This window comes from Pseudomonas sp., from assembly GCF_041601375.1.
GTDB lineage: Bacteria > Pseudomonadota > Gammaproteobacteria > Pseudomonadales > Pseudomonadaceae > Aquipseudomonas.
Map to the genome: position 1 here is coordinate 1 of NZ_JBFIIG010000004.1, position 55,683 is coordinate 55,683.

At 65.5% G+C, this 55,683-nt stretch carries 54 protein-coding genes and 2 pseudogenes (1 of these 56 only partly in view); 31 read left to right on the top strand and 25 right to left on the bottom strand.

Features of this window, described 5'->3' with window-relative positions; translation table 11 throughout:
• A partial coding sequence (locus ABZE94_RS01175; RefSeq protein ID WP_372873708.1) for an FMN-binding protein occupies positions 1-548 on the bottom strand: 548 nt, incomplete at its 3' end.
• A gap of 200 nt (positions 549-748) precedes the next feature.
• Here ABZE94_RS01175 and ABZE94_RS01180 point away from each other — a divergent pair.
• Entirely contained in the window at positions 749-961 is a 213-nt protein-coding gene (locus tag ABZE94_RS01180; RefSeq protein WP_372873709.1) for a DUF3079 domain-containing protein, read from the top strand.
• Between the two features lie 713 nt (positions 962-1,674).
• Entirely contained in the window at positions 1,675-2,931 is a 1,257-nt protein-coding gene (locus ABZE94_RS01185; RefSeq protein ID WP_372873710.1) for a TIGR03862 family flavoprotein, read from the top strand.
• A gap of 262 nt (positions 2,932-3,193) precedes the next feature.
• Here ABZE94_RS01185 and ABZE94_RS01190 read toward each other — a convergent pair whose 3' ends face one another.
• Positions 3,194-4,531, bottom strand: coding sequence for a DEAD/DEAH box helicase (locus ABZE94_RS01190; RefSeq protein ID WP_372873711.1), 1,338 nt, complete (start codon positions 4,529-4,531; stop codon positions 3,194-3,196).
• Positions 4,532-4,845: 314 nt separating this feature from the next.
• On the opposite strand from ABZE94_RS01190, the gene ABZE94_RS01195 reads away from it, so the two are divergent.
• From ABZE94_RS01195 to ABZE94_RS01205, 3 genes are read left to right on the top strand one after another with little or no spacing between them, the layout of a single operon-like run.
• Positions 4,846-5,448 carry a LemA family protein gene (locus tag ABZE94_RS01195; RefSeq protein ID WP_372873712.1) on the top strand — a complete coding sequence of 201 codons (603 nt, stop codon included), beginning with the start codon at positions 4,846-4,848 and terminating at the stop codon, positions 5,446-5,448.
• A complete protein-coding gene (locus ABZE94_RS01200; RefSeq protein ID WP_372873713.1) occupies positions 5,448-6,176 on the top strand; it encodes a YgcG family protein in 729 nt (242 codons plus the stop codon). Before ABZE94_RS01195 ends, ABZE94_RS01200 begins: the two co-directional genes overlap by 1 nt.
• 26 nt (positions 6,177-6,202) lie before the next feature.
• Positions 6,203-6,820 (top strand): TPM domain-containing protein, encoded by a 618-nt coding sequence (locus ABZE94_RS01205; RefSeq protein ID WP_372873714.1) that lies wholly within the window; start codon positions 6,203-6,205, stop codon positions 6,818-6,820.
• A gap of 92 nt (positions 6,821-6,912) precedes the next feature.
• On the opposite strand, the gene ABZE94_RS01210 is transcribed toward ABZE94_RS01205, so the two are convergent.
• The 3 genes from ABZE94_RS01210 to ABZE94_RS01220 all read right to left on the bottom strand — a co-directional run bounded on the left by ABZE94_RS01210 (position 6,913) and on the right by ABZE94_RS01220 (position 9,619).
• A complete protein-coding gene (locus ABZE94_RS01210; RefSeq protein ID WP_372873715.1) occupies positions 6,913-8,241 on the bottom strand; it encodes a mechanosensitive ion channel family protein in 1,329 nt (442 codons plus the stop codon).
• A gap of 99 nt (positions 8,242-8,340) precedes the next feature.
• Positions 8,341-8,958 carry a PolC-type DNA polymerase III gene (locus ABZE94_RS01215; RefSeq protein ID WP_372873716.1) on the bottom strand — a complete coding sequence of 206 codons (618 nt, stop codon included), beginning with the start codon at positions 8,956-8,958 and terminating at the stop codon, positions 8,341-8,343.
• 181 nt (positions 8,959-9,139) lie between these two features.
• Positions 9,140-9,619 carry an NYN domain-containing protein gene (locus ABZE94_RS01220; RefSeq protein WP_172150181.1) on the bottom strand — a complete coding sequence of 160 codons (480 nt, stop codon included), beginning with the start codon at positions 9,617-9,619 and terminating at the stop codon, positions 9,140-9,142.
• 152 nt (positions 9,620-9,771) lie between these two features.
• Between ABZE94_RS01220 and ABZE94_RS01225 the strand changes: the two genes are divergently transcribed.
• Both ABZE94_RS01225 and ABZE94_RS01230 read left to right on the top strand, forming a co-directional pair.
• Complete coding sequence (locus ABZE94_RS01225; RefSeq protein WP_372873717.1) at positions 9,772-10,434, top strand: YciC family protein; 663 nt, start codon at positions 9,772-9,774, stop codon at positions 10,432-10,434.
• Between the two features lie 43 nt (positions 10,435-10,477).
• Positions 10,478-10,912 (top strand): VOC family protein, encoded by a 435-nt coding sequence (locus ABZE94_RS01230; RefSeq protein WP_372873718.1) that lies wholly within the window; start codon positions 10,478-10,480, stop codon positions 10,910-10,912.
• Positions 10,913-11,291: 379 nt separating this feature from the next.
• Here the strand turns inward: ABZE94_RS01230 and ABZE94_RS01235 are convergent, their stop codons facing one another.
• A complete protein-coding gene (locus ABZE94_RS01235; protein WP_372873719.1) occupies positions 11,292-12,137 on the bottom strand; it encodes an SDR family oxidoreductase in 846 nt (281 codons plus the stop codon).
• A gap of 28 nt (positions 12,138-12,165) precedes the next feature.
• A complete protein-coding gene (locus ABZE94_RS01240) occupies positions 12,166-12,405 on the bottom strand; it encodes a CDGSH iron-sulfur domain-containing protein (RefSeq protein WP_372873720.1) in 240 nt (79 codons plus the stop codon).
• A 161-nt stretch (positions 12,406-12,566) separates the two neighbouring features.
• Here ABZE94_RS01240 and ABZE94_RS01245 point away from each other — a divergent pair.
• A pseudogene (locus tag ABZE94_RS01245) lies at positions 12,567-12,878 on the top strand (bifunctional lytic transglycosylase/amino acid ABC transporter substrate-binding protein); the annotation flags it as partial.
• A gap of 391 nt (positions 12,879-13,269) precedes the next feature.
• Here the strand turns inward: ABZE94_RS01245 and hrpB are convergent.
• Positions 13,270-15,819 carry an ATP-dependent helicase HrpB gene (gene hrpB / locus ABZE94_RS01250; protein ID WP_372873721.1) on the bottom strand — a complete coding sequence of 850 codons (2,550 nt, stop codon included), beginning with the start codon at positions 15,817-15,819 and terminating at the stop codon, positions 13,270-13,272.
• Positions 15,820-16,137: 318 nt separating this feature from the next.
• Between hrpB and ABZE94_RS01255 the strand changes: the two genes are divergently transcribed.
• The 5 genes from ABZE94_RS01255 (at position 16,138) to ABZE94_RS01275 (ending at position 19,649) form a co-directional block, all read left to right on the top strand.
• On the top strand, positions 16,138-16,557 hold the full coding sequence (locus tag ABZE94_RS01255) for a polyribonucleotide nucleotidyltransferase (protein ID WP_372873722.1): 420 nt from the start codon (positions 16,138-16,140) through the stop codon (positions 16,555-16,557).
• A 91-nt stretch (positions 16,558-16,648) separates the two neighbouring features.
• A complete protein-coding gene (locus ABZE94_RS01260; RefSeq protein WP_372873763.1) occupies positions 16,649-17,503 on the top strand; it encodes a cation diffusion facilitator family transporter in 855 nt (284 codons plus the stop codon).
• A 188-nt stretch (positions 17,504-17,691) separates the two neighbouring features.
• Positions 17,692-18,447 (top strand): VIT1/CCC1 transporter family protein, encoded by a 756-nt coding sequence (locus ABZE94_RS01265; protein WP_372873723.1) that lies wholly within the window; start codon positions 17,692-17,694, stop codon positions 18,445-18,447.
• 345 nt (positions 18,448-18,792) lie between these two features.
• Positions 18,793-19,272 carry an Lrp/AsnC family transcriptional regulator gene (locus tag ABZE94_RS01270; protein WP_090498953.1) on the top strand — a complete coding sequence of 160 codons (480 nt, stop codon included), beginning with the start codon at positions 18,793-18,795 and terminating at the stop codon, positions 19,270-19,272.
• Positions 19,273-19,445: 173 nt separating this feature from the next.
• Positions 19,446-19,649, top strand: coding sequence for a DUF2788 domain-containing protein (locus tag ABZE94_RS01275; RefSeq protein ID WP_372873724.1), 204 nt, complete (start codon positions 19,446-19,448; stop codon positions 19,647-19,649).
• A 197-nt stretch (positions 19,650-19,846) separates the two neighbouring features.
• Here the strand turns inward: ABZE94_RS01275 and ABZE94_RS01280 are convergent, their stop codons facing one another.
• Entirely contained in the window at positions 19,847-20,413 is a 567-nt protein-coding gene (locus ABZE94_RS01280; RefSeq protein WP_372873764.1) for a pseudouridine synthase, read from the bottom strand.
• A 204-nt stretch (positions 20,414-20,617) separates the two neighbouring features.
• Here ABZE94_RS01280 and ABZE94_RS01285 point away from each other — a divergent pair, with 204 nt between their 5' ends.
• Together ABZE94_RS01285 and ABZE94_RS01290 are read left to right on the top strand one after the other, a co-directional pair.
• The gene (locus ABZE94_RS01285) at positions 20,618-21,652 is read left to right on the top strand and encodes an NAD(P)-dependent alcohol dehydrogenase (protein WP_372873725.1); all 1,035 of its coding nucleotides are present in this window, start codon (positions 20,618-20,620) and stop codon (positions 21,650-21,652) included.
• Positions 21,653-21,790: 138 nt separating this feature from the next.
• The gene (locus tag ABZE94_RS01290) at positions 21,791-22,630 is read left to right on the top strand and encodes a hypothetical protein (protein WP_372873726.1); all 840 of its coding nucleotides are present in this window, start codon (positions 21,791-21,793) and stop codon (positions 22,628-22,630) included.
• 9 nt (positions 22,631-22,639) lie between these two features.
• Here the strand turns inward: ABZE94_RS01290 and amn are convergent, their stop codons facing one another.
• The 5 genes and pseudogenes from amn to ABZE94_RS01315 all read right to left on the bottom strand — a co-directional run bounded on the left by amn (position 22,640) and on the right by ABZE94_RS01315 (position 29,491).
• Complete coding sequence (gene amn / locus ABZE94_RS01295) at positions 22,640-24,115, bottom strand: AMP nucleosidase (protein ID WP_372873727.1); 1,476 nt, start codon at positions 24,113-24,115, stop codon at positions 22,640-22,642.
• Positions 24,116-24,223: 108 nt separating this feature from the next.
• Positions 24,224-24,514: pseudogene (locus tag ABZE94_RS01300) on the bottom strand (DUF3703 domain-containing protein).
• 84 nt (positions 24,515-24,598) lie between these two features.
• Positions 24,599-26,248 carry an acyl-CoA dehydrogenase family protein gene (locus tag ABZE94_RS01305; protein WP_372873728.1) on the bottom strand — a complete coding sequence of 550 codons (1,650 nt, stop codon included), beginning with the start codon at positions 26,246-26,248 and terminating at the stop codon, positions 24,599-24,601.
• Positions 26,245-26,898: a TetR/AcrR family transcriptional regulator gene (locus tag ABZE94_RS01310; protein ID WP_372873729.1), complete on the bottom strand. Its 654-nt coding sequence runs from the start codon at positions 26,896-26,898 to the stop codon at positions 26,245-26,247. Before ABZE94_RS01310 ends, ABZE94_RS01305 begins: the two co-directional genes overlap by 4 nt.
• A gap of 205 nt (positions 26,899-27,103) precedes the next feature.
• Positions 27,104-29,491, bottom strand: a complete 2,388-nt coding sequence (locus ABZE94_RS01315; RefSeq protein WP_372873730.1) for a 7TM diverse intracellular signaling domain-containing protein — start codon at positions 29,489-29,491, stop codon at positions 27,104-27,106.
• Positions 29,492-29,823: 332 nt separating this feature from the next.
• Here ABZE94_RS01315 and ABZE94_RS01320 point away from each other — a divergent pair, with 332 nt between their 5' ends.
• The 5 genes from ABZE94_RS01320 (at position 29,824) to ABZE94_RS01340 (ending at position 33,903) form a co-directional block, all read left to right on the top strand.
• On the top strand, positions 29,824-30,618 hold the full coding sequence (locus tag ABZE94_RS01320; RefSeq protein ID WP_372873731.1) for a hydroxymethylpyrimidine/phosphomethylpyrimidine kinase: 795 nt from the start codon (positions 29,824-29,826) through the stop codon (positions 30,616-30,618).
• A gap of 27 nt (positions 30,619-30,645) precedes the next feature.
• Entirely contained in the window at positions 30,646-31,275 is a 630-nt protein-coding gene (gene thiE / locus ABZE94_RS01325; protein ID WP_372873732.1) for a thiamine phosphate synthase, read from the top strand.
• Positions 31,276-31,329: 54 nt separating this feature from the next.
• Positions 31,330-32,619, top strand: a complete 1,290-nt coding sequence (gene hemL / locus ABZE94_RS01330) for a glutamate-1-semialdehyde 2,1-aminomutase (RefSeq protein ID WP_372873733.1) — start codon at positions 31,330-31,332, stop codon at positions 32,617-32,619.
• Entirely contained in the window at positions 32,619-33,263 is a 645-nt protein-coding gene (locus ABZE94_RS01335) for a hypothetical protein (protein WP_372873734.1), read from the top strand. The genes hemL and ABZE94_RS01335 overlap by 1 nt, the downstream gene beginning before the upstream one ends.
• Before the next feature lie 91 nt (positions 33,264-33,354).
• Positions 33,355-33,903 (top strand): tetratricopeptide repeat protein, encoded by a 549-nt coding sequence (locus tag ABZE94_RS01340; protein ID WP_372873735.1) that lies wholly within the window; start codon positions 33,355-33,357, stop codon positions 33,901-33,903.
• Positions 33,904-33,967: 64 nt separating this feature from the next.
• On the opposite strand, the gene ABZE94_RS01345 is transcribed toward ABZE94_RS01340, so the two are convergent.
• Both ABZE94_RS01345 and ABZE94_RS01350 read right to left on the bottom strand, forming a co-directional pair.
• Positions 33,968-34,291 (bottom strand): DUF1820 family protein, encoded by a 324-nt coding sequence (locus tag ABZE94_RS01345; protein ID WP_079204654.1) that lies wholly within the window; start codon positions 34,289-34,291, stop codon positions 33,968-33,970.
• Between the two features lie 124 nt (positions 34,292-34,415).
• Positions 34,416-34,985: a thioredoxin family protein gene (locus ABZE94_RS01350; RefSeq protein WP_372873736.1), complete on the bottom strand. Its 570-nt coding sequence runs from the start codon at positions 34,983-34,985 to the stop codon at positions 34,416-34,418.
• Between the two features lie 227 nt (positions 34,986-35,212).
• Here ABZE94_RS01350 and miaB point away from each other — a divergent pair, with 227 nt between their 5' ends.
• The 5 genes from miaB to lnt all read left to right on the top strand — a co-directional run bounded on the left by miaB (position 35,213) and on the right by lnt (position 40,718).
• A complete protein-coding gene (gene miaB / locus ABZE94_RS01355) occupies positions 35,213-36,544 on the top strand; it encodes a tRNA (N6-isopentenyl adenosine(37)-C2)-methylthiotransferase MiaB (protein ID WP_372873737.1) in 1,332 nt (443 codons plus the stop codon).
• Between the two features lie 179 nt (positions 36,545-36,723).
• The gene (locus tag ABZE94_RS01360) at positions 36,724-37,728 is read left to right on the top strand and encodes a PhoH family protein (protein ID WP_372873738.1); all 1,005 of its coding nucleotides are present in this window, start codon (positions 36,724-36,726) and stop codon (positions 37,726-37,728) included.
• Entirely contained in the window at positions 37,721-38,179 is a 459-nt protein-coding gene (ybeY, locus tag ABZE94_RS01365; RefSeq protein WP_372873739.1) for an rRNA maturation RNase YbeY, read from the top strand. Before ABZE94_RS01360 ends, ybeY begins: the two co-directional genes overlap by 8 nt.
• 39 nt (positions 38,180-38,218) lie before the next feature.
• Complete coding sequence (locus ABZE94_RS01370; protein ID WP_372873740.1) at positions 38,219-39,058, top strand: HlyC/CorC family transporter; 840 nt, start codon at positions 38,219-38,221, stop codon at positions 39,056-39,058.
• 139 nt (positions 39,059-39,197) lie between these two features.
• The gene (gene lnt, locus ABZE94_RS01375; RefSeq protein ID WP_372873741.1) at positions 39,198-40,718 is read left to right on the top strand and encodes an apolipoprotein N-acyltransferase; all 1,521 of its coding nucleotides are present in this window, start codon (positions 39,198-39,200) and stop codon (positions 40,716-40,718) included.
• A 131-nt stretch (positions 40,719-40,849) separates the two neighbouring features.
• On the opposite strand, the gene ABZE94_RS01380 is transcribed toward lnt, so the two are convergent.
• Both ABZE94_RS01380 and ABZE94_RS01385 read right to left on the bottom strand, forming a co-directional pair.
• Entirely contained in the window at positions 40,850-41,617 is a 768-nt protein-coding gene (locus ABZE94_RS01380) for a YdcF family protein (protein ID WP_372873742.1), read from the bottom strand.
• Between the two features lie 26 nt (positions 41,618-41,643).
• A complete protein-coding gene (locus tag ABZE94_RS01385; protein ID WP_372873743.1) occupies positions 41,644-42,090 on the bottom strand; it encodes a hypothetical protein in 447 nt (148 codons plus the stop codon).
• Positions 42,091-42,434: 344 nt separating this feature from the next.
• Here ABZE94_RS01385 and leuS point away from each other — a divergent pair, with 344 nt between their 5' ends.
• The 5 genes from leuS to ABZE94_RS01410 all read left to right on the top strand — a co-directional run bounded on the left by leuS (position 42,435) and on the right by ABZE94_RS01410 (position 48,477).
• The gene (gene leuS, locus ABZE94_RS01390) at positions 42,435-45,041 is read left to right on the top strand and encodes a leucine--tRNA ligase (RefSeq protein WP_372873744.1); all 2,607 of its coding nucleotides are present in this window, start codon (positions 42,435-42,437) and stop codon (positions 45,039-45,041) included.
• A gap of 74 nt (positions 45,042-45,115) precedes the next feature.
• A complete protein-coding gene (lptE, locus tag ABZE94_RS01395) occupies positions 45,116-45,727 on the top strand; it encodes an LPS assembly lipoprotein LptE (RefSeq protein ID WP_372873745.1) in 612 nt (203 codons plus the stop codon).
• A 42-nt stretch (positions 45,728-45,769) separates the two neighbouring features.
• Positions 45,770-46,816, top strand: a complete 1,047-nt coding sequence (holA, locus tag ABZE94_RS01400; RefSeq protein ID WP_372873746.1) for a DNA polymerase III subunit delta — start codon at positions 45,770-45,772, stop codon at positions 46,814-46,816.
• A 137-nt stretch (positions 46,817-46,953) separates the two neighbouring features.
• Positions 46,954-47,112, top strand: a complete 159-nt coding sequence (gene arfA, locus ABZE94_RS01405; protein WP_372873747.1) for an alternative ribosome rescue factor ArfA — start codon at positions 46,954-46,956, stop codon at positions 47,110-47,112.
• A 72-nt stretch (positions 47,113-47,184) separates the two neighbouring features.
• Complete coding sequence (locus ABZE94_RS01410; RefSeq protein ID WP_372873748.1) at positions 47,185-48,477, top strand: lytic murein transglycosylase; 1,293 nt, start codon at positions 47,185-47,187, stop codon at positions 48,475-48,477.
• A gap of 196 nt (positions 48,478-48,673) precedes the next feature.
• Here ABZE94_RS01410 and ABZE94_RS01415 read toward each other — a convergent pair whose 3' ends face one another.
• Positions 48,674-49,477, bottom strand: coding sequence for a formate/nitrite transporter family protein (locus ABZE94_RS01415; protein WP_372873749.1), 804 nt, complete (start codon positions 49,475-49,477; stop codon positions 48,674-48,676).
• Positions 49,478-49,717: 240 nt separating this feature from the next.
• Here ABZE94_RS01415 and lipA point away from each other — a divergent pair, with 240 nt between their 5' ends.
• Positions 49,718-50,770 (top strand): lipoyl synthase, encoded by a 1,053-nt coding sequence (lipA, locus tag ABZE94_RS01420; protein WP_372873750.1) that lies wholly within the window; start codon positions 49,718-49,720, stop codon positions 50,768-50,770.
• A 270-nt stretch (positions 50,771-51,040) separates the two neighbouring features.
• Here lipA and lipB read toward each other — a convergent pair whose 3' ends face one another.
• The 6 genes from lipB to rodA form a co-directional block, all read right to left on the bottom strand.
• Complete coding sequence (gene lipB, locus ABZE94_RS01425) at positions 51,041-51,694, bottom strand: lipoyl(octanoyl) transferase LipB (RefSeq protein WP_372873751.1); 654 nt, start codon at positions 51,692-51,694, stop codon at positions 51,041-51,043.
• Positions 51,694-51,969, bottom strand: a complete 276-nt coding sequence (locus ABZE94_RS01430; RefSeq protein ID WP_372873752.1) for a DUF493 domain-containing protein — start codon at positions 51,967-51,969, stop codon at positions 51,694-51,696. Before ABZE94_RS01430 ends, lipB begins: the two co-directional genes overlap by 1 nt.
• 73 nt (positions 51,970-52,042) lie before the next feature.
• On the bottom strand, positions 52,043-53,203 hold the full coding sequence (locus ABZE94_RS01435; RefSeq protein WP_372873753.1) for a D-alanyl-D-alanine carboxypeptidase family protein: 1,161 nt from the start codon (positions 53,201-53,203) through the stop codon (positions 52,043-52,045).
• Between the two features lie 124 nt (positions 53,204-53,327).
• Complete coding sequence (locus ABZE94_RS01440) at positions 53,328-54,329, bottom strand: septal ring lytic transglycosylase RlpA family protein (protein ID WP_372873754.1); 1,002 nt, start codon at positions 54,327-54,329, stop codon at positions 53,328-53,330.
• Positions 54,329-55,339 (bottom strand): lytic murein transglycosylase B, encoded by a 1,011-nt coding sequence (gene mltB / locus ABZE94_RS01445; protein ID WP_372873755.1) that lies wholly within the window; start codon positions 55,337-55,339, stop codon positions 54,329-54,331. The genes ABZE94_RS01440 and mltB overlap by 1 nt, the downstream gene beginning before the upstream one ends.
• Before the next feature lie 18 nt (positions 55,340-55,357).
• Positions 55,358-55,683, bottom strand: partial view of a rod shape-determining protein RodA gene (rodA, locus tag ABZE94_RS01450; protein WP_372873765.1) — the end only. Its footprint extends 778 nt past the window's final position; the window shows 326 of its 1,104 coding nt (coding positions 779-1,104); its start codon lies beyond the right edge, outside the window — the gene reads right to left on this strand; the stop codon is at positions 55,358-55,360.

Sequence of the window (55,683 nt, forward strand, 5' to 3'; positions counted from 1 at the left end):
AAGCCGTCGAGCAATTGCCGGGCGACGCTCAGCGCCGCCTGCAGCACGGTTTCGTTGAGGATGACCACCGACACCGTGGCCTTGCTGACGCCGTCGAACTGGGTGGTCGACTCGCCGTCCGCGCTGTCCGCGCGGCGACCGCCGACGATGATCGGTCGGCTGATGGAGTGCTGCCGGTACTGATCGACGAAGTCCAGCAGCGGCTGCACCCCCAGGCCATGGAGAAACACCGGCTCGTGGTGTTCGAGCACCCGCACGCCGGCCAGCACGCCCTGCGGGTCCATGCCGATGAGCAGACGGATGGGCTTGCCGGAGAAACCCTGCAGGTTCGAGTAGTCGCTGGACTCGAAGGCGTAGCCGAGCAGTTCGTCGAGCTGGTAGACGCTGTAGACCGGCGGCGTCGCCTGCTTGGGCTCGATCCGCGTGGCCTTCGGGAACAGTTGCTGGATCTCCTCCTGCAGCGCCTCGGCGGCCAGCGGCTGGCTGAACAACGCACACACCAGCACCAGCACCCGCAGGTAGGCAAAGCGGCTGAAGCAGGATGGCATGGCGCGCCTCGTCGGTAGTGTCCCTGCAGCCATGCTATCGAGCGTGCCGCCGGGCGCCATGCGACTTGCCGGCAGGTCAGGCGCTACTTCAGTCGTAGAAATGGCCATGTCGCGGCGCTTGGGCTTCTTGCGCGTGATCAAGCGTTTATTGGCCCGAGCGGAGTAGCCTTGGGACGACTGCCGCACCAGCAGGAGCGAACATGGCCAAGAAATTCCCCTTACAGCCACCCCACCCCGAGCGCATCTGCTGGGGCTGCGACCGCTATTGCCCGGCGGGCTCGCTGGATTGCGGCAACGGTTCCGAGCGCACCATGCACCCGGCCGAAATGCTCGGCGAGGACTGGTACCTGTTCGGCGACTGGGGTATCGAGGCGCCAGGCGAGCCGAAGAAGCCGGAGGACGAGCCGCTCTGAGTCGTCAGCGCAGCGACAGCCCGCCAGCTTTTCTACCGCGCCGGTGAACCCCGGTGCACTGCCTGCGGGTAGGGCGGCCTCGGCGCGCAGCGACAGCCCGCCAGCTTTTGTGTCGCGCCGCCGAGCCAGTGGTGCACTGCCTGCGGCGAGTGACACCCTACAGACCGTGGATTGCTCCATATCTCGGATTGCCCCAGATCGTAGGGCGGCCCTGGACGCCAGCCGCTCGGAACACAACGACAGCCCGCCAGCTTTTGTACCGCGCCGGTGAACCACGGTGCACTGCCTGCGGCGAGTGACACCCTACGGAACGTGGATTGTTCCAAATTACAAGGTCTGTCCGTAGGGCGGCTTCGGCGCGCAGCGACAACCCGCCAGCCCGTACCGCACAGGTGAAACCAATGGTGCACTGCCTGCGGCGAGTGACACCCTACGGAACGTGGATTGTTCCAAATTCCATGGTCTGTCCGTAGGGCGGCCTCGGCGCGCAGCGACAGCCCGCCAGCTTTTGCACCGCGCCGGTGAACCACGGTGCACTGCCTGCGGCTGTGGAGGAGTCCATATACACCCTACAGACCGCGGATTGCTGAAGTGCCCCCCGGCCATCGGCAGCGCATCTCGCCGCTCGACGGTTTGCGTCGGCCTGCAGCAAGCCGCAAACGCCGGCCCTCGGGTAGAATGCGCCCTCTCCCGCCACTATCAGCGCCTCGCCCATGACCGATTCGGCCCAGCACATCGTCCCTCGCGTCGCCATCATCGGTGGCGGCCCGGCCGGGCTGATGGCGGCCGAAGTGCTGGCGCTGGCCGGGGTCCGGGTCGAGCTGTATGACGCCATGCCCTCGGTCGGGCGCAAGTTCCTGCTGGCCGGGGTGGGCGGGATGAACATCACCCACTCGGAAGCCAAGCCGGCGTTCCTCGCGCGCTATGGCGAGCGCCGCGAGGAGATCGCCCGGCTGCTCGCCGAGTTCGATGCCGATGCCTTGCGCGCCTGGATTCACGGCCTGGGCATCGACACCTTCGTCGGCACCTCGGGGCGAGTCTTCCCAACCGACATGAAGGCCGCGCCGCTGCTGCGCGCCTGGCTCAAGCGCCTGCGCGAACTGGGCGTCACGCTCCACACCCGCCAGCGCTGGCTGGGCTGGACGGCCGACGGCGCCCTGCGCCTCGCCACGCCCGCCGGCGAAACCGCAGTGCAGGCCGACGCGACCCTGCTGGCGCTGGGCGGCGGCAGCTGGCCACGGCTCGGTTCCGACGGCGCCTGGGTGGCGCTGCTGCAGGCACGCGGGGTCGAGATCGCGCCGCTGCAGGCGAGCAACTGCGGCTTCGAGGTAACGGGCTGGAGTGCGTTGCTGCGCGACAAGTTCGCCGGCGCGCCGCTGAAGAACGTCAGCCTGCGCCTGGACGACGAAACGCCGCGCCAGGGCGAATTCGTCCTGACCGCCGGCGGCGTCGAGGGCAGCCTGGTCTACGCGCTGTCGGCGCCCATCCGCGAGCGGATCAACCGCCAGGGCACGGCCACGACCTATCTCGACCTGCTGCCGCAGAGCCCGCTGGGCAAGCTGCAAAGCGCACTGGCCAAGCCGCGCGGCTCGCACTCACTGGCCAAGCACCTGCACCGCCAGGTCGGCATCGACGGGGTCAAGGCCGCGCTGCTGCGCGAACTGGCGCCGGCCGACTGCTTCGCCGACCCCGTCCGCCTGGCCGCCGCACTCAAGGCGTTGCCGCTGACCCTGGTCAAACCGCGGCCGCTGGACGAGGCGATCAGCACGGCCGGCGGCGTGCCCTTCGAGGCGCTGGATGCGCAGCTGATGCTCAAGCAACTGCCCGGGGTGTTCTGCGCCGGCGAGATGCTCGACTGGGAGGCCCCGACCGGCGGCTACCTGCTCACCGCCTGCTTCGCCAGCGGCCGGACGGCCGGGCTGGGGATGCTGGAGTGGTTACGCAGCGTAGGGTGCGCCGCGCGCACCTAATACACTGATCATCCAGAGTCCGATCATGCACCCCGTCACCTTGGTACGCACGGCGCACCCTACTACGGTTGAGCGCAGCTACGGTTGAGCGCAGCGATACCCATCGCTGCCTGGCCCAAAACTCATCATCGCTCGCGGCCACCCACGAAGCTGAATGCCTGCGGGGCGATGGCGGGTTACGCGGTGCGAAAACCTGGTTCGGCTCGAATGCAACTTGCCGCTAACCCGCCCTACGGGAGGGGCGGCGCGCTCCTCGTCGGGTCTACGGCTTTCTGCCGCCCTTGGCCGGTTTGCCGCCGAAGCTCGGCACCTTGCGCACGGCCTTGACCGCGGGGGCGGCGGGTTCGTCGCTTTCCATCCAGCGCCCCAGGCTGCCGCCTTTGCCGCCGCCGACCACTTTCGGCTTCTTGGCTTTCTTCGGCTTCTTCACCACCTGGCCGCCGGGCAGGGTCTGCGGCACGCGGTGGTCGGGAATGAAACCCGGCTCGTCGATGCGTTGCAGCACCTGCTGGGTCAGGGTCTCGATGGCCGCCAGCAGCTCCACCTCGTCGGCGCAGACCAGCGACACCGCCTGGCCCGTGGCGCCGGCACGACCGGTGCGACCGATGCGGTGCACGTAGTCTTCGGCGACGGTCGGCAGGTCGAAGTTGACCACCAGCGGCATGTCGTCGATGTCCAGGCCGCGGGCCGCCACGTCGGTGGCCACCAGCACCTTGACCTCGCCATCCTTGAAGCGTTGCAGGGCGCGCTGGCGGGTGGCCTGCGGCTTGTCGCCGTGAATCGCATCGGCGCTGATGCCGTGGCGCTGCAGCTCCCCTTCCAGCTCATCGACGCCCTTGCGGGTCTTGACGAACACCAGGGCCTGACTCCAGCGCTTGCTCTGGTACAGGTGCAGGAACAGCTCGCTCTTGCGCTTCTTGTCCACCGGCGTCAGCCACTGCTTGACCGACTTGGCCGCCGCGTTGCGCGGGCTGACCGAGATGCTCAGCGGCTCGTGCAGCATCTCGCTGGCCATTTCACGAATGGCTTCGGAGAAGGTCGCGGAGAACAGCAGGGTCTGGCGCTTCTTCGGCAGCGCGGCGAACACGTCCTGCAGCTCGCGGGCGAAGCCCAGGTCGAGCATGCGGTCGGCCTCGTCCAGCACCAGCACCTGCAGCTGGTTGAACTTGACCGCGTTCTGCCGGTACAGGTCGAGCAGGCGCCCGGGGGTGGCGACCAACACGTCGAGGCCCTTGCGCAGCTTCATCATCTGCGGGTTGATGCTGACCCCGCCATATACCGCGTAGCTGCGCAGCGGCAGGTGCTGGCCGTAGGTCAGAAAGCTCTGCTGTACCTGTTCGGCCAGCTCGCGGGTCGGCACCAGCACCAGGGCGCGCACCGAGTTGCTGGCAACCTGCGGGCCTTCCATCATCAGCCGCTGCAACAGCGGCAGAGCGAAGCCGGCGGTCTTGCCGGTGCCGGTCTGCGCCGCGGCCATCAGGTCCTGGCCCTTGAGGATCGGCGGGATGGCCTGGGCCTGCACCGGGGTGGGGTTGGCATAGCCGAGACCGTCGAGGGTGCGCAGCAGGGGCTCGATCAGGCCGAGGGAAACGAAGCTCATGAGGGTAACCAGTACAGGGAGTCTAATAGGCGAACCAGATTGCGTGAAAGCTACTGCGCTCGGTTATTCAGCGTTGAAAACAGGCTCGAGACGCTCATTTACAACCAGTAAACTGCGCTTCCTCGCCTGTTTTTGCCTTGCCTAACCTTCGCTCGCTACGTTTTCACGTAACCTGGAATGCGCGCAGTTTACCCTGCCCGGGGCCGACCTTCGCGTTTCTGTTGCGCGGGGCGCGCGATTGGCTTATCGCCCAAGGGACAGGTAGGGTGAGCGTCTATTATTCATGACTGAACGGAAATCGACGGACCATGCAGATGACATCGAGATACGGCTTCGGCGGGCGCATGGCGACCTTGCTGGTCATGGCAGCGCTGCTCAGCGGCTGCGGCATCAACAACATTCCCACCTACGACGAACAGGTCAAGGCCGCCTGGTCCCAGGTGGAGAACCAGTACCAGCGGCGTGCCGACCTGGTCCCCAACCTGGTGGAAACCGTCAAGGGCTTCGCCAAGCAGGAGCAGGACACTCTGGTCGCGGTGACCGAGGCGCGGGCCAAGGCCACCTCCATCCAGGTAGACGCCAGCACCCTGGACAACCCGGAAAAAATGCGCCAGTTCCAGCAGGCGCAGGAGCAACTGACCGGCGCCCTGAGCCGGTTGATGGCGGTTTCCGAGCGTTATCCTGACCTGAAGTCCAACCAGAACTTCCTGGCGTTGCAGTCCCAGCTGGAAGGCACGGAAAACCGCATCGCCGTGGCCCGCCGCGACTTCATCACCTCGGTCGAGCGCTACAACACCGAGATCCGCACCTTTCCCGGGCGCATCTGGCATAGCCTGATGTACAGCGACATGCCGCTGCGCGAGAACTTCGAGGCGACCACACCGGACGCCGAGAAAGCGCCGGAAGTGAAATTCTGATGGCAGTCACGCTACGTCTGCCACTGGTCCTGCTGCTGTGCGCCTGGGCCTGGATGGCCCAGGCGCAACCCGAGTTCCCACCGCTCAGCGGGCGGGTGGTCGATCAGGCCGAGCTGCTCGATGCGCCAACCGAGGCCCGTCTGAGCCAACTGCTGGCGGCGCACGAGCAGGCCAGCGGCGAGCAACTGGTGGTGGTCACCCTGCCAAACCTGCAAGGCGTTGCCATCGAGGACTTCGGCTACCAACTGGGTCGACACTGGGGCATCGGCCAGAAGGGCGAGGACAACGGCGCCCTGCTGCTGGTCGCCCGCGACGAGCGCAAGCTGCGCATCGAGGTCGGTTACGGCCTCGAGGGACGCCTGACCGATGCGCAATCCTCGGTGATCATCAATCAGATCATCACCCCGGCCTTCAAAGCCGGTGATTACGCCAAGGGCATCAGCGACGGCGTGGCGGCGATCATCCAGGTGCTCGGCGGCGAGCCACTGGCCGCCAGCCCGCAACCGGAGGATAAAAAGGCCAAGGCGATCCCCTTCTTCGTCTTGCTGCTGCTCGTCATCGGCATGCTCGGCGGCGGACGCGGTGGCCGGCGTGGCCTGCTGCTCGGCGGGCTGTTGGCCGCAGGCATGGCCAGTGGCGGCTCGCGCGGCGGTTTCGGTGGCGGCGGTGGCGGATTTGGCGGTGGCGGCGGTGGTTTCGGTGGCGGCGGCGCTTCCGGCGGCTGGTAATTCAACTCAACGAGTAGACAGACCCCATGGCTTTACTGAATGAAAGCGAACAGCGCCAGGTCGCCGAGGCGATCAACGCGGTCGAGCGCGAGACCGATGCCGAACTGATCACCGTACTGGCGGCCCAGGCGGACGACTACACCTATATTCCGCTGCTCTGGGCCAGCCTCGTGGCACTGCTGCTGCCCGGCGCGCTGAATTACTTTTTCGCCTGGCTGAGTGCCCAGGAGCTGCTGCTGGTGCAGTGGCTGACCTTCGCCGGGGTGAGCCTGCTGCTGCGCATCCCCGCGCTGACCACCCGCCTGATCCCCCGCGCCGTGCGCCACTGGCGCGCCTCCAACCTGGCGCGGCGGCAGTTTCTCGAGCACAACCTGCACCACACCACTGGGGCGACCGGCATGCTGATCTTCGTCTCGGAGGCCGAGCACTATGTGGAAATCCTGGTCGACCGCGGCATTTCCAGCCGACTGCCCGACGCGACCTGGCAGGCCATAGTCGCGGACTTCACCCAGCGGGTGAAACAGGGCCAGACCCTGGAAGGCTTTCTCGGCTGCATCCAGGCCTGCGGCGAGCAGCTCAAGCAGCACGTGCCGGCCAGCCACGAACGCAACGAACTGCCCAACCACCTGGTGATCCTGCCCTGACAATTTCAGGCAATCGTAGCGCTGCTGCCGGGCCGAAGGCTGAAAGGGCCAGCAGCGCTATCTACACCACCCCGCTTATTAGCAGCGGCTGTTCAATCGCCCTGCTTACGGTTGATTGAAAAGTCTTTGTTCACCACCCGGATTTCTCGCTGCGGGAAGGGTATTTCATAACCATGTTCTTGTAGCGCTTCCAGAATCATCAACAGCAGGTCACCGCCCACACGGTTCTTACCGTCGTCGATGCCTTCCATCCAGAATTCGACGAACATGTTGATGCCGGAATCGCCAAAGCTGTCTATTTCACAATCGGGACGTTCCTCGAACGGCACCGCGTCGCCGCTGAACACCTGTGGGTGGCTGGCAACTACCGCCTTGATAATCTCGACCAGTTTCCTGATGTCGGAATGATAAGCGACCGAGAAATCGACCCGATAACGTTGACTCTTGTCCTTGTGCGTCCAGTTGGTAAATATTTCGGCGATGAACTTTTCGTTCGGCACCACAATATCTTTGCCATCGAACGTTTCCAGCGTGGTGGAGCGCATATTCAACTCGCGCACAATACCGGTGCGCCCGTCATCGAGCTCGACATAGTCGCCAATCGACACGGAGCGGTCCAACAGGATGATAATCCCGGATATGAAGTTGGACGCAATTGCCTGCAGTCCCAAGCCAATACCGACACCAATCGCCCCGCCAAACACCGCGAGCGTGGTCAGGTTGATGCCCATCACCTGAAGGATCAACAGGGATATCAGGAAGAATATCGCCACCTCGAAAAGTTTCGCGGCCACTTCACGGGTCCGTATATCGAGGCTTTCCTGATGAGCGATGAATGTTCGCCCGGTTTTGCTGCTGATGCGCCCGAGCCAGAACAGCAGCGAACCGAAAATGGCCACGCGGGCGATACCGTAGACTGAAATCTCAATATTGCCGATGTTGACCGATATGGACTCGAGTATTGCGACCAAGTCACCCAGGATACCGAGCAGGTGCAGAAACAACAGCGGCATGCCCAGCCATTTGAATACCTCGGCCGCCAGCCGGTTCTGCACAAAGTTACGGATGACCGAATAAAACAGCAGCAATATGGCAACGGTCAGCGCTGACTGCACCAGCCAACCCTGATGCAATACACTCTCACTCACTTCAACGGATATTCGCAACATCAAGATCGCGAGTACCGGAAAAATCAAACTGCCTACCTTGCCAATGAATTTACGCACGGGATGAGTGGCCGCCTCTTCCCGACTTACATCGAGGAAGGGGGCATATTTCCTGATGCGATTAGCCAGGACCCAGGCAACCAGGTAGATCGTGAGAATAATGCCAACTTGCGTATAGATTTCCGGCTGGGAAAATGCCGCGCGGGCTGTATCGACAATGCTGTTAACCAGTTGAATGAGCTCGTCTATTATCATGTTGGCAACCTTGTATTCGACCTAATAGACGAGCCAGTCCCTCGACGTGTTGCTGTCGGGTTCCGGCTCAAGCGACAAGCGAACTACCAAACAGCCTAGTTACCCCTCACGCAAGCGTTGCAGTGTCTGCATCATCTTGGCCGCGGGGACCTTCTGTAGGCTGCACAGCAACGCATGGGAAACCCCGGCGATGCCATGGCGCTCGCGCAACAGCGCGGCCATGAAGCAGGTCAGGTTGGCCGCCATCTCCGCATCGGCCAGCGCACGGTGCGCCTGGCCGGTGTCCGGCAGTTGCGCCCAGCGGTTGAGGGTGCCGAGCTTGTGGTTCGGCGCCTGCGGCAACAGGCGTCGCGCCAGCAGCAAGGAACAGGCGAACGGCTGCAGGCGTTTACGCCGGATCAGCGCCAGTTCGGCGTCCCAGAACTTCTGGTCGAAGGAGGCGTTGTGCGCCAGCAAGGGGATGTCGCCGACGAAATCCGCCACCTCGTTCATCACCTGCGCCGCCGGCGGGGCGTTGCGCAGCATGGCGTTGCTGATGCCGGTGAGCTGTTCGATGAAGGGTGGCACCCAGGCGCCGCTGTTCATCAGGCTCTGGTAGCGCGCCACTATCTGCCCGCCTTCGACGATGACCACGCCGATCTCGGTGGCGCGCGCCTGCTGCGCCGGCGACATGCCAGTGGTTTCAAAATCGAGGACGGCTATCGGGGCTTCGAGCATTTATCGGTTTCTCAACGACTGATTACTTAACGACCAGGAGGCTGGCCTGTGTAGGACGCGTGGGGCCGCCTAGACCGTGCGCACCACTGACAATCGGGTGTCAGGTGCGCACGGCGCACCCTACGAGCCGGTATCAGCGAAACAATAATTCAGAGACAGCACACCAGCTTCTCAGCAACGACTAGCTGCGCAACAACAGCGCGCCTTCGATCGGCACATAGCGGCTGGCCGCCCGCACCAGCGACTGCGCCGTCAGCCCCGGCACGCCGTAGGCCACGGCCTCGACCCCGTAGCTGCTGCGGATCTTCTCCAGCAGCAGATCGAAATCGCCATCGCCGGACGCCAGCACCACCTCGTCGACCCGCGGCGCGGTGTCCATGATGTCGATGGTGATGCCCACGTCCCAGTCGCCCTTGGCCGAGCCGTCGCTGCGCTGGATATAGGGCTTGAGCTTCACGGTAAAACCGAGGTTGCGCAGGATCTGCTGGAACTGCTGCTGCTTGGCGTCGCCACGGTCGATGGCGTAGGCATAGGCCTCGACGATCTGCCCGTGCTGGCTGATGTCGGCCCACAACGCGGCGTAGTCGAAGTGGCAGCCATAGGCCTGGCGCACGGTGTAATAGAGGTTCTGTACATCGGCGAATACGGCGATTTTCTTCACCGGTAATCCTCTTGGGGTAACAAACGCCGGCCAGTATGCCAGATCCACCCGGTCCACTTGCCCGCCTGCGCAACCCGGGCGCGCTGAACTTGGAGCGCATGGCCGTGATCGGCTAGAGTGGCGCCCTGCTCACCCGACCACGACCCCTGCCCATGAATGCATTTCACGTCCTGCGCGATGCCTGGTTTTTCTTCAGCCACAACCTGCAAGCGATCGCCCGCCTGTGCTTGCCTCTGGTGGTACTCGAAGCGGTGGTGCAGCAGGTCGTCAGCGCTCGGTTCGGGGTCGAAGCGGCGGTGGGATACAGCATTCTGGTCGGCCTGCTGTTCTATCCGCTGTACACCGCGGCGCTGATCCTGTTCCTCGATGCGCGCAGCCGGGGCGAGGCGCCGGCCAACCGCGACCTGCTCGCCGCCAGCCTGCGCCTGTGGCCGGGCTTTGCCCTGCTGGCGGGCCTGAGCACTCTGGCGATCATGCTCGGCGCCTCGCTGTTCGTGCTGCCGGGCCTGTGGATCATGATCAAGCTGGCATTCGCCGAGTACCTGCTGGTGCTGCGTGGGCTGAGCCCGATAAAGGCGCTGCATGAGAGTTTCGAGCTGACCAGCGGCTACTTCTGGCAGATTCTGACCTGTGTACTGTCCGTCATGCTGCCCCTGTGGCTGTTGTCCTGGGCCAGCCAACCGGCCGAGGGCGCGCAACCGGACGTGCTGCTCAGCCTGCTGCTCGACAGCGCCAACGGCTTTCTCCAGCTGTTCGCCAGCGTGGTGCTGTTTCGCCTGTTCATGCTGCGCGCTACGCTGCCGGCAGAGGAATAAATTCGGACTAGGCTGTTAGGGGTTAATCTCAACGGAGCTTCCCATGGCCGATACCAACCCCAGCAGCCTGTCGCATGTATCGCTCGGCACCAACCAGTTCGCCCAGGCCGTGGCCTTCTACGACCGGGTACTGCCAACCCTTGGCTGCAAACGCATTCTCGCCCACCCCGGGGCGGTGGCCTATGGCCGCGAATACCCGGAGTTCTGGGTGCAGACGCCAATCGATGGTCAACCGGCGACTGTCGGCAACGGCACTCACTTCGGTTTTGTCGCGGCGGACAAGGACGCCGTGCATGCCTTCTACCAGGCCGCACTGGACGCCGGAGCAGTCGGCGAAGGTGCACCCGGGCCGCGCGCCGAATACGGCGAACCCTATTACGGCTGCTTCGTCCGCGACCTCGACGGGCACAAGATCGAAGCGACGTACTGGGACCTGGAACAGGTCTATGAGCTGTATATCGAGCCGGCCGAAGACTGAGCCCCTCGCCTACTGCGGCAATCTGCAGACGGCCCCGAATCTGGAGCAACCCGCGATCCGTAGGGTGTCACTCGCCGCAGGCAGTGCACCATTGGCCACTCGGCGCGGTACACATCCGGCGGGCTGTCGCTGCGCTCCGAGGCCGCCTTACGGACAGGGCCACAGAATCTGGAACCATCCACGATCTGTAGGGTGTCACTCGCCGCAGGCAGTGCACCACTGGCCACTCGGCGCGGTACACAGCTGGCGGGCTGTCGCTGCGCTCCGAGCGGACGGCGCCCCGACCGCCCTACCCGCAGGCAGTGCACCACTGGCGCGGCGGCGCGACACAAAAGCTGGCGGGTTGTCGCTCCGATCGGAGCGCCGCCCGGACCGCCGTTCAAGCGCGGCGCGGGCGCTGCGGCTTCATGCCGGACAGGCGCGGCAGCAGCAGCCGCTCGAACAGGCGCGGGAAGAAGCGCGCCAGGATGCGCGCGCGCCAGTCGACGTTGGACAGGATCAACAGCCGCTTGCGCTTGAGCGCCGCCCGGTAGATGGCTTCGGCGACGTCCTGCGGCGAGGCGACCTTGCCCATCGCCAGTGGCGGCTGCGAGGCCACCGAGCCGTCACCGACCAGGGCGTTCTTGCGCAGGTCGGTGGCGGTAAAGCCGGGGCAGACCAACATGACATTGACCCCGCTGTCCTTGAGTTCGTAGCGCAGGGTCTCGAACAGGCCGTGCAGGGCATGCTTGCTGGCGTTGTAGGCGCTGCGATAAAGCAGCGGGGCGAAGCCGGCCAGCGAACTGAGTACGATGATCTGCCCAGAGCGGGCAGTCAGGCTGGGCAGCGCCGCCTTGGTGCAATGCAAAGCGCCGAAGTAGTTGATCGCCATGACCCGCTGGAACACCGCCAGCTCGGTCTCGGCGAAGCTGCTGCGGTGGGTGACCCCGGCATTGTTGACCAATACGTCGATCCCGCCGAAACGCTCGACGGCCAGGGCGACGGCACGCTGCACCGCCTCGGCATCGGCGACGTCGCAGACCAGCCCCAGCGCCTCGGCGTTGTGATGATCGGCCAGGTGTTGCACCAGGCTGTCCAGCGCCTGCTGCTGCAGATCCAGAATCACCAGGCGCGCGCCGGCCTGGGCCAGGCGCACGGCCAGGGCGCGGCCGATACCGGCGCAGCCGCCGGTGATCAACACCACCTTGCGATCGAATACTTTACTGGCGAAGACCTTGCGGTACATGGTTTGCCCCCCGGCTGTGCTGTTGGTACTACAGCTTGTTATGGCTGCCGTCGCAACAGGGCGGCGACTGGGTATGCTTGCAACCGCAAAAGTACAGGGTATCGCTCTGTTCGGCATGGAATTTCAGCGGCGTGATACCCGTCCCCTTATGGCTGCCATCGCAAAACGGCTGGCTGGCGCTACGCCCGCAACGGCACCAGAAATAGTCTTTTCCGCTCTGCACCTCGACGGCAAAGGGACCTCGTTGGGCAATCAGCGGCTCGGTCATGCTGGCTCCTCGGTTCACCATACGCATCCTCACCAGCACAGTCGGCGGCACCAGGCCTCAGCCATCTGTTGCACGCCAGCCTCCCGGTTTTTTTCAGCATAGCCCACGCACGCCCAGGGCGGGCCCTGCGCCCTGCGTACCCCACAGGCTGCCAGCCTCGCTATTTGCCGCAGCCCAACGCACTGCTCAACGACCCGCTCCTGGCGATCCGCCAACACCGCACCAACACCCACAGCGCCGCCCTGGAAATGCTCCAGCGCCGCCGCGCCGACTTCCTGCTGGACTACCAGCTCCCAGTGGAGCAGTCCCGACTGCGCCTGGGCATGCGCGAGCTGCCCTATGTACAGTTGCAACGCGTGCCCTTGAAGCTGATCGTCTCGCGCCACGTCCCCGACGCCGAAGCGCTGCGCGATGCACTGGATCTGGCCTACGAGCGTTTGCAGGCCGCCGGCGAGGATCTGAGCCTGGATTGAGACCCTCGCCATCGATCTGCTGTTTTTGTAGGCGCGACCGGGCGGCCCCCGCTTCAGCCGCGAAGCTTTTGCTGTGCATCGACGAATTCGCGGCTAAAGCCGCTCCTACAGGTGCCTATGGGCCGGCAGGATTTCATCGTTCCCACGCTCCGCGCATCGAAGCCAGGCGCCCCCGACCGGATGCCACCTCCGGCCAAAGCCCTACGCAATTCCCCTGTAGGAGCGGATCTATCCGCGAAGCTCTTTGATCGTTCCCACGCCTCCGCGCATCGAAGCCAGGCGCTCCCGGCCAAAGCCGTACGCAGCTCCCCCGCAGGAGTGGCCGGGCGGCGTTCCGTTTCAGCCGCGAAGCGCTTGCTGTGCCCGCGCCGCCGCCGAGGCGACGCCGGAGTTATTTGCGCGGCTTGGCCCGCGCGGTGGGTTCGGCGATCAGCGGGTCGTCCGGCCAGTAGTGCTTGGGGTAGCGGCCCTTGAGGTCCTTCTTCACCTCGGCGTAGGTGCTGCGCCAGAAGTTGCCCAGGTCCTGGGTCACCTGCACCGGCCGCCGCGCCGGCGACAGCAGGTGCAGCTTGACCACTTGCCGGCCGCCAGCGATGCGCGGCGTCTCGGCCAGGCCGAACAGTTCCTGCAGACGCACCGCCAGCACCGGCGGCTGCTCGTTGTAATCCAGGCCGATGCGCGAACCGGACGGCACTTGCAGGCTGCGCGGCGCCAGTTCCTCGAGGCGCTGCGGCAGCGGCCAGGGCAACAGATTCTTCAGCAAACCGGACAAATCCAGATTGGCGAAATGGCTGAGGCGCTTGACCTTGCCCAGGTAGGGTTGCAGCCAATCCTCCAGGCTGGCGAGCAGCGCCGCATCGCTGACATCCGGCCACTCGCTGACGCCCTTGGCGGCCAGATCCAGCGCACGCAGCAGGGCCACGCGCGCCTGCCACTGGCGCAGTTCCGGGGTCCAGGACAGCAGCGCCAGGCCCTTGCGCCGCACCAGGCCGAGCAAGGCGCGGCTGCGCGCGGCTTCATCCAGGCCGGTCAACGGCTCGCGCTCGAGCACCAACTCGCCGACCTTGCGCTGGCGTTCGGCGCGCAGCACGCCTTCGCGCTCGTCCCAGTCCAGCTCCTCGTGCACGCTGACCTGCTCGGCCAGCACCGTCTCGAACAACTGCGGATCGAGATCGGCGGCCAGGTAGATGCGTTCCTCGCGCTGGCCCTGACGGCTGCCGAGATCGGCCAGCACCAGCCATTCTTGCTTCATCAGCGCATCGGCCTCGGCGAACAGCGCCGCGCGGCCGTTGGCCAGGCGGTATTCGGCGCCACCCGCGCGGCGCTGCTGGGCCACCCGGTCGGGGTAGGCGAACGCCAGCAGGGCGCCGAGCCAGCGCGGATGTTCGGGGTCGGCAACCGGAGTGCTTACTGGGGTGCGCTTGAGATAGCCGAGGAACTGCCGGGCCAACTGGCGCGCCCGCTGCACCCCGCCTTGGCCGGCACTCCGCTGGCTGCCACGCGCGGCCTTGCTCGCGCCGCCGAGCAGGGCCAGGCGGCTGTGCAAGTCCGCTCCCGCGCCTCTCAGAATGTCACGTTCGCCGAGCAAGGCGGCCAGGTCGCAGGCCAGCGCACCCAGGCCCAGCGCCTGGCCGCGCAGCAGCAGGTGGGCGATGCGCGGGTGCGCCGGCAGCTCGGCCATGGCCTGGCCATGGGCCGTCAGCAGCCCGCGCTCATCCAGCGCACCGAGGCGGGTCAGCAGCTCCGTGGCCTGGGCATAGGCCGCGGCCGGTGGCGGGTCGAGCCAGGTCAGTTCCGCGGGGGTCACGCCCCAGCGCGCCAGTTGCAGGGCCAGGCCGGCCAGGTCGGCCTGGAGGATTTCCGCCGCGCCGTAGGCTGCGAGTTGCTCGTGCTGGTGCTGCGACCACAGCCGGTAACAACTGCCCGGCTGCAGGCGTCCGGCCCGCCCGGCGCGCTGGGTGGCCGAGGCACGGGAAATGCGCTGGGTGTCCAGCCGCGTCATGCCGCTGCCCGGATCGAAGCGCGGCACCCGCGCCAGGCCGGCGTCCACCACCACGCGCACGCCGTCGATGGTCAGGCTGGTCTCGGCGATATTGGTCGCCAGCACCACCTTGCGCGTGCCGGCGGGCGCCGGTTCGATGGCCTTGCGCTGGGCGCTGAGGTCCAGTTCGCCATGCAGTGGACACAGGAGGATCTCGCTGCGCCCGGCCAGGGCCTCGGCCAACTGCTCGTTGACCCGGCGGATCTCCGCCTGACCGGGGAGGAACACCAGCAGGCTGCCCGGCTCGTCGGCCAGCGCCTGCAACACCGTCTGCACCACCCTGGGCTCGAGCCACTCGCCGGGTTGATAGGGCGCGCCCCAGCTCAGGTCCACCGGGAACATGCGCCCCTCGCTGCGCAGCACCGGCGCATCGTCGAGCAGCGCGGCCAGCTTCTCGCCTTCCAGGGTCGCCGACATCAGCAGCACCCTGAGCGCCGGCTCGCCCGAGTCCTCGCCGCGAAACATGCTGCGGCCATTGAGGCACAGGGCCAAGGCCAGGTCGGCATCCAGGCTGCGCTCGTGGAATTCGTCGAAGATCACCAGGCCGATCCCTTCCAGCGCCGGGTCGTCCTGCAGGCGGCGGGCGAGAATGCCCTCGGTGACCACCTCGATGCGGGTGCGCGGGCCGACTTTGCTGTCCAGGCGGATGCGGTAGCCGACGGTCTCACCGACCGCCTCGCCCAGCTCGCTGGCCAGGCGTTCGGCGGCGGCGCGCGCGGCCAGACGGCGCGGCTCGAGCATGATGATGCGTTGCCCGGCCAGCCAGGGCTCGTCCAGCAGCGCCAGCGGCACGCGGGTGGTCTTGCCGGCGCCGGGCGGGGCCTCCAGCACCGCCTCGTGGCGACTCGCCAGGGCTTGGCGCAGCGCAGGTAACAGGACGTCGATAGGCAGGGAATTCATGAAGGCTCCAGTCTGGCCGACGATTATAGCGGCGAACCGTCCGCCCGCTGCGCGGGTCTTGACTTGGTCAGCGCAATCAGCGGTTGTGAACATATCGAGCGCCGTCGCGAGAGCGTCTCCAGGCGTTCGCGGCAAGGCGCGCAGGGTGAAAAGCAGGAGAGTTTAGTGAGCTGAATGACTCTGTTTTTTCATCCAGCGCAACGTCGGCAGCGGGCGCCTTGAGGCGTTCGCAGTAGGCGGAATTTTTTTCACAGCCTCTCAGCAGTTTTGCCCCAGCCGGCTTGCTATAGTTGCGCCACTTTTGTCCGGAGGTATGCCATGCGCACCCAATACCGCGTTATCGGCGGCGCTCTTGCCGTCACCCTGCTCACCCAATTGAGCGCCTGCGGCACCCTGTTCTTCCCCGATCGACGCGGCCAGATCGAGGGCCGGATCGACCCGGTGGTGGCGGCGCTGAATGCCGTCGGCATCCTGTTCTACGTGATCCCCGGTCTGATCGCCTTCGGCATCGACTTCGCCACCGGCGCCATCTACCTGCCGAACGGGCACAGCGCCCAGGTCGATCCGCAAGAACTGCGCAAGGTCGTGGATGCCGAAGGCAAGATCGACAACGCCCGGCTCAAAGCCCTGATCGAGCAGCACACCGGCCACAGCCTGCCGCTCGACGACCCGCGCCTGATCCACAGCAGCGCCAGCGCCGAGCAACTGGCCGCCCATGGTCTGCGTCCGGCCGCCTGAGCCTGACCGGCCACACACCTGGCCTGGCCTCGGCCCGGCCTGCTAGCGAGAGCAAGACCCTGTGACCATACTGCCGCAGCATGCCCGCCTGATGCGTCAGGCCACCTTTGCGGCGCTGGCCGTGGCCTTGACCCTGGCCCTGGCCAAAGCCATCGCCTGGTGGTTGAGCGGCTCGGTCAGCCTGCTGGCCGGTCTCACCGACTCGCTGCTGGATGGCGCCGCCTCGCTGCTCAATCTGATCGCCGTGCACTACGCCTTGCGCCCGGCGGACGAAGACCATCGCTACGGCCACGGCAAGGCCGAGGCCCTGGCCGGACTCGGCCAGGCGCTGTTTATCGGCGTCAGTGCGCTGGTGGTCGGCGTGCATGGCGTGGAGCGCCTGCTCAACCCGCAGCCGCTCGGTGCGGCGACCCTGGGCATCGCGGTGATGCTGCTGTCGCTGGCGCTGACCGCCGCCCTGCTGCTGTTCCAGCGTCACGTGGTGCGCCAGACCGGCTCCACCGCGATCCGTGCGGACTCGCTGCACTACCGCTCCGACCTGTTGCTCAACGCCAGCATCCTGCTCGCCCTGCTGCTGGCCAGCTTCGGCTGGCCACAACTGGATGCGCTGTTCGGCATCGGCATCGCCTTCTTCATCCTCTGGAGCGCTCTGAGCATCGCCCGCGAGGCCTCGGCCGTGCTGATGGACAAGGAGCTGGCGCCGGAGCTCAGCGAGCGCATGCACCTGCTGGCCTGCGGCATACCCGGCGTGCTCGGCGTGCATGACCTGCGCACGCGCATGTCCGGCACCCACTGGTTCGTCCAGCTGCACGTGGAGTTGCCCGGCGAACTGAGCCTGCTGCAGGCCCATGCACTGTGCGAGCAGGTGGAGCATGCGATTCGCGCCGAATTCTCTCGCGCCGAAGTGCTGGTGCATGCCGACCCACTCGACCCGCCCAGCTCCTGATGATCGTCACGGTTGCGGCAAAAACCCACTAGTTGCGCGCCCCGCCTGGGGCACACCGCTGACCCTGCACGGGTTCCGAGCTTTAGTCGCGGCCACAGCCGAGCGAGCGACCAGGTGCAACCAGATGCACCGAAAACGCATTTCCCGCATATGCTGAAAGGGCGTATCAGCTCTGTGGAGCCGACCCCATGAAGAAGCCCAGCCTCGAGACGCTTTACCGCGAGCACCAGCCCGCCGCCATCGAAAAGCGCCTGAACAGCAAGAACAAGCCACAAATCATTTCCGATGCCGTACTCGGCGCAATAGACGGTTGCGTCACCACCTTTGCCATCGTCGCCGGCGCTGTCGGGGCCGGATTTTCCACCTCGGTCGCGTTGATCATGGGCTTCGCCAACCTGTTGGCCGATGGTTTCAGCATGGCTGTCAGCAACTACGAAGCGATCAAGGCCCAACACGAGTTCCGCGAACAGGCCCGGCGCATGGAGGAGGAACACATCGACAGGGTGCCCGAGGGCGAACTTGAAGAAGTCCGTCAGGTATTCTGCCGCAAGGGCTTCAGCGGCGACACGCTCGAGGAGATCGTCACCACCATCAGCCGGGATCGCCAGCTCTGGGTTGAAACCATGCTCATCGAAGAACACGGTCTGCAGAACGTCGAACTGGATCCTGTGCGCTCGGCCACCGTGACCTTCACGACCTTCCTGATCGCCGGCGCCATCCCGCTGCTGCCGTTGTTTTTCACCGGCCTGGGCATCCAGCGCCAATTCTTCCTGAGCACGGTCCTGGCCGCGGCAGTGTTCTTTTCCATCGGCATGTTGAAGAGCCTGGAGTTTGCCAAACCCACTCTGCGCGCCGGCTTTGGCACCCTGCTCACCGGCGGTACCGCAGCCGCCCTGGCCTACCTGACCGGTTACCTGCTGCGTTACGGCTTCGGCATCGAATGATGCAATGCCTGAACATCGCCCAGAAAAAAGGGAGACCTGGCGGTCTCCCTTTTTTCTTGCCTGGGGCAAGTGTCCGCTACTGGCAATTCTGTTGCCGCTTTCGTCGCCCGCCTGGTTGGGCAGTGCGGACCCGGGTGCCGTGACGGCCTGGTAAGGCCGGCGGCGCCGGTTCGCCTGATTGGGCGAGCCGGGTGGACGTGTCGTCCGGGCCGTGAAACTGAGGTAAAGATTACAGATACAGGCGCAGTTAAAGATTGCGAACATTGCCAATCTACACACAACTTGCGCAATTTTTAACTAACAGCGCATGATTATCAGCATTCAAATAATGAAAGCGCGCCAAACATGACCAGACTCGACCGCTACGACCTGAATATCCTTGCCGAACTGCAGCGCGATGCCACCCTGTCCAATCAGGACCTGGCCGAACGCATCGGCCTGTCGCCCTCGCCCTGCTCGCGGCGGGTCAAGCAACTGGAGGACGACGGCTACATCCTCGGCCAGGTCGCCCTGCTGGATCGCAAGAAGCTCGGCCTGACCCTCACCGCCTATGTCCTGATCGGCATGGACAAACACACCCCCGAGCGCTTCGAGCATTTCCAGCAGATAATCCGCCAATGCCCGGAGGTACTGGAATGCAGCCTGGTCACCGGCATGGATGCCGACTACCAGCTCAAGGTGGTCGTGCCGGACATGGATCATTACCAACAGCTTCTGCTCGGCACCCTGACCCGCATCGAGGGCGTTTCCAGCGTGCGTTCGAGCTTCGTCCTGCAGCAGATCCTCTCCAACACCCAGTTGCCGCTGCAGCACCTGCGCAATTGACCGGCACTTACCGACGGTCGCTGACAAACCAGGCCGCACGGGTATAATCGCCGGCGTTTAGCTGTGCCTTGTGCGGCCCGCCATAAAGAGCCTTGCGCTCAGACAATAACAATCGCCCCGCCCACCTCCTGCCCGTTCTGGCAGCACAGCCTCGTTTTGCCAAAGAGGTCACGATGGATCCGCAAGTATTCGAAGAGTTGATGATGACCGTGCTGGTCGGCGGCCTGGTGCTGTTCATGGGGTTCATCGTCTGGGACCTGGCGAAGAAGTCCAAGGCCGGACGCTTCGGCAGCATGATCCTGTTCCTCGCCCTGGGCCTGGGCGTGCTCGGTTTTGTCATCAAGACCGTGGTGATCGCCGGGATGGAAGGCGTCTGAGCCGTCGCTGAAACGGCCACGCGCCGAGGCCGCCCTACTGCCGTGAGCAATCCACGCTCCTTAGGCGGTCACTCGCCGCAAGCAGTGCAGCATGGATGATCGGCGCGACATAAAAGCTGGCGGGTTGTCGCTGCGCGCCGAAGCCGCCCTACCGCCCCGAGTCACCCTACGACCGGATCGTCTCGAAAAAACACGCACTACAAGCGCGCCTCGACCTCTTTCCACTCGCCGGGTTGCAGGCCGTCCAGGCTCCAGGGGCCGATGCCCACGCGCACCAGACGCAGGGTCGGCAGGCCCACCGCCGCAGTCATGCGCCTGACCTGACGGTTGCGCCCCTCGCGAATCACCAGCTCCAGCCAGGCGGTCGGCACGCTCTTGCGAAAACGCACCGGCGGGTTGCGCGGCCATAACTTCGGCTCATCCAGCACGCGCACCTCGGCCGGCAGGGTCGGCCCGTCGTTCAGCTCGACGCCCGCGCGCAGGCGCTGCAGCTGCTCGGCCGTCGGCTCGCCTTCCACCTGCACCCAATAGGTTTTCGCCAGTTTGTGTTTGGGGTCGGCGATGCGCGCCTGCAGGCCACCGTCATTGGTCAGCAGCAGCAAGCCCTCGCTGTCGCGATCCAGGCGTCCGGCCGGATAGACCCCGGGCACCGCGACGAAGTCCTTGAGGGTGGCGCGGCCCTGCTCGTCGTTGAACTGGGTCAGGACATCGAAGGGCTTGTTCAGCAGCAGCAAGCGCGGCTCGGCCGGCGGCGCCTTGGCCACCCGGCGGATGGCAGGCTTGCCAGCGGAGCGCGAGGGCGTGGCGGAACGGGGCGGGCGCGGCATGCAGGCTCCGGGAACAGAAAAAGGGGTGGCCAGTGTAACCGAGGCCACCCTTCGACCATCAACCGGACTTATGGGCGAGGCCTTCGCGGCCACGGGCGGCTATGCTGGCAAGGTTGTGTTTTGCATACCGAGGGAACCCGCATGAACGCCTCCGATTCCATACTCGACACCTTCACCGGCTGGGCCGCCACGGCACCCGGCGCGCCCCTCGAACCGCACAGCTATGACCCCGGCCCGCTGGGCGGCGAGGAGGTCGAGGTGGCGGTCGAGTACTGCGGCATCTGCCACTCCGACCAGTCGATGATCGACAACGAATGGGGCAACGCCCGCTATCCGTTCATCCCCGGCCACGAGGTGGTCGGCCGCATCGTCCGCCTCGGCGAGCAGGTGCGCGGCCTCGAACTCGGCCAGCGGGTCGGTATCGGCTGGTACAAGGGCAGCTGCATGCACTGCCACTCCTGCATGGAAGGCGCGCACCAGCTCTGCGGCTCGGTAAAACCGACCATCATCGGCAGCAACGGCGGTTTCGCCGACCGCCTGCGCAGCCACTGGGCCTGGGCCGTGCCGCTGCCGGATGGGCTGGACCCGAGCCTGGTCGGCCCGCTGTTCTGCGCCGGCTCGACGGTGTTCAGCCCGCTGCTGGAGTTCAACGTCAAACCCACCGACCGGGTCGGCGTGGTCGGCATCGGCGGCCTGGGTCATTTGGCCCTGGGCTTTCTCAACGCCTGGGGCTGCGAAGTCACCGCCTTCACCTCGTCGCTGAACAAGCAGGAAGAAGCCAAGCGCCTGGGCGCGCACAAGGTGGTGGCCTCGACCGACAGCGCGGCGCTCAAGGCGATCGCCGGCAGCCTGGATTTCCTCCTGGTCACCGCCAGCGCCGACCTGGACTGGAACGCGCTGATCGGCACCCTCGGCGGCAAGGGCCGCCTGCACTTCGTCGGCATAGTGCCGAGCGCCATCCCGGTGCATGTGTTCAACCTGATCCCGCGCCAGCGCAGCCTGTCCGGCTCACCGGTGGGCTCGCCCGCGAGCATGGCGACCATGCTGGAATTCTGCGCCCGCCACCAGATCCTGCCGCAGGTCGAGCTCTTCCCCATGAGCCGGGTCAACGACGCCATCGACCACCTGCGCGCCGGCAAGGCGCGCTACCGGGTGGTGCTGGACGCCAGCTGCTGAGCCGCACGCGACGCCTGCAGCGCATCCGCCAAACAGCTTCTAGACTGAGGTCTGGCGGAGTGCCTGCAAGCTTAGCGCTGCATTCCCTCCGGGACCGAGCCGCCACGGCCGGGACTTGTCTTTCGAGGCAGCGGCCACATGCGAGAGTTTATGTACGACCTGAGCAGCGTCCTGATCGCCGGCATCCTCTTCGCCTCCATGGCACTGCTCATCGAACTGGGCTATCGCGTCGGCCGGAGGTACCAACGCACCAGCGACGAACCGTCGAAGACCCAAATCATCACCATCCAGGGCTCGCTGATCGGCATCCTCGCCTTGCTGCTCGGCTTCACCTTCTCCCTCTCGCTGCAACGTTTCGACAGCCGCAGCGAGGCCGTGGTGAACGAAGCCAACGCCATCGGCACCGCCTACCTGCGTGCCCAGTTGCTGCCGGCATCGGTGCGCGAACCGACGCTCAAGGCGCTGGCCAGCTACCTGAACCTGCGGGTGCGGGCCGGCACGCTCAGCCTGGACCACGCCTATCAGCGCCAGGCCATGCTCGATCAGGCAAGCCAACAGCAGGCCCTGCTCTGGCGCTATGCCCTGCAGGCCGCCGGGGAGGCGCCTAACCCGGTCACCAGCGGCCTGTTCCTGGAGGCCCTGAACGAGATGATCGACGCCTACGGCACGCGGGATGCCACGCTCAATCGCCACGTCCCGGAAATCGTCCTGAGCCTGCTCTACACCACCTTCCTGATGGCCGGCGTCATCCTCGGCTACTCGGCCGGCGTCGCCGGCCACCGCGCGTCCTTCGCCACCTACATCATGGTCGGGCTGATCGTGCTGCTGGTGTTCCTGATCATCGACCTCGATCGCCCGCGGCGCGGCCTGATCCAGGTCAGCCACAAGAGCCTGGTCGACCTGGAGAACGCCATGGCCCAGCCCAGACCCGTGGCCCCCTTCCACGAGTTCATGCCGGGTAGCTCGGCCCCGCGCTGAGCCGTCCGCTCAACGGAACGGCGGCTCGTCGAAGCTGCGCAGCTTGCGCGAGTGCAGCGAGTTGAGCTGGCCGCGCAGCAGGTCGAGGGCGGCGATGCCGATGTGCAGGTGCTGGGTCACCGCCCGCTCGTAGAAGGCGCCGGCGGCGCCGGGCAGCTTGATCTCGCTGTGCAGCGGCTTGTCCGACACGCACAACAGGGTGCCGTAGGGCACCCGCAGGCGATAACCCTGGGCGGCGATGGTGCCGCTTTCCATGTCCACCGCCACGGCCCGCGCCAGGTTGATCAGCGGCCGCTCCTGGGCCCAGCGCAACTCCCAGTTGCGATCGTCATAGGTCAGCACGGTGCCGGTGCGCAAACGCCGTTTGAGGGCGTCGCCACGCTCGCCGGTGACGTGCGCGGCGGCCTCCTGCAAGGCCATCTGCACTTCGGCCAGGGCCGGCAGGGGAATGTTGGGCGGCAGCACCCGGTCGAGAATCCCGTCGCGGCGCATATAGGCGTGGGCCAGCACGTAATCGCCGATGGTCTGCGATTGGCGCAGGCCGCCGCAGTGGCCGATCATCAACCAGCAGTGCGGGCGCAGCACGGCCAGATGGTCGGTGATGTTCTTCGCGTTGGACGGGCCGACACCAATGTTCACCAGGGTGATGCCGTCGCCAGGACTGGCGCCCTGCAGGTGGTAGGCCGGCATCTGGTAGCGGTGCCAGACCACGGTCTCGATGATCGCCTGCATCTCGCCCTCGGCCATGCCGCGCTCGATCACCACGTTGCCCGGCAGCACCATGCGCACGAAACGCGAATCCGCCTGCAGCACATCCAGGCCATGGCGAATGAACTGGTCGACGTAGCGGTGATAGTTGGTCAGCAGGATCCAGGGCTGCACATGACGCCAATCGCTGCCGGTGTAATGCACCAGGCGGCGCAGGGAAAAATCCACCCGGGCGGCGTCGAACAGGGCCAGCGGCAATTGCTCCGCGCCCTCCCAGTCGTACAGGCCATCGGCTGTGCCGTCGTTGGCGGCGGACAGATCGGTGCTGGGGAACACCCGCGCCAGTTCGGCGGCGGTAATCCCCGAGCCGGCCAGCTCATCGCCATGCTCGACCACATAGGGATAGGGAATATTCTGCTGGCTGACGCCCACCTCGACACACACGGTAAAGTCATGCATCAGCGGCTGCAGTTGCTCCAGCAGGTAATTGCGGAAAGCCTCGGGGTGGGTGACGGTGATGCTGTAGGTGCCGGGCACCTGGACCTTGGCATAGGCACGCACAGTCGCGGGCGCCTCGCCCTGGCACAAATAAGTCAGACGCAGTTCCGGGTAGTGGAACTGACGCAGTTGTTCGGCGTCCGGCTTGATGCCTTCCTTGACATAGCGCTTGAGCGCCCGACTCAGGGCAGCGGTGGCCTGCAGATGGAGGGCGGCCAGGCGATCCACGGCCTCTTCGGCAGTAGTGGCGACGACGAAGTCTTCTGAACTGAGGGTCACGGCAGCTATTCCTGGCTGAATACACGCGCCTATCTTGCCCTGATCGCCGCGCCTTGGCATAGCGCGGCGTGGCTACTGCGGCCACCGCCTGAGAGCCTCCGGCAACGGCTACGCCGTCAAGGGCCCGGCCCGCCGGGTGCCGGGGTTACCGAGCGGATACCAGCCCAGCAACGACCCCAGACTCCCCGGCACCCGCAGCAACTGCGCGGCCAACTCCGCCCAGTCACCCTGGCGCCAGGATCAGGCCAGCAGCCACAGGTGGCTACGCAGGTGATCGACGAAGCGCGGCTGGCCGAGGATATGGGCGCGTTCTAGATGCCATAGCTCGGCCAGCGGATCGATGCCGCACTGCAGGCAGGCCTGGCGGTATTCGTGCTGGAAGGTTTGGTTGCGGGTCATTGCGCTCGCTCCATTGCAAGGGGCCGCCAGTCTGCAACCGAGGGGCGGCCTGCAGGTCAAACGCAGCCTGCCAAGCACGACAACTCAAACCAGCTGCGGCGTGCTGCGCGCCACCAGCGCCTCGACGTCGATGCCGCGCGGCAGGGTGCCATAGACCCGTCCGCCGTCGCCCAGGCGGCTGGCGATAAAGGCGTCGCTTACCTCGGCGTTGCCGGCTTCCAGCAGCAGCTTAGCCTGCAGGGCCAGGGCCACGTCTTCGGTCAGTTGGCGGGCGCGGTACTGGATGTCGGCGCTGTCGCTGAAATCCGCCTGGAGTTTGTCGATGTGCTTTTTCAGCCGGGCATCGCCATGGCCGTCGCCCAGCTCGGCGAACAGTGCATCGAGCACGCCCCGCTCCTTCGACAGCGCGCGCAGCACGTCCAGGCACTGCACGTTGCCGGAGCCTTCCCAGGTCGAGTTGACCGGTGCCTCGCGGTACAGGCGCGGCAGGATGCTGTCTTCGACGTAGCCGGCGCCGCCCATGCACTCGGCGGCCTCGTTGATCATGGCCGGCGCGCGCTTGCAGATCCAGTACTTGCCGACCGCAACGACCAGGCGGGCGAGCTTGTCTTCCTGCGGGTCTGCGGCGTGGTCCAGGGCCTTGCCCATGCGCAGGGTCAGGGCCAGGGCGGCTTCGCTTTCCAGGGCCAGGTCGGCCAGGACGTTCTGCATCAGCGGTTGTTCGTTGAGCACGCGGCCGCCGACCTGGCGGTAGGCGCAGTGATGGGCGGCCTGGGTCAGGGCCTGACGCATCAGGGCACTGGAGCCGACCATGCAGTCGAAGCGGGTCAGCGCGACCATTTCGATGATGGTCGGCACGCCGCGCCCCTCCTCGCCGACCATCCAGGCCAGGGCGCCGCGGTACTCGACTTCGCTGGAGGCATTCGACCAGTTGCCCAGCTTGCTCTTCAGGCGCTGGATATACAGCTCGTTGCGCGTGCCGTCCGGGCGATGGCGCGGCAGCAGGAAGCAGGTCAGGCCCTTGTCGGTGTAGGCCAGGGTGAGGAAGGCGTCGCACATGGGCGCCGAGCAGAACCACTTGTGGCCGACCAACTCGTAGGCCTGGCCGGGTCCGCCTGCGCCGACCGGATAGGCGCGGGTGGTGTTGGCGCGCACGTCGGTGCCGCCCTGCTTCTCGGTCATGGCCATGCCGATGGTGGCGCCGGTTTTCTGCTCGATCGGCAGGTTGCGCGGGTCGTACTGGGTGGAGAGGATCTTCGGCAGCCAGATTTCCGCGATATCCGGCTGCAGCCTCAACGCCGGCACGCTGGCGTAGGTCATGGTCAGCGGACAACCGCTGCCGGCTTCGGCCTGGCTGTGCAGGTAGCTCATGGTGGCGCGGGCGACCTGGGCGCCGGGGCGCGGGTCGGTCCAGGGCTGCGAGGGGATGCCGTGCTCGATGGCCGCGGCCATCAGCTGATGATAGGCCGGGTGGTACTCGACCAGATCGATGCGCCGGCCATAGCGGTCGTGGCTCTTGAACTGCGGCTTGTTCTCGTTGGCGAGGAAGCCCGCGGCCATCAGCTCGCCACCGGCCAGGGCGCCATAGGCGGCGATGCGCGCCTCGGCCCAGCCGCCGCCGAAGCGTTTGTTCCACTCCTGCAAGGGCAGGTCGGCGCGGTACAGGTTGACGCCGTCCAGCGGCGGCACCTGGTTGAACACTTCATGGGTTTCGGCATGCTGACTGGCATTCATGACTGTGGCTCCTTTTCGGGCAACGGGGCGCCAACGGCGCGTAGACAGAAGGTGACCAGGCCCTGGCTGACGTCACTCAGGCTGGGGGCGGGATAACCCGCTTCGCGGGCGGCGCGAGCCGGAGGTGACAAGGGACCGACCAGGGCTTCGGCGATGGCGCCGACCAGGCAGGCGGCGGTCAGGCCGAGATGGCTGACGCGGAACACCCCGGCGGCGTTGCCTTCCTCGAGCAGCTCGCCGAACGACTCGGCATAGGCCTCACGGAAGAGCAGACGCTGCTCGTCGACCTGCGGCTCGACCGGCTCGGCGATCAAGGCGAAGGCCAGGCGCCGGCTGTGCCAGGCCCGCGCGGCGAACTGCTGCAAGCCGGCGGCCAGGCGCTCGGCGGGTGGTCCCGGGGCGCGCAGGGTCTGCAGCAGCGCCTCGAGTTCGCCCTGGCTGGCAATCGCGAAGACTTCGGCGGCCAATTCGCCCTTGTTGTGAAAATGGCGGTACAGGCTGCCGGTGGCGATGCCCACGTCCTCGGCCAGCGCCTGCATGGTCAAGGCGGCGAAACCACCATCGGCGACACGGGCCAGGGCACTGGCGAGGATCCGCTCGCGCAGCGCTTGATCGCGGTCGATACGCAGGGCGCTGGTGCGATACGCCATGATCTGAATCCTGATTCATTAATTGCGTTCAGTGAATCATGCTTCAGAGCTTGCGCAAAGGGGCATTTCGGCCAAGGGAGAGGGCGAGCCGGGCGCAGCGGGCATCCGTACTCCGGATCAACCGCGGAACGCGGTGCAATCCGGGAAAGCTATCCCGGATTGCGCTGGCGCTCATCTGGCTACGAGGGCCAATCGGCCTTTCCACTCAGCCGACGCGGCACAGCACCCAGTCGTGCAGCAGGCCGCGCAAGGCCTCGAACTTCACCGGTTTGGCCAGGTAGTCGCTCATGCCGGCGGCCAGACAGCGCTCGCGATCGCCGCTGTGGCTGTGAGCGGTGATCGCCAGCACCGGCAATTCGGCGCAGCCCGACAGGGTGCGCAGCGCCCGGCAGGTGGCGAAGCCGTCCATCACCGGCATCTGGCAATCCAGCAGGACCGCATCGACCGGCTCGCGCCGCAGCACCTCGAGCGCCTCGGCGCCGTTGTCGGCGGTACGCACGCGGTAGCCCAGCTTGAGCAGCATGCCGCGGGTCACCAACTGATTGATCGCGTTGTCCTCGACCACCAGCACCGTGCACTGCCCGGGACTGCGCGCGACCCGGGCCTGCGCCCGCGCTTGCGGCACAAGCGCGGGCTGCGCGGCTACCGGACGCGGCAAGGCCAGCGGCACATGCAGCTGAAAACGGCTGCCCTGGCCGGGCTGCGACTCATGGCTGAGGCTGCCGCCCTGCAGGTCGACCAATTGCCGACAGATTGCCAGGCCGATACCCAGGCCACCGTATTCGCGGGTCATGGAGCCGTCCAACTGATGGAAGCGCTGATACAGCGACGTCTCCTGCGGCTCCTTGAAGCCCACGCCGGTGTCGATCACCTCGATGCTCAGCGGCAGGCTATCGGCTACCGTGCCGGCGCGTCTGACCCGCAGGCGGATCTCGCCGCGGGCGGTGAACTTGACGGCGTTGTCGAGCAGATAGCCGAGGCTCTGTGCCAGCTTGCCGGCATCGCCATCGAGGGTATCGGGCAGGCTTTCGTCCAGCTCCAGGACGAAGCGCAGGCCCTTGTCCTCGGCCCGCGCGGCGTACTGCGCGCGCAAGCCGTCGAGCAACCCGCGCAGGCTGAACGGCTCGCGCCGCGGGTAGAGCTTGCCGGCCTGCAACTCGCTGAGGGCGAGGATGTCGTTGACCATGCGCATCATGTCCCGCGCCGAACCGGCGGCGGTCTTCTGGTACTGCGCCAACTCGGCATCCAGGTTGAGGGTATCCATCAGTTCCAGAGAGCCGATCACCCCGTTCATCGGCGTGCGCAACTCGTGGGTAACGCTGGCGAGGAATTCGTCTTTGAGCCGGTTGCTGTTGGCCAGTTCCTGGTTCAGCGTCTCCAGCTTGCGCCCACTGTCCTGGAGAATCCGCGTGCGCTCCTCCTTCATCGCGTTGATCCGGTCGGCCAGGGCCAGCGACAGCAGGCCGACCTCCAGCGCCGAGCCGATCTGGCTGGCGTACATGGTCAGGAACATATTGGGCAGATAGCCGAGCACCATCAGGCTGTTGATCGCGCCGCCGAGCAGGAAGGCGCTCCAGGCGATGATGAAGTAGCGCGCCACGCGCATGCCGCGCAGCCAGGCCAGAACCCCGGCGACGAACACCACCACGGTGAACAGCAGCGCCAGGTAGGTGGCCAGGCGCAACGACAGCGCATAGCTGACGGTCAGCGCCAGGACCATCACCCCGGCACCGCTGGCCATCATCACCAGCAGCGTGCGGTCGACCCAGGGGCTGTGCTCGGCGGTGTGCAGGAAGCTGCGCGCGAACTGGCAGCCGAACAGCGCGGCCGAACCGATCAGAAAGGGCGTCGCGGCATTCGCCCACCAGGGGTTGTCGGGCCAGAAATACTCGATGCCGGCGCCGTTGACCGAGACCTGATAGAGGCCGAACGAGGCGATATAGAGGATGTAATAGAGGTAGCTGGCATCCCTGACGCTGAGGAAGATGAACAGGTTGTAGATCAGCATCACCAGCAGCACGCCGTAGATGATGCCGAGCACGTAGATACGCGCGGGCTGCTCTTCCAGGTAGGCATTGGGCGCCCACAGGCTCAGCGGCGCCTGGATCGAGCCCTGACTTTGCAGGCGCAGATAGACGCGCTGCGACTGGTGCGGCTGCAGGTCGAGTTCGAACAGGTAGTTATGGTGCTTGATCTGCCGGCTGATGAAGGGCAGCGAGTCGCCGGTGCGCTGGGCCAGCCGGAATCTGCCCTGGGCGTCCGGCAGGTACAGATCCAGCCGATCCAGCGGCGGATAGGCCAGTTCCAGCAACCAGGGCTGCGGCCCGTCCAGCCGCTGTGGTCGATACTCCAGATCCAGGCGCAGCCAGAATACCGAACGGGAATAACCGGCATTCAGGACCGGCTTGTCATGCTGACGGAAGCTCGCCTGCAGGGCCGACGAGGTGACTTCGTCGATAGTCGCATCGCCGCGGACATCCTCGAACACCTGCATGGCCTGGCCAAGCGGCAGCATGCGGGTATGTTCATCGAAGACCACGGCAGAGGCGCAGAGCGGCCAGACTGCGAACAGAAGAATCAGGAGGTAGCGCATGCGGACCCACGAAGGCAAAGTCGGGAAAAGTCGGGATGCGCCGGAGAGCCCTCCTCTCCTGACTGACGCCGCCTCGCCTACCCGGTCATATGAATGGCCGTCACTCTAGCACAGGCCTTGCGGGGGAAAACGACGGCTGGCGCAAACAGCGTGGACACGCATGCAGGGCTCTGGAACAGGCACCAGAGGCCAACCTCGGCGCAGCCCGCTTAGACCGTGGGAAAGCTGCCGCTACGATCAGGATTCCCAGCGGCGAGCGGCGCGGTTTGACTCGATAACCGCGCCCACCTGCGCGGTTCAATCGGGGCCGTTTAATGCTAAGCTCGCGCACCATGAAAAACCCTACTTCCCGCCCCGTAGTGCTCTGCTTATCCGGTCACGACCCCAGTGGTGGCGCCGGCCTGCAAGCCGATATCGAAGCCCTGCTCGCGCAAGGCTGCCACGCCGCCCCGACGGTCACCGCGCTGACCGTGCAGGACACGGTGAATGTCGCCGACTTCCGCGTACTCGATCGCGACTGGGTACTGGCCCAGGCCAATGCGGTGATCGCCGATCTGCCGATCGCGGCCGTCAAACTGGGCATGCTCGGCTCGGTGGAGATGGTCGAGACCGTGCTGCAGATCATGCAAAAGCTGCCGGGCATCCCGCTGGTCTGCGACCCGGTCCTGCGCGCCGGCGGCGGTGGCGCCCTGGGCAAGGATGAAGTCGGCTACGCCATGCGCGAACGCCTGTTTGCCGTCGCCACCATCGCCACACCGAACCTGCCGGAAGCGCGCATCCTCGCCGAGCTGCCGGACGGCACGGCCGATCAGTGCGCGGAGAAGCTGCTGCCCCATGTCCGCCACCTGCTGATCACCGGCGGCCACGGCGACGAACAGCAGGTGCACAATCGCCTGTATTGCCGCGACGGCAGCCGTCACACCTTCACTTGCCAGCGCCTGCCGGGCAGCTACCACGGCTCCGGCTGCACCCTGGCCAGCGCCCTGGCCGGCCGCCTGGCCCTCGGCCAGGAACTGGTCAGCGCCGTGCAGTTCGCCCTCGACTACACCTGGCGCACCCTGCGCGACGCCGAGCAACCCGGCCACGGCCAGCACATCCCGCGCCGCCTGCCGCTGGATGCTGATTAATAGAAAGCAGCCGATGGAGCGCTTCCGATGAAACTGCGTGGCCTGTATGCCATCACCAACAGCCAACTGCTGGCTGACGGCAAGCTGCTGCCCTACGTCGAGGCCGCCCTCAAGGGCGGCGCGACGCTACTGCAATACCGCGACAAGTCGACCGACGACGCCCGCCGCCTGCGTCAGGCCGAAGCCCTGCGCGAGCTGTGCAATCGCTACGGCGCCGGCCTAATCATCAACGACGACGCCGAACTGGCCGCACGCCTCGGCGTCGGCCTGCACCTGGGCCAGAGCGACGGTTCGCTGTCCGCCGCCCGCGCCCTGCTCGGGCGCCAGGCGATCATCGGCGGCACCTGCCATGCCCAGCTCGAGCTGGCCGAGGCCGCTGCCAAGGAAGGCGCCAGCTATGTCGCCTTCGGGCGCTTCTTCGACTCCAACACCAAGCCCGGCGCCCCCAGCGCCACGCTCGAACTGCTGGATGAGGCGAAAAGTCGCATCGGCCTGCCGATCGTCGCCATCGGCGGCGTGACCCTGGACAATGCCGCCCTGCTGATTGCCCGTGGCGCCAGCATGGTGGCGGTGATTCACGCCCTGTTCGCCGCCGGCTCGGCCGCCGAAGTCGAGCGCCGCGCCCGCGCCTTCAGCGCCCTGTTCGCCACCCCTTAACCGATTTGCGGGGCGGCCCGATTCGCCCCGACTCGCTATTTGAGAGGCCCTGCCATGTCCCGCTCCGAAATTCTCTTCGCCCACGCCCAGAAGCACATCCCCGGCGGCGTCAACTCGCCGGTGCGCGCCTTCAAGAGCGTCGGCGGCACGCCACTGTTCTTCAAGCACGCGGCCGGCGCCTATGTCACCGACGAGGATGACCGGCGCTACGTGGACTACGTCGGCTCCTGGGGCCCGATGATTCTCGGCCACAGCCACCCGGACGTGCTCGATGCGGTGCGCCGCCAGCTGGAACACGGCCTGTCCTACGGCGCACCGACCGCCATGGAAACCGAGATGGCCGACCTGGTCTGCGCCCTGGTGCCGTCGCTGGAGATGGTGCGCATGGTCAGTTCCGGCACCGAAGCGACCATGAGCGCGATCCGCCTGGCCCGCGGCTTCACCGGCCGCGACAGCATCATCAAGTTCGAAGGCTGCTACCACGGCCATTCCGACAGTTTGCTGGTCAAGGCCGGCTCCGGCGCCCTGACCCAGGGCGTGCCTAGCTCGGCCGGGGTGCCGGCGTCTTTCGCCAAACACACCCTGACCCTGCCGTTCAACGACCTCGAAGCGGTCGAGCAGATGCTCGCCGAGGTCGGCCAGGAAGTGGCCTGCATCATCGTCGAGCCGGTGGCCGGCAACATGAACTGCGTACCGCCGGCGCCGGGCTTCCTCCAGGGCCTGCGCGAACAGTGCGACAAGCATGGCGTGGTGCTGATCTTCGACGAAGTGATGACCGGCTTTCGCGTCGCCCTCGGCGGTGCCCAGGCGCATTACGGCGTGACCCCGGACCTGACCACCTTCGGCAAGATCATCGGCGGCGGCATGCCGGTCGGCTGCTTCGGCGGCAAGCGCGAGATCATGTCCTGCATCGCCCCGCTCGGCCCGGTCTACCAGGCCGGCACCCTGTCCGGCAACCCGCTGGCCATGGCCGCCGGCCTGACCACCCTGAAGCTGATCAGCCGCCCGGGCTTCCATGCCGAGCTGAGCGACTACACCGCGTGCATGCTGCAGGGCCTGCAGGATCGCGCCGATGCCGCCGGCATCCCCTTCGTCACCACCCAGGCCGGCGGCATGTTCGGCCTGTACTTCAGCGGCGCCGACGACATCGTCACCTTCGACGACGTGATGGGCAGCGACGCCGAGCGCTTCAAGCGCTTCTTCCACCTGATGCTGGATGGCGGCGTCTACCTGGCCCCCAGCGCCTTCGAAGCCGGTTTCACCTCCATCGCCCACGGCCAGACGGAACTGCAGATCACCCTGGACGCGGCCGAGCGCGCCTTCGCCGAGCTGAAGAAAAGCTGATGCAGTACAGCACTGTCCTGTCCGGCGGCATGCTGGCGCTGGCCTGCCTGGCCTGCGCCGTCACCATCGGCAAGGCGCGCCAGCGCTACGCCGAGGCCGATCAGCCGGCGCTGTTCTGCGCCCTGCTCGGCTTTCTCCTGGCGGCTGCGGCGGCGGTCGCCGCCGTCGGCGACCCGAACTGGCAGGCCGCCCACCTGTGGCTGAGCCAGGCCAGCAGTTTTCTCGGCCTGCCGCTGCTTGGCGCGGCCGCCCTGACCCTGGGCCGCGGCTGGGCCTGGAGCCGACCGAACTGGGGCCGCGTGGTGCTGGGGCTGTGCGCCTTCTTCGAGCTGTTCCGGCAGATGAATCTGCTGGAGGACTACCGCCTGCTGCTCAACCTGGCGAGCCTGCTGCTGATTGTCTATGCCGGCGCCATCCAGTGGCCGCGACGCGCCCCGGCAGGCGCCGCGATGGCGGCTGCCGGCCTGTTCCTGCTGGCCACACTGGCGCTCGGCGGCGAGGGGTTTGCCGGCCCGTTGCGCCGCATCGACCTGCTGCATGCCCTGCTGACACCGGCCTACCCGCTGCTGGCCTGGCTGCTGCTGAGCCTGCCGGGCAACAGCGAAGATTGCGCCGACGGAGAAAACCCCGTAAAGACTTTGTAAGAACGCCACTGGTTATTTCATAATGCCAACGCCGACCCGCCTTGTCGGCCGGGTTCGACCCCGCACCGCTTCCCGAGGAACACGGATTTCCATGAATTGCACCGGCCGCACCCTATCGCTGGGCTGCCTGCTGCTTCTTCTGCCGCTGCTCGCGTTTGCAGGCGGCAACACCCTGCTGATCCCCGCAACCGGCAGTTGCTCGCTGAATACCGCTGCCGAAGACCTGCCCGACGCACTGGCCGCCTGCCAGCAAGCGGCGCAGAACGGCGACCCGCAAGCCGAATACGAACTGGGCGAATTCTTTTACGACGGCCAGCGCGCGCCGCGCGATCTGACGCAAGCGCTGCACTGGTTCGAACAGGCCTCGCTGCAAGGTCATGCCCAGGCGCAATACCGCCTGGGCATGATGTTCTTCCGCGGCGAAGGCGTACCGGCGAACAACGTGCAGGCCTATATAGTGCTGAAAATGGCGTCGGTGAATGGCTCGGACGAAGCCATGGACAGCGCCGACCTGGTCGCGGAGCGCATGCAGCGCGAGGAACTGGAAATCGCCAGCCAGGTGCTCGGCGAGATATTCCGCAACTACCTGCTGGAACTGCAGGCCGCCGACAGCCAATCGCCGTTCGCGCCGCTGCCGTAGCTGCCGGAGGCAGCAGCGGCAAGCTTCAAGCCATAAGCTGCAAGTAAAAGCGAGCTCGCCTTACTTATTTGTCCGGCATCGGCATGGGGAACGGCATGACGTTGCCGCCACCCTTGGCCTCGCTGATCTTCGGCGTGCCCAGGCGCTCGACCTCGTCGATACGAATGATCGCGTGCATGGGCAGGAAGCTGCGCACCACGCCGTCGAACTGGGCCTTGAGTTTCTCTTCGCTGGGATCGACCACCACCTGGGTGCGCTCGCCGAAGACGAACTCCTCCACCTCCAGGAAGCCCCACAGATCGCTCTGAAAGATCTGCTTGGCGTACATTTCGTACACCTGGCCCTGGTTGAGGAAAATCACCTTATAGATGGGTTCGCGCTTGCTCATGGATGGGAGTCTAGACTGGAGAGAAAATAAGAGGGCGCAAATCATAGCACAAGACTGCCGGCTGCAAGTCCAGCCGGACTCGCTTCCCTCTACCCGGAATGCATGCAGGTCAGGCGACCTATGGTCAACTTTCCGACTCCGCCTTCCACTTGATATTGCAGCCGATACTGGGCACCTGCGCAATATCGACGGGCCGGCCGGCGAGGTGCAGTTCCAGGGCCTGACGCAGATCTTTGCCGCTGACCGGAATATCGCTGCCGGGACGCGAGTCGTCGAAGCGTCCGCGATAGATGCACTGCAGATGCTCGTCGAACAGGAAGAAATCGGGGGTGCAGGCCGCGCCATAGGCTTTCGCCACCTGCTGCGTTTCATCGTAGAGGTAGTGAAACGGATAGTTTTTGTCGCGGGCTCTTTGCGCCAGCTTGGGCGGGCTGTCTTCGGGATAACTCTGCGCATCGTTGGCCGAGATGGCCACCACCCCGAGCCCTTGCGGCATGAAGACCCTGGCCAGATCGAGCAGCGCATCCTCCACGTGCCTGACGAAGGGACAGTGGTTGCAGATAAACATCACCAGGGTAGCCTTTTCGCCCTGCACGTCGGCGAGGGACACCGGCTTGCAGCTGAGCGGCTCGGGTAACGTGAAATCCGGCGCCGAAGTACCCAGGGGCAGCATGGTCGAGGGAGTCAATGCCATTGCGCCATCCTCCTTATTAAAGAATATTTGCTTCACCATTGGACCGGCGACAACCCGCTCCGCCGGCATGCCGCGAGCAGAACCTCGGTTCGCTGGCCACTCCTGCAAGGATAGGCCGATCTGCGCCTGACGGGCTTTTTCGTCTAGCCTTCCAGCGCCTAGCGCTTTTCTCGACCCTGGCGTCGCCCTATAATGCGCGGTTCTTCGAACCATCCTTTTGAGCGCGCATGACCAAGAAGCTTTATATCGAAACCCACGGCTGCCAGATGAACGAGTACGACAGCTCGCGCATGGTCGACCTGCTGGGCGAACATCAAGCCCTGGAAGTTACCGCACGCGCCGAAGATGCCGACGTGATCCTGCTTAATACCTGTTCGATCCGCGAAAGGGCCCAGGACAAGGTGTTCTCCCAGCTGGGCCGCTGGCGCGAGCTGAAGCTGGCCAACCCGGAGCTGGTGATCGGCGTCGGCGGCTGCGTGGCCAGCCAGGAAGGCGCGGCTATCCGCGACCGCGCGCCCTATGTCGACGTGGTCTTCGGCCCGCAGACCCTGCACCGCCTGCCGGAAATGATTGCCGCCGTGCGCAGCACCAAGCTGCCGCAGGTGGACATTTCCTTCCCCGAGATCGAGAAATTCGACCGCCTGCCCGAACCGCGGGTCGACGGCCCCAGCGCCTATGTCTCGGTGATGGAAGGCTGCAGCAAGTACTGCACCTTCTGCGTGGTGCCCTACACCCGTGGCGAGGAGGTCAGCCGGCCACTGGACGACGTCCTCGCCGAAGTGCTGCACCTGGCCGAAAACGGCGTGCGCGAAGTCACCCTGCTCGGCCAGAACGTCAACGGCTACCGCGGCGACACCGCAGAGGGTCAGCTCGCCGATTTCGCCGAACTGCTCTATGCCGTGGCCGCCATCGACGGCATCGACCGCATCCGCTACACCACCAGCCACCCGCTAGAGTTCTCCGATGCACTGATCCAGGCCCACGCCGAGATCCCCGAGCTGGTGAAATACCTGCACCTGCCGGTGCAGTCGGGTTCCGACCGCATTCTCGCGGCCATGAAGCGGGGTCACACCGCTCTCGAGTACAAGTCGCGCATCCGCAAGCTGCGCGCGGCGGTGCCGGACATCCTGATCAGCACGGACTTCATCATCGGTTTCCCCGGCGAAACCGAGAAAGACTTCGAGCAGACCATGAAACTGATCGAGGAGGTCGGCTTCGATTTCTCCTATTCCTTCGTCTACAGCGCCCGCCCCGGCACTCCGGCGGCGGAGCTGAGCGACGACACCCCGGAAGAGCTGAAAAAGCAGCGCCTGGCGATCCTGCAACAGCGCATCAGCCAGCAAGGCGCCGAAAACAGCCGACGCATGGTCGGTACGGTGCAGCGCATCCTGGTCAGCGATTACTCGAAAAAGGATCCCGGCATGCTCCAGGGCCGCACCGAGAGCAACCGGGTGGTCAACTTCCGCACCGACAACCCGCGCCTGATCGGTCAGTTCGTCGACGTGCATATCGACGACGCCCTGCCCAACTCGCTCCGCGGCAGCCTGCTCGGCGAATGAACGGCCCCACGCTGCACGGGGGCGCCGCTTGCAGCCCGTGCGGGGCAGCGCCAATTTCAGCCGCAACCCGAACCACAGCAAGCGATGCTAAAGTCGCAGCAGTCCGAGCTTTCCCGCGCGCACTGCTAGCGGTATTCTTCGCTTCACTACCCCAGCCGACTGGCGGCCATTAAACGACCTTGAACGCACCCATAGAACCCCATCGTTTTATCCTCGAGCCCTTTGAAGCTCGCCGCTTTGCCAGTCTCTGCGGGCAATTCGACGAGCACCTGCGCCTGATCGAACAGCGCCTGGCCATCGAGATCCGTAACCGTGGCAACCAGTTCGAACTGATCGGCGCGCCGGAGCAGACCAACTCCGCCGAACAACTGCTGCGCCGCCTCTACCGCGAAACCAAAAGCACGGAGCTGTCACCGGACAAGGTGCACCTGTTCCTGCAGGAATCCGGTATCGAGGAGCTGGCCAACCCCAACGCCGAACCCAGCATCGCCCTGCGCACCCGCAAGGGCATGGTTCGTCCGCGCGGGGTCAACCAGCAGCGCTACGTCAAAGCCATCCTCGAGCACGACATCAACTTCGGCATCGGCCCGGCCGGCACCGGCAAGACCTACCTGGCGGTGGCCTGCGCGGTGGATGCCCTGGAGCGCGAGCAGATTCGCCGCATCCTGCTGGTGCGCCCGGCAGTCGAGGCCGGCGAGAAGCTCGGCTTCCTGCCCGGCGACCTGTCGCAGAAGATCGACCCCTACCTGCGTCCGCTGTACGACGCGCTCTATGAAATGCTCGGCTTCGAGCAGGTGGCCAAGCTGATCGAGAAGCAGGTGATCGAGGTCGCCCCCCTGGCCTACATGCGCGGGCGCACCCTGAACAACAGCTTCATCATCCTCGACGAGAGCCAGAACACCACCCTGGAACAGATGAAGATGTTCCTCACCCGCATCGGCTTCGGCTCCACCGCGATCATCACCGGCGACATCACCCAGGTCGACCTGCCGCGCGGCACCAAGAGCGGCCTGACCCACGTGATCGACGTGCTGCGTGACGTGCCGGGTATCAGTTTCACCCATTTCAAGCCCAAGGACGTGGTGCGCCACCCCCTGGTCCAGCGCATCGTCGAAGCCTACGAGCGTTACGACGACCGGGTTCACGGCAAGCTGATCGACGAGCCGGACAACGGCAATGCTTGAGCTGGACCTGCAAGTCGCCAGCGACGCCGCCAACCTGCCGAGCGAGGCGCAGTTTCGCGCCTGGTGCGAGCTCGCCCTGCGCCAGCGTAGCGCCGATTCCGAGCTGACCATCCGCCTGGTCGATGAAGCCGAAGCCCGCGCGCTCAACCATACCTACCGCCAGCGCGACTACGCCACCAACGTGCTGTCCTTCCCCGCCGACGTCCCGGATGAAATGCTGGACATCCCCCTGCTCGGCGACCTGGTGATCTGCGTGCCGGTGCTCGAGCGCGAGGCGCTCGAGCAAGACAAAACCCCGGAGGCGCACTGGGCGCACTTGGTGATCCATGGCTGCCTGCACCTGCTCGGCTACGACCACATCGACGATGCCGAAGCCGAGGAAATGGAAGCGCTAGAACGCACACTGCTCGCCGAGCTGGGTCATCCCGACCCTTACGCCGACGACAAATAGCAAGTAATTGCCCATCAGCAAGGATCCCGAGTAACCCCCATGAGCGAAGACCGATCGAGCAACGAGCCAAAGTCCTGGTTGAACAAACTGACCCAGGCTTTTGCTCATGAGCCGAAAAACCGCCAGGAACTGCTGGAAGTACTGCGCGAAGCGCACCAGAACAAGCTGCTCGACAGCGAAGCGCTGGCCATCGTCGAAGGCGCCATCCAGGTCGCCGACCTGCAGGTTCGCGACATCATGGTCCCGCGTTCGCAGATGATCAGCATCAGGGCCAACCAGACGCCCAAGGAGTTCCTGCCCGCGATCATCGACGCCGCCCACTCGCGCTATCCGGTGATCGGCGAGAGCCTGGATGACGTGATCGGCATCCTGCTGGCCAAGGACCTGTTGCCGCTGGTACTGCTGGACGAACAGCCGAGCTTCAACATCAAGGATGTGCTGCGCCCGGCCACCTTCGTCCCCGAGTCTAAGCGCCTCAACGTGCTGCTGCGCGAGTTCCGCGCCAACCACAACCACATGGCCGTGGTGATCGATGAATACGGTGGCGTGGCCGGCCTGGTGACCATCGAAGACGTGCTCGAGCAGATCGTCGGCGACATCGAGGACGAGCACGATGTCGAGGAAGACAGCTACGTCAAACCCCTGCCCAGCGGCGATTTCCTGGTCAAGGCGCTGACCCCGATCGACAGCTTCAACGAATCCTTCGACACCCAGTTCTCCGACGACGAGTTCGACACCGTCGGCGGCCTGGTGATGAGCGCCTTCGGCCACCTACCCAAGCGCAACGAGGTGACCGAGATCGGCGAATTCCGCTTCCGTGTGCTCAACGCCGACAGCCGCCGCATCCACCTGCTGCGCCTGACCCCACTGGTGCGCTGAAGCTCTGCCTTGGTAGGCGCCAGGGGACGCCTAGACGCTCCCTGGCGCCTACAACTGCTGTATTCGCCGCCACCAGTCTTCCCCCTCCCCGCATTCCGCTCTACCCTTGCGCCACCCCCAATCCAAGGATCGGCATTCAATGCACTGGATAACTCGCTCCGGCTGGCCGGGCAACCTGATCGCCCTGGCGGCCGGCGCCATCACCCCACTGGCGCTGGCGCCGTTCGACCTGTGGCCGTTGGCACTGCTCTCGATTGCCCTGTTTTATCTCGGCCTGCGCGACCTCAACCCACGCCAGGCGGCGTGGCGCGGCTGGTACTACGGCTTCGGCCTGTTCGCCGCCGGTACCAGCTGGGTCTACGTCAGCATCCACGACTACGGCGCCGCCTCACCGGCCCTGGCGGCCTTCCTGACCCTCGGCTTCGTCGCCGGCCTCGGCCTGCTGCTGGCCCTGGCCGCCTGGCTGTGGGCGCGCTGGTTGCGCCGCAGCGAAGCGCCGCTGGCCGATGCCCTGGCCTTCGCCGCCCTGTGGCTGGCCCAGGAAGCCTTCCGCAGCTGGTTCCTCACCGGCTTTCCCTGGCTCTACGCCGGCTACAGCCAGCTGGACGGGCCACTGGCCGGACTCGCGCCCGTTGGCGGGGTATGGCTGCTGTCCTTCGTCCTGGCCTTGAGCGCGGCGCTGCTGGTCAACCTGGCGCAACTGCGCGCGCGCAAGGCCTTCCTCGCCACCGCCATAGTGCTGCTGGCCGGCCCCTGGGCCGCCGGCCTCGCCCTCCAGGGCCACGCCTGGACTACGCCTGCCGGTGAACCGCTCAAGGTCGCGGCCATGCAGGGCAATATCGAACAGAACCTGAAGTGGGATCCGGCCCAACTCAACGCCCAGCTGGCGCTGTACCGCGACCTGAGCTTCGGCGCCGAACCGAGCGACCTGATCATCTGGCCGGAGACCGCGGTGCCGGTACTCAAGGAGCAGGCCAGCGGCTACCTCGACGCCATGGACCGCTTCGCCCGCGAACGCCAGGCCGCACTGATCACCGGCGTGCCGATCCGTCAGGCCAATGCGCGCGGCGAGCCGCGCTACTACAACGCCGTCAGCGTGTTCGGCCAGGGCGCTGGCGACTACCTCAAGCAGAAACTGGTGCCCTTCGGCGAGTACGTCCCCCTGCAGGAAGTGCTGCGGGGGCTGATCGCCTTCTTCAACCTGCCGATGTCGGACTTTGCCCGCGGCTCGGCCGAGCAGCCGTTGTTGCAGGCCAAGGGCTACAAGATCGCCACCTTCATCTGCTACGAAGTGGTCTACCCGGAGTTCGCCGCCGGGCTCGCCGCACAGAGCGAACTGTTGCTGACGGTGAGCAATGACGCCTGGTTCGGCCGTTCTATCGGCCCCCTGCAGCACCTGCAGATGGCCCAGATGCGCGCCCTCGAAGCTGGGCGCTGGATGATCCGCGCGACCAACAACGGCATGACCGTGCTGATCGACCCCTTCGGCCGGATCACCGAGCAACTGCCACAGTTCGAACGAGGCGTGCTCTATGGCGAGGTGGTGCCCATGCAACAGCTCACGCCGTACCTGTACTGGCGCGGCTGGCCGCTGCTGATCCTCTGCGCCCTGCTGCTCGCCTGGGCGCTGCTGGCCGCACGCATGGCCAGGACGCTGTAGCGGCCAATTGGACGCGCTGCCAGCGCAGGCAGGCTGCGGATCCGGCAGCCTGCTTTCGTAGCCGGATAAGCCTTGGCGCAACCCGGGATCGCGGCGACCCCGGATTGCGCTGCGCTTGTCTACGGCTGCGCTTACGGTTGACCGTAGACCAGGGGATAGATCAACAAGCCCAGCGCCTCATTGAGCAACAGACTGCTCTGCCACAGCGCCTTGCTTTCCGGCAGCCAGCCGCCGGCCGGACGGCCGTTGGCCACGCCGAGAAAGCCAACCGGCGCGCTCACCACCTGAAAACCCGCCTGTTCGAAACACCAGCGCGCCCTGGGCATATGCCAGGCCTGAGTGACCAGCAGCACACGCCTGACCCCGTCCTTGTGCAGCAGTTCGGCACTGCGGGTCGCGTTCTCCCAGGTCGTACGGCTCGTCTCTTCCTGCCAGCGCACCGGCAGGCCGTAATCGCGTGCCAGCACCTCGGCCATCAGGGCGGCCTCGCTGGGCGGCTGGCCATAATGCAGGCCGCCGCTGAGCGCCAGCGGCAAGCCCGAGGCCCTGGCCAGACGTGCGGCATAGCGCAGGCGCTCCAACGCCATCGAGCTGGGCTGATCGCCGCCCCAGCCCGGATCACCCCGCTCGCGCCCGCCACCGAGCACGACAATCGCCTCCACCTGCTGCGCCAGGTCGACCCAGCGCGCCTCGGCCAGCGCCGGCTCAGGCTCCAGCAGACGCGCCGACCATTCCACCGCGACCGGCAGGCTCATCACCCACAGCCCGCAGAGCGCCAGGCCGAAACAGGCGGCGGCCGCCCGCGGAAACCGCTTGCGCACCCACCAGGCGAGCAGCAACGCGAGCAGAAACACGCCCGGCGGCAGCAACAGTTGTTTGAACAGGTAACGAATAGCCATCGGACACCTCCCGGGTGTCCGGCAGCCTAACGGGGATCGCTCGCCCGGAACAGCTGCGAGCCACACGACGGACACGCCTGCACACTCTGCCCTGGGCGCCAGTTGGCCACCTCGCCGCAGAGCGCGCAACAGAGCCGTACCCGGCGCTTGACCAGCGGCTTGATCTTGGCCAGGGGCTTGCCCGCCACCCTCGGCGTGGCACGATTGATCTTGGCTGCGCGCGCGGGCCAGTGTTCGATCACCGCCAACTCCTCGGCCGCGGCATGCCAGCCACGCAACCAATTCAGGTCATGATCCAGGTAGGCGCGAATCAACTCCAACTCGGCCGCGGTCAGGTCGCGCAATTCCACTTCATTCGGCGTCTTGGCAGACAGGCGCGACATATTGTCGGCTTCGTCCAGCGCCACTGACAGGCGCTGCAACAACCGTTCATACAGACCCGCCGACGCCTCTGTGCGTCGCAATTCAGACATCCAGTCACCTCATGCCGGACTCCACCGCCCGGCTTATATATCAAGCTTAGCGGCAGCCTCCGAAGCGGCCCGACGCCGCGACAAACGGCGATGCATCGGCCCTGGCGCCTGCCGTGCAGTGCAATCAGGGTTTCCCTCAGTTGCGGGGGGTCATGTATGCTACGGCGTTTCCCGAACAGGCTGTGTGCGAGCATCGCGAGCGAAGATCGGGCAAGGCTGGGCAGGCACGAAAGCGCTCATTTACCTCCGGTAAACGCATTTTCAGCCGGCTGCCCACCCCGCCTAGTCGAACGCCGCCGTTTTCACCGCGTCTGTGTAAGCCCCACTCCCCAGCGCCAGTAGCCATGCACGAACAGTATCAGCCACGCGAAATCGAAGCCGCCGCGCAATCCCACTGGGACTCGCAAAAATCCTTTGTAGTGAGCGAACAGCCAGGCAAGGAAACCTTCTATTGCCTGTCGATGTTCCCCTACCCCAGCGGCAAGTTGCACATGGGCCACGTGCGCAACTACACCATTGGCGACGTGATCGCCCGCTATCAGCGCATGCTCGGCAAGAACGTGCTGCAGCCCATGGGCTGGGACGCGTTCGGCATGCCGGCGGAAAACGCCGCGATGAAGAACAAGGTCGCGCCTGCCAAGTGGACCTACGAAAACATCCAGTACATGAAGACCCAGCTGAAAAGCCTGGGCCTGGCCGTCGACTGGTCGCGCGAAGTGACCACCTGCAAGCCGGACTACTACCGCTGGGAACAATGGCTGTTCACCCGCCTGTTCGAGAAAGGCGTGATCTACCGCAAGAACGGCACCGTCAACTGGGATCCGGTGGACCAGACCGTACTGGCCAACGAGCAGGTCATCGACGGCCGCGGCTGGCGCTCCGGCGCGGTGATCGAAAAACGCGAAATCCCCATGTACTACTTCAAGATCACCGCCTACGCGGAAGAGCTCTTGAGCAGTCTGGACGACCTGGATGGCTGGCCGGAACAGGTCAAGACCATGCAGCGCAACTGGATCGGTAAATCGCGCGGCATGGAAGTCAGCTTTCCCTATGACCTCGCCAGCATCGGCGAGAGCGGTGCACTGAAAGTCTTCACCACCCGCCCCGACACCCTGATGGGCGCGACCTACGTCGCGGTGGCCGCCGAACACCACCTGGCGACGCTTGCCGCGCAGAGCAACGCGGAATTGCAAGCCTTTATCCACGAATGCAAAAGCGGCAGCGTGGCCGAAGCCGACATCGCTACCCAGGAAAAGAAAGGCCTGCCCACCGGGCTGTTCGTCGAGCATCCGCTGACCGGCGAGAAGCTGCCGGTATGGGTCGCCAACTACGTGCTGATCCACTACGGCGACGGCGCGGTCATGGCCGTACCGGCCCACGACGAACGCGACTTCGAGTTCGCCCACAAGTACGACCTGCCAATCAAGCCGGTGATCCGCACCAGTGCCGGCGATGAAACCCCGGCGCCCTGGCAGGACGCCTATGGCGAGCACGGCAGCCTGATCAACTCCGGCGACTTCGACGACCTGGATTTTCCGGGAGCCTTCGACGCCATCGAAGTCGCCCTGCAGAAGAAGAACCTCGGTCAATCGCGCACCCAGTTCCGCCTGCGCGACTGGGGCATCAGCCGCCAGCGCTACTGGGGCTGCCCGATCCCGATCATCCATTGCGACAGCTGCGGCGACGTGCCGGTGCCGGAAGACCAGTTGCCGGTAGTGCTGCCCGAAGACGTAGTGCCGGACGGCGCCGGTTCGCCGCTGGCGCGCATGCCGAACTTCTACGAATGCAGCTGCCCGACATGCGGCGCGCCGGCCAAGCGTGAAACCGACACCATGGACACCTTCGTCGAGTCGTCCTGGTACTTCGCCCGCTACGCCTCGCCGCAGTACAGCAAAGGCATGGTCGACCCGGCTGCCGCCAACCACTGGCTGCCGGTGGATCAGTACATCGGCGGTATCGAACACGCCATCCTGCACCTGCTCTACGCGCGCTTCTTCCACAAGCTGATGCGCGACGAAGGCCTGCTCGACTCCGACGAGCCGTTCAAGAATCTGCTGACCCAGGGCATGGTGATCGCCGACACCTATTACCGCACCCTGGCCAACGGCGGCAAGGATTGGTTCAACCCGGCCGACGTCGACATCGAGCGCGACACCAAGGGCAAGGTCATCGCCGCCAAGCTGAAAAGCGACGGTCTGCCGGTGGAAATCGGCGGCACCGAGAAGATGGCCAAGTCGAAGAACAACGGCGTCGACCCGCAGGCGATGATCGATGCCTTCGGTGCCGACACCTGCCGGCTGTTCATGATGTTCGCCTCGCCACCGGACATGAGCCTGGAATGGTCGGACTCCGGCGTCGAGGGTGCCAACCGCTTCCTGCGTCGCGTCTGGCGCCTGACCCAGGCCCATGTCAACGCCGGGCTGCCGGGCACGCTCGACAACGCCGCCCTGAGCGATAGCCAGAAAGAGCTGCGCCGCGCCATCCACCTGGCGATCAAGCAGGCCGGCGTCGATATCGGCCAGCACCACAAATTCAACACCGCCATCGCCCAGGTGATGACCCTGATGAACGTGCTGGAAAAGGCCGCCCAAGACACCGAACAGGATCGCGCCCTGCTCCAGGAAGGCCTGGAAAGCGTGGCCCTGCTCCTGGCCCCGATCACCCCGCACATCAGCCACCAACTGTGGCTGGAACTCGGCCACCAGGGCGCGATCATCGACGCCCAGTGGCCGGCAGTGGATGAGTCGGCGCTGGTGCAGGACAGCCTGCAGTTGGTGATCCAGGTCAACGGCAAGTTGCGCGGCCACATCGACATGCCAGCTGCGGCCACCCGCGAGGAAGTCGAAGCGGCGGCACGGGCCAACGAAAACGTAGTGCGCTTCACCGAAGGCCTGAGCATCCGCAAAGTGATTGTGGTGCCGGGCAAGCTGGTCAACATAGTCGCCAACTAAATAGTCGCCAACCGACAAAGCTCGATGCGCCCGCAAGTCGGCGCGTCGAGAGGTTGGCCAAGGGGATAGCAAAGATGATCAAACGGAATCTGTTGGTAATCGGCCTCGCTGCGCTGCTCGGCGCCTGCGGCTTCCAGCTGCGCGGCACCGGTGACGTCCAGTTCGCCCTCAAGGAACTCGATGTCAGCGCGCGCAACGCCTATGGCGACACGCTCAAGCAGGTGCGCGAGGTGCTGCAGGACAACGGCGTGCGCGTCTACCCCGGCGCTGCCTATCACCTGGTGCTGAGCGACGAGCAGGAAAACCAGCGCACCGCCAGCTACACCAGCTCGGCACGCACTGCCGAATACGAACTGACCATGACCCTCGATTACGAGATTCGCGGCGCCCAGAACCTGCTGCTGACCAGCAACCAGCTGGAAGCGCAGAACTTCTACGCCCAGGACGGCAACAACCTGGTCGGTTCCGACCAGGAAGCGGTCCAACTGCGCAGCGAGATGCGCCGCGAACTGGTGCAGCAACTGGTGCAGCGCCTGCAACAGGTCACCCCGGCCCAGCTCGACCAACTGCAACAGACCGCCGAAGCCAAGGCCAAAGCCGAAGCCGATGCCCTGGAAGCCGCGCGCCAGCGTACAGCCGCCCAACCGCAGCAGTCGCCCGTGCAACTGCCGCCCCCCAGCCAATAGACCGGCCGGGGTCGCAGCCGCGGCCCCGCCTGTTAGCGCCCGATGAAACTCAATCCCGCACAACTCGGCAAACACCTCCAGGGCAACCTGGCGGCGGTGTATGTGGTCAGTGGCGACGAACCGTTGCTGTGCCAGGAAGCCTGCGACGCGATTCGTGCCGCCACCCGCGAGCAGGCGTTCAGCGAACGCCAGGTATTCAACGCCGACGCCAGCTTCGATTGGGGCAACCTGCTCCAGGCCGGCGCCAGCATGTCGCTGTTCGCCGACAAGCGCCTGCTGGAGCTGCGCATGCCCTCCGGCAAGCCCGGCGACAAGGGCGCGGCGGCGCTGCTCCAATACCTGGCGCGCCTGCCGGAAGACACCGTGCTGCTGATCAGCCTGCCGAAACTCGACGGCAGCACGCAGAAGACCAAGTGGGCCAAGGCCCTGATCGACGGCCCGCAGTGTCAGTTCGTGCAGATCTGGCCGGTGGATGCCCAGCAACTGCCGCAATGGATTCGCCAACGCCTGGCCCAGGCCGGCCTCAGCGCCAGCCAGGAAGCGCTCGAGATGATCGCCGTGCGGGTGGAAGGCAACCTGCTGGCCGCCGCCCAGGAAATCGAGAAACTCAAGCTGCTCGCCGAAGGCGGCCAGATCGAGGTCGGTACCGTGCAGGCTGCCGTTGCCGACAGCGCCCGCTTCGACGTGTTCGGCCTGATCGATGCGGCGCTCAATGGCGAAGCCGCCCACGCCCTGCGCATGCTCGAAGGGCTGCGCGGCGAAGGGGTCGAGCCACCGGTGATTCTCTGGGCGCTGGCCCGCGAAATCCGCCTGCTCGCCACCATCGCCCAGCAATACGGCCAGGGCATGCCGCTGGACAAGGCCTTCAGCTCGGCACGTCCGCCGGTCTGGGACAAGCGTCGCCCGCTGGTCAGCAAGGCCCTGCAACGCCTTTCCGCCGCACGCTGGGCCGCGCTCCTGCAAGACGCCCAGCACATCGACGCACAGATCAAGGGTCAGGCCGTCGGCGACCCCTGGAACGGTCTGAGCCTGCTGACCCTGAGCCTCAGCGGACAACGCCTGCGCCTGGCCGGCGATAGCGGCCGATAACCCCCGCCCAGCGACCGCCTCCACGGGGCGGGACATCCCGAACCCGACCAGCGCTGCGGCTGCCCACTGGACATTTTTTAACCAGCGGATCATCATTCACGCACCCGCGCGTCGCGGGCCGCCAATGAGGAGCCAGCATGGCCAAACACCGCAAGCAGCGCCCGAACAAGGCCAAATCCCTGATCGCCCAGCCGCTGTTCCGCTGTCGCCAGGAAAAGCCCGGCAAAGGCAAAGGCAGCTACCGCCGCGAAGCCTCCCAGCACAACTGGGAGGCTTCGGTCCTTCTGGTCGCCTGAAACCCCGCTGCGGCCCGCCTGCAAGCCCAACCGTGCTAAGGTAGCGACCTGCAAAAACGCCCTGAGACCACCATGCCTAACCTGCTAATTCGCGGCCTGAGCCACATCGCCTCGGCCTGCCTCCTTCTGCTCCTGACGGCCTGTGCCGAAGCGCCCGCGCAAGCGCTGGCCACTGCAGCCGACAGCCCGAGCAGCATCCCGAACAAGCAGCTCGAGTCGGCAGCTGCCGCCGCCAAACTCAGCTTCGCCGACTGGCGCGCCCTGCTGCGCAGCGACGCGATCGCCGCCGGCATCGACCCAGCGCTGTTCGACCGCGCCTTCGCCGACCTCAGCCCCAATCCCGACGTACTGGCCGCCGACAGCAGCCAACCGGAATTTACCCGGCCGGTATGGGAATACCTCGATGGTGCGGTTTCTCCCCTGCGCCTCGCCCGCGGCCAGAGCCTATTGCTGCAGCACGGCAACACCCTCGCGCGCATCGAAACACGCTATGGCGTGGACCGGCAGACCCTGGTGGCGATCTGGGGCCTGGAGAGCAACTTCGGCAGCAATATCGGCAATCACAACGTGATCCGCTCGCTCGCGACCCTGGCCTATGAGGGTCGCCGCCAGGTGTTCTGGCGCAGCCAGCTACTCGCCGTGCTGCAGATCCTCCAGCATGGCGACATCACCCCGGAACGCCTGGTCGGCTCCTGGGCCGGCGCCATGGGCCAGACCCAGTTCATGCCCACCACCTACAACGAACATGCCGTGGATTTCGACGGCGATGGTCGCCGCGACCTCTGGAGTTCCTCGGCTGACGCCCTGGCCTCGGCCGCCCATTACCTGCAGGCCTCAGGCTGGCAGAAAGGCCAGCCCTGGGGCTTCGAGGTGCGCCTGCCGCAGGCCTTCGACTACAGCCTGGCCGACCCGGAAGTACGCCGCAGCCTGGCCGAATGGACGGCGCTGGGCGTCGAACCGAGCACTCCGCCAGCCCGGCACCTCGCCACCGACACAATGGCCACCCTGTTGCTGCCGGCCGGTCATCGCGGCCCGGCCTTCCTGCTGCTGGGCAACTTCCGCAGCATCCTCAAATACAACAACTCGACCTCCTACGCCCTGGCCATCGGCCTGCTGGCCGACGGCCTGAACGGTGGCACCGGGGTACGTGCCGCCTGGCCTCGCGAGGAGCGCCAACTGGGACGCAGCGAGCGTATCGAGCTGCAGAAACTGCTGGCGCAGAACGGCCTGGAGCCAGGAGCGGCAGACGGCATCATCGGCGCCAACACGCGCAAGGCCGTGCGCGCCTTCCAGCTGCAGCTGGGCTGGCCAGCCGACGGCTACCCGACCCAGGAGCTGCTGGTGCGACTGCGTTCACCGCTCTGAGCGAACCTGGCCGAGCTATTCGGCCAGACTCTGCCCCGAGCCGCCCATCTCCGCGGGCAGATCGCGCAGCTTCGGCAGCCCATCCCTGATCGGCAGCACCGCCTCCTGATAATGCACGTGCAGCGTCGGCCAGTACGTCAGCAGCGGACGTCTGGTCTGGGGGCGGTCGCAGTAGGCGGGAGTTTTTCACAGCCTCTCAGCCTTGCCGCGAGTCGCCGCGCAGATAGGCCAGCCAGTACACCCCGGCGACCAGCAGGGTGCCGCCGACGATATTGCCCAGGCTCACCGCCACCAGGTTGCGCCCAACCCCGCCGAGCGACACGGCGCCGTCCAGGGCCAGGCCATAGGGCAGAAAGAACCAGTTGGCGATCGAGTGCTCGAAACCGATGGTGACGAAGGCACCGATGGGCAACAGGATGGCCACTATCTTGTCGCAGACACTGCGCCCGCCCATCGCCAGCCATACCGCCAGGCACACCAGGACATTGCTGAGGATACCGCGGGAAAAGGCCTCGAGCAGCGACAACTCGGCCTTGCTCCGCGCGATCTGCACAGCCGTCTCGCCGACGCCGCCGCCGCCCATGCTGGCAATGTCGGCCCAGATCACCAACAGCACCGTGCCCAGGCAACCCAGGACATTGCCGAGATAGACCAGCCACCAGTTGCGCAGCACCGCGCCGGTGCTGATCAGCTTGCTCGCCCAGGCCATCGCCAGGAGGTTGTTGCCGGTGAACAATTCGGCACCGCCGACCACTACCAGCACCAGGCCCAGACCGAAACTCAGGCCACCGAGCAAGCGGGTGACGCCAAAGCCCAGGCTGCTGTCGCTGATGACCACGGTGAAGAACAACGCCCCCAACGAGATGAACGCGCCCGCCAGCAGCGCCAGCACAAACAGGCTCAAGGTATCCGCACGCGCCTTGGCCACCCCCATCTCCTCGACCCGGCGAGCGATCTGCCGCGGCTGATAGGCGTCGGCAAACAGATGTTCTTCCGCCATGAGCGTTCAACCCTCCCCGCGTTCGCCACCCTCTTCGAGCCCATCCGCCTGAACCCATCCGCCATGAGTCTAGTCACTCGAGGCCAAGCCAGCGGCGTAAATTCGAAGCGGTCCGTCCTCTTTTGAAGCCGACCTGGAGCGCACGGCGCTCGCCGGACCGAACAGTCAGCTCTGTGATAAACTGCGCAGCGGCCACAAGCCGCCTCGTCCACGGATCCTCTAGCGGAGCCCAGATAGCCGATGTCCGATACCTCCCAGCCAAAACCCGTTGCCAGCGGCGAAAAATTCCGCACGATTCAGGGCACCACCGCGATCAAGGACGGGCAGAAGCGCCGCGCCTCAAGCGAACCCCAGGTATTCGAACCCAAGCCCAAGTGGCTGCGGGTCAAGGCGCCCGGCGGCAGCCGCTTCGAAGCGGTCAAGCGCAATGTCGGCGAACACCGCCTGAGCACCGTATGCCAGGAATCCCACTGCCCGAACATGGGCGAATGCTGGTCCAACGGCACCGCCACCATCATGCTGATGGGTTCGGTGTGCACCCGCGCCTGCCGCTTCTGCGCGGTGGATACCGGCAATCCCAAGGGCTGGCTGGATCTGGAGGAGCCACAGAACACCGCCAAGTCGGTGGAGCTGATGGCGCTGCGCTATATCGTCCTGACCTCGGTGGACCGCGACGATCTGGACGACGGCGGTGCCGCGCACTACGCCGCCTGTGTACGGGCGATCAAGGAATGCACCCCGCAGGTGGTGGTGGAGGCCCTGACCCCTGATTTCGACGGCGACCCGCAGGCCATCGAGCGCGTGGTGGACTCCGGCCTGGAGGTGTTCGCGCAGAACGTCGAGACGGTCAAGCGCCTGACCCACGAAGTGCGCGACCCGCGCGCCGGCTACGAAAAAACCCTGCGCGTACTCGAACATGCCAAGCGCCATCGCCCGGCGATGCTGACCAAGACCAGCCTGATGCTGGGCCTGGGCGAGACCGACGAGGAAGTTCTAGAAACCATGGATGACCTGCGCGCCATCGGCGTGGACATCCTCACCCTCGGCCAGTACCTGCAGCCGACCCGCAACCACCTGCCGGTCAAGCGCTGGGTCAGCCCGGAACAGTTCAATCACTTCCGCGACCTGGGTCTGCAGAAGGGCTTCATGGAAGTGGCCGCCGGCCCGCTGGTACGCTCCAGCTACCGCGCCGACAAGGTGTTCGAGAAGAACAACCTGGGCCTGGCCGCCCCTGTGCCGGTGCCGGGCCAGCAGCTCGACAGCAGCCTGATTCCGACCCTCAACCTGAACTGACAGGGCCGCACAGCGCCTGACCCCGGGCTTTACCTGGGGTCAGGCGTTTGTTTATCCGCAATCAGGCCATTGAATTGAAAAGGCAATGTGCCCGTACGCATCGGCGCACAGGTGCAGGGGCTGGCTTCGTAGGGTGCACCGTGCGCACCAATGCCAATATCGGTGGCGTCACAGACGCCTGGTGCGCACGGCGCACCCTACCGATTGCGGCCGCAGAGCAGTGTCATGCCTCCCCGCCTGCCATCCCCACGACGGTGGATAAGCCAAGGCTTAGCCGTCTATTGCGCCCTTCAGGGTCTGCTGCTGTGCGTAGTCGAGGTGCTTGACCAACTGTTCACGCAGGCGGGCGCTGACCTCGGCCAACTCTATCGGCCCGGCGACCAGATCGGCCAACTGGGTCATGGCCATGCCGGCATAGCCGCAGGGATTGATGCGCTGGAACGGCTGTAAATCCATGTCCACGTTCAAGGCCAGACCATGGAAGCTGCGGCCATTGCGGATGCGCAGGCCGAGCGAGGCGATCTTCGCGCCGCCCACATAGACCCCCGGGGCATCAGGTTTGGCACTGGCGGTCACGCCATAGCTGGCCAGGGTGGCGATCAGGCTGCGCTCGATGCGATTGACCAGCTCGCGCACACCAAGGCCCGAGCGGCGCACATCCAGCAACAGGTAGACGACCAGCTGGCCGGGACCGTGATAGGTCACCTGGCCACCGCGATCGACCTGCACCACCGGAATATCGCCGGGCAGCAGCAGGTGCTCGGGCTTGCCGGCCTGGCCCTGGGTAAACACCGGCGGGTGCTGCAACAGCCAGACTTCATCCGCCGTTGCGGCATCGCGCTCATTGGTGAAGCGTTGCATGGCCTGCCAGGTCGGCTCGTAGTCGACCTGGCCGAGCTCGCGAAAGCCGAGCGGCAGGCTCATCAGAGCACCATATGCACGATACCGGTCGCGCGCAGGGCGCTATTGATATCGCGCAGCTGATCTTCGCCGGTTGCCACGATGTGCAGCTGTACAGTGGTGTACTTGCCATTACTGCTCTGACGCTCGGCCAGGGTACTGAGATCGACCTTGGCATATTTGCTGAGGATTTCGATCACCGTGTTCTTGTAACCAATACCACTGTCGCCAACCACCTTGATCGGGTAATCGGCGCAGGGGAATTCGATTTTGTGCGATTTGACGTCAGTTTGACTCATGGCAGTAACGGCCTCGTAAGCCGTGGCAACAACAACGCCCCGGCGGGTCGGCAGGGGCGTGCTGGTCACGATATCAGTTGAACAACCCGAAGAAGAACAGGCGAATGCTATCCCACAGACGCCGAAACAGGCCACCTTCCTCGACGGTTTCCAGGGCCACCAGATCGGCGCTGTGCACCACCTCATCACCCAGTTTGACTTCGACCTTGCCGATCACATCACCCTGCTGGATGGGGGCGAGCAGTTGCGGGTTGAGGGTCATGCCGGCCTGCAGCTTGTCCAGCTGACCTTTCGCCATGGTCAGGGTCAGGTCATTGGCCAGGCCAGCCTTGAGCTGACGAGTGGCACCTTTCCAGACCTGGGCCTGAGCCAATTCGGCGCCCTTCTGATAGAAAGTGCGGGTCTCGAAGAAGCGGAAACCATAGGTCAGCAGCTTCTGCGTCTCGGCGGCGCGGGCCTGCTCGCTGTTGGTGCCGAACACCACCGAGATCAGGCGCATGCCGTCGCGCACCGCCGAGGACACCAGGCAGTAGCCGGCCTCGTCGGTATGCCCGGTCTTCAGGCCGTCGACCGTCTTGTCGCGCCACAGCAGCAGGTTGCGGTTGGGTTGCTTGATGCCGTTCCAGAGGAACTCCTTCTGCGCGTAGATCGCATAGTGCTGCGGGTCTTCGTAGATGATCGCGCGCGCCAGCTTGGCCATGTCCTTGGCCGAGGAGTAATGCTCCGGGTCCGGCCAGCCGGTGGCGTTGCGAAACTGGCTGTTGCTCATGCCCAGGCGCTGGGCATGAGTGTTCATCATGTCGGCGAAGGCGTCTTCGCTGCCGGCGATGTGTTCGGCGATGGCCACGCTGGCATCGTTGCCGGACTGGATGATGATGCCGTGCAGCAGGTCGTCGACCGAGACTTCCTTGCCGACCTCGATGAACATCTTCGAGCCGCCCATGCGCCAGGCCTTCTCGCTGATGCGCACCATGTCGCCTTCCTTGATCTGACCGCGGTTGATATCCAGGGTCGCCAGGTAGGCGGTCATCATCTTGGTCAGGCTGGCCGGCGGCAGGCGCTCGTCGGCATTGTGCTCGATAAGGACATTGCCGCTGGCGGCATCCATCAGCACATAGGATTTGGCGGCCAACTGCGGCGCCGCCGGAATCACCATCTGACTGGCCCAGGCAACTGGCGCGCCGAGCAGCAGGAGTGAGAAGAAAACGCGTTGGGTAAAGCTGGTGATATTCATCCGTCTCTCTAGGTTGCTGATGATCATACAGGCCCGCAAGGGCACATTGGGTGACGCTGACAGCCGCGCCCTGCTGCGACTGCGGCTGTGTACTTAGTCCAGGAGCGGGCCGATAAGTGCCGGCTCAGTCCGCCCTGACCAACCTCGGCTGGCCAAGATTGGCCAGGCGCACGCTGAGTTGCAGTTGCTCAGCCTCGTCCCGGCTGCTCACCGGCCCCAGGCGCACGCGATGGAGGATCTGCTGATTGCGCACCACTGAGCTGATGAACACCGGGGCAGCCACCGTATCGCTCAACTTGGCCTTGAGCAACTCCGCAGCGTCCGGATTGGCGAAGGCGCCCACCTGGAGATACAGGCCAGAGGCTGCGCCTGAAGCGTTTTTTTTTGCGTCTATCTGCACCGGCAGCACGGCCGCGGCATGCTGCTCTACTGGCGGCGAGTACTGCTCGAGCGGCGGCGCAAGCGGCTGGGCAACGGTCTTGACCTGAGCCGCGGGTTGCGCGGCCAGCACCAGTGGCACCGCGCGCCCCTGCTGGGCCCACCACTCCTGGGGATCGATGCCCTCGACCTTGACCCGTGCCGTACCGCTCTCGGCATAGCCGAGCTTTTTCGCCGCGGCAAAGGACAGATCGATGATCCGGTCCGAATAGAAGGGTCCGCGGTCGTTGACCCGCAGAATCACGCTCTTGCCGTTTTCCAGGTTGGTCACCCGCACATAGCTGGGCAGCGGCAAGGTCTTGTGCGCGGCGGTCATGCCGTACAGGTCATAGGTTTCGCCATTGGCGGTGGCCTGACCGTGGAACTTGGTGCCGTACCAGGACGCCGGCCCGGTTGCCTGATAGCGGCGCGCGTCGGGGATCGGGTAGTACTGCTTGCCAAACACCACATAGGGGCTGGCCTTGACCGCGCCATAGTGCGGCATGGGCACGGCATCCTGGATCAGCGAGACATCGACATCCCACCAGGGCGCCCCGTCCTTGTGCGGGCGACTGAAGTCGCCAGGACCGCTGATAGTCGCGCTCGGCTTGACCGGCGCCTGCGGTTGCGGCGCTCGGCTGGACGTGCAGCTCGCCAGCACCAGGGCGAGGACAGCGCAGGCGGCGAGCTTGAGTGGCAGACCCGGCATTATTGGCCCCCTCGCGCGTCGACCAGCAACTCGGCCAACTGATTGACCGCCATGGCGTACATCACGCTGCGGTTATAGCGGGTGATGACGAAGAAGTTCGGCAACCCCAGCCAGTATTCGTCGCCCTCGGCGCCTTCGAGGCGGAAGGCGGTGACCGGCATTTCGCCGTCCAGCGTGTCACGGCTCGACCAGCCCAGGCGGCGCAACTCGTCGACGTTCAGCTGCGGGTCGAGGCCGGCGCTCAGGCCCTGCTCGACCTGTTCGCCGGCGACCGTGGCGCGGCTTGCCACCGGCTCGCCGGGCAGCCAGCCGTGACGCTTGAAGTAGCTGGCCACGCTGCCGATGGCGTCCACCGGGTTGGTCCAGATATTGATATGGCCGTCACCGTCGAAGTCCACCGCGTAGGCGCGGAAACTGCTCGGCATGAATTGCGGCAAGCCCATGGCCCCGGCGTAGGAACCCTTGAGGGTCATCGGATCGACCTGCTCCTCACGCGAGAGCATGAGGAATTCGCGCAACTCCTTGCGAAAGAAGGGCGCGCGCGGCGGGTAATCGAAGGCCAGGGTCGACAGCGCATCCACCACCCGGTAGCTGCCGGTGTTGCCGCCGTAGAAGGTTTCCACCCCGATGATCGCCACTATCATTGGCGCCGGCACGCCGTATTCGGCCTCGGCGCGCGCCAGGGTCGCCTCATGCTCGCGCCAGAAATCCACGCCACGGGCGATGCGCGAGTCGGTGATGAAAATCGGCCGGTAGTCCTTCCAGGGTTTGACCTTCTCCGCCGGCCGCGAGATGGCGTCGAGGATCGACTGCTTGCGTTGCACTTCGGCGAACAGGCGCCCCAGTTGCTCCGTGGCAAAACCGTACTCGCGGTTCATCTCGCCGATGAACTCGCTGACCTGCGGCGAATCCTGGTAATCGGCGGCGAGCGTCGGCTGCACCACGGCGAAGGCGGCGGCCAGACCGAGCCAATGTGTGTGCCGTGCAGCCCAGCCACGCAATATATGCATTGAATTCATAACCCCAATTTAAGCCTGTGCAATCCACTTACGGTGCGTGTGGATCGACATCAGAATGCCAAACCCTGCCAGCAGGGTAATCAGCGAAGTACCGCCATAGCTGATGAAGGGCAGCGGCACCCCCACCACCGGCAGCAAACCGCTGACCATACCGATATTGACGAACACATAGACGAAGAACGTCATGGTCAGCGCGCCGGCAAGAAGCTTACCGAACAGCGTCTGCGCTTGCACGGTAATCACCAAACCTCGCGCGATCAACAGCAGGTAAACCAGCAGTAACAAACAAACGCCGACCAGGCCGAATTCCTCGGCGAGCACGGCGATGATGAAGT

Bases quoted from the DNA above. Each gene is read 5' to 3' on its own strand.
- ABZE94_RS01180 (WP_372873709.1), top strand. From the start codon at position 749: ATGGCCAAGAAATTCCCCTTACAGCCACCCCACCCCGAGCGCATCTGC.
- ABZE94_RS01185 (WP_372873710.1), top strand. From the start codon at position 1,675: ATGACCGATTCGGCCCAGCACATCGTCCCTCGCGTCGCCATCATCGGT.
- ABZE94_RS01190 (WP_372873711.1), bottom strand. From the start codon at position 4,531: ATGAGCTTCGTTTCCCTCGGCCTGATCGAGCCCCTGCTGCGCACCCTC.
- ABZE94_RS01195 (WP_372873712.1), top strand. From the start codon at position 4,846: ATGACATCGAGATACGGCTTCGGCGGGCGCATGGCGACCTTGCTGGTC.
- ABZE94_RS01200 (WP_372873713.1), top strand. From the start codon at position 5,448: ATGGCAGTCACGCTACGTCTGCCACTGGTCCTGCTGCTGTGCGCCTGG.
- ABZE94_RS01205 (WP_372873714.1), top strand. From the start codon at position 6,203: ATGGCTTTACTGAATGAAAGCGAACAGCGCCAGGTCGCCGAGGCGATC.
- ABZE94_RS01210 (WP_372873715.1), bottom strand. From the start codon at position 8,241: ATGATAATAGACGAGCTCATTCAACTGGTTAACAGCATTGTCGATACA.
- ABZE94_RS01215 (WP_372873716.1), bottom strand. From the start codon at position 8,958: ATGCTCGAAGCCCCGATAGCCGTCCTCGATTTTGAAACCACTGGCATG.
- ABZE94_RS01225 (WP_372873717.1), top strand. From the start codon at position 9,772: ATGAATGCATTTCACGTCCTGCGCGATGCCTGGTTTTTCTTCAGCCAC.
- ABZE94_RS01230 (WP_372873718.1), top strand. From the start codon at position 10,478: ATGGCCGATACCAACCCCAGCAGCCTGTCGCATGTATCGCTCGGCACC.
- ABZE94_RS01235 (WP_372873719.1), bottom strand. From the start codon at position 12,137: ATGTACCGCAAGGTCTTCGCCAGTAAAGTATTCGATCGCAAGGTGGTG.
- ABZE94_RS01240 (WP_372873720.1), bottom strand. From the start codon at position 12,405: ATGACCGAGCCGCTGATTGCCCAACGAGGTCCCTTTGCCGTCGAGGTG.
- hrpB (WP_372873721.1), bottom strand. From the start codon at position 15,819: ATGAATTCCCTGCCTATCGACGTCCTGTTACCTGCGCTGCGCCAAGCC.
- ABZE94_RS01255 (WP_372873722.1), top strand. From the start codon at position 16,138: ATGCGCACCCAATACCGCGTTATCGGCGGCGCTCTTGCCGTCACCCTG.
- ABZE94_RS01260 (WP_372873763.1), top strand. From the start codon at position 16,649: ATGCGTCAGGCCACCTTTGCGGCGCTGGCCGTGGCCTTGACCCTGGCC.
- ABZE94_RS01265 (WP_372873723.1), top strand. From the start codon at position 17,692: ATGAAGAAGCCCAGCCTCGAGACGCTTTACCGCGAGCACCAGCCCGCC.
- ABZE94_RS01270 (WP_090498953.1), top strand. From the start codon at position 18,793: ATGACCAGACTCGACCGCTACGACCTGAATATCCTTGCCGAACTGCAG.
- ABZE94_RS01275 (WP_372873724.1), top strand. From the start codon at position 19,446: ATGGATCCGCAAGTATTCGAAGAGTTGATGATGACCGTGCTGGTCGGC.
- ABZE94_RS01285 (WP_372873725.1), top strand. From the start codon at position 20,618: ATGAACGCCTCCGATTCCATACTCGACACCTTCACCGGCTGGGCCGCC.
- ABZE94_RS01290 (WP_372873726.1), top strand. From the start codon at position 21,791: ATGCGAGAGTTTATGTACGACCTGAGCAGCGTCCTGATCGCCGGCATC.
- ABZE94_RS01305 (WP_372873728.1), bottom strand. From the start codon at position 26,248: ATGAATGCCAGTCAGCATGCCGAAACCCATGAAGTGTTCAACCAGGTG.
- ABZE94_RS01310 (WP_372873729.1), bottom strand. From the start codon at position 26,898: ATGGCGTATCGCACCAGCGCCCTGCGTATCGACCGCGATCAAGCGCTG.
- ABZE94_RS01315 (WP_372873730.1), bottom strand. From the start codon at position 29,491: ATGCGCTACCTCCTGATTCTTCTGTTCGCAGTCTGGCCGCTCTGCGCC.
- ABZE94_RS01320 (WP_372873731.1), top strand. From the start codon at position 29,824: ATGAAAAACCCTACTTCCCGCCCCGTAGTGCTCTGCTTATCCGGTCAC.
- thiE (WP_372873732.1), top strand. From the start codon at position 30,646: ATGAAACTGCGTGGCCTGTATGCCATCACCAACAGCCAACTGCTGGCT.
- hemL (WP_372873733.1), top strand. From the start codon at position 31,330: ATGTCCCGCTCCGAAATTCTCTTCGCCCACGCCCAGAAGCACATCCCC.
- ABZE94_RS01335 (WP_372873734.1), top strand. From the start codon at position 32,619: ATGCAGTACAGCACTGTCCTGTCCGGCGGCATGCTGGCGCTGGCCTGC.
- ABZE94_RS01340 (WP_372873735.1), top strand. From the start codon at position 33,355: ATGAATTGCACCGGCCGCACCCTATCGCTGGGCTGCCTGCTGCTTCTT.
- ABZE94_RS01345 (WP_079204654.1), bottom strand. From the start codon at position 34,291: ATGAGCAAGCGCGAACCCATCTATAAGGTGATTTTCCTCAACCAGGGC.
- ABZE94_RS01350 (WP_372873736.1), bottom strand. From the start codon at position 34,985: ATGGCATTGACTCCCTCGACCATGCTGCCCCTGGGTACTTCGGCGCCG.
- miaB (WP_372873737.1), top strand. From the start codon at position 35,213: ATGACCAAGAAGCTTTATATCGAAACCCACGGCTGCCAGATGAACGAG.
- ybeY (WP_372873739.1), top strand. From the start codon at position 37,721: ATGCTTGAGCTGGACCTGCAAGTCGCCAGCGACGCCGCCAACCTGCCG.
- ABZE94_RS01370 (WP_372873740.1), top strand. From the start codon at position 38,219: ATGAGCGAAGACCGATCGAGCAACGAGCCAAAGTCCTGGTTGAACAAA.
- lnt (WP_372873741.1), top strand. From the start codon at position 39,198: ATGCACTGGATAACTCGCTCCGGCTGGCCGGGCAACCTGATCGCCCTG.
- ABZE94_RS01380 (WP_372873742.1), bottom strand. From the start codon at position 41,617: ATGGCTATTCGTTACCTGTTCAAACAACTGTTGCTGCCGCCGGGCGTG.
- ABZE94_RS01385 (WP_372873743.1), bottom strand. From the start codon at position 42,090: ATGTCTGAATTGCGACGCACAGAGGCGTCGGCGGGTCTGTATGAACGG.
- leuS (WP_372873744.1), top strand. From the start codon at position 42,435: ATGCACGAACAGTATCAGCCACGCGAAATCGAAGCCGCCGCGCAATCC.
- lptE (WP_372873745.1), top strand. From the start codon at position 45,116: ATGATCAAACGGAATCTGTTGGTAATCGGCCTCGCTGCGCTGCTCGGC.
- holA (WP_372873746.1), top strand. From the start codon at position 45,770: ATGAAACTCAATCCCGCACAACTCGGCAAACACCTCCAGGGCAACCTG.
- arfA (WP_372873747.1), top strand. From the start codon at position 46,954: ATGGCCAAACACCGCAAGCAGCGCCCGAACAAGGCCAAATCCCTGATC.
- ABZE94_RS01410 (WP_372873748.1), top strand. From the start codon at position 47,185: ATGCCTAACCTGCTAATTCGCGGCCTGAGCCACATCGCCTCGGCCTGC.
- ABZE94_RS01415 (WP_372873749.1), bottom strand. From the start codon at position 49,477: ATGGCGGAAGAACATCTGTTTGCCGACGCCTATCAGCCGCGGCAGATC.
- lipA (WP_372873750.1), top strand. From the start codon at position 49,718: ATGTCCGATACCTCCCAGCCAAAACCCGTTGCCAGCGGCGAAAAATTC.
- lipB (WP_372873751.1), bottom strand. From the start codon at position 51,694: ATGAGCCTGCCGCTCGGCTTTCGCGAGCTCGGCCAGGTCGACTACGAG.
- ABZE94_RS01430 (WP_372873752.1), bottom strand. From the start codon at position 51,969: ATGAGTCAAACTGACGTCAAATCGCACAAAATCGAATTCCCCTGCGCC.
- ABZE94_RS01435 (WP_372873753.1), bottom strand. From the start codon at position 53,203: ATGAATATCACCAGCTTTACCCAACGCGTTTTCTTCTCACTCCTGCTG.
- ABZE94_RS01440 (WP_372873754.1), bottom strand. From the start codon at position 54,329: ATGCCGGGTCTGCCACTCAAGCTCGCCGCCTGCGCTGTCCTCGCCCTG.
- mltB (WP_372873755.1), bottom strand. From the start codon at position 55,339: ATGCATATATTGCGTGGCTGGGCTGCACGGCACACACATTGGCTCGGT.